General features: G+C 35.8%; 62 protein-coding genes and 1 pseudogene (1 of these 63 running past the window's edge). 14 read left to right on the forward strand and 49 right to left on the reverse strand.

What is annotated here, in order from left to right; translation table 11 throughout:
* Positions 1–428 precede the first annotated feature (428 nt).
* Positions 429–1,976: an esterase/lipase family protein gene (locus ACP3VS_RS00005; RefSeq protein WP_422761641.1), complete on the reverse strand. Its 1,548-nt coding sequence runs from the start codon at positions 1,974–1,976 to the stop codon at positions 429–431.
* 1,202 nt (positions 1,977–3,178) lie between these two features.
* On the opposite strand from ACP3VS_RS00005, the gene ACP3VS_RS00010 reads away from it, so the two are divergent.
* Both ACP3VS_RS00010 and yiaA read left to right on the forward strand, forming a co-directional pair.
* Positions 3,179–3,697, forward strand: a complete 519-nt coding sequence (locus tag ACP3VS_RS00010) for a hypothetical protein (RefSeq protein WP_426388269.1) — start codon at positions 3,179–3,181, stop codon at positions 3,695–3,697.
* A 177-nt stretch (positions 3,698–3,874) separates the two neighbouring features.
* Positions 3,875–4,345: an inner membrane protein YiaA gene (yiaA, locus tag ACP3VS_RS00015; protein WP_031419202.1), complete on the forward strand. Its 471-nt coding sequence runs from the start codon at positions 3,875–3,877 to the stop codon at positions 4,343–4,345.
* Between the two features lie 102 nt (positions 4,346–4,447).
* Here yiaA and ACP3VS_RS00020 read toward each other — a convergent pair whose 3' ends face one another.
* From ACP3VS_RS00020 to ACP3VS_RS00035, 4 genes are all read right to left on the reverse strand, one after another.
* Positions 4,448–5,497, reverse strand: coding sequence for a 2,3-butanediol dehydrogenase (locus tag ACP3VS_RS00020; RefSeq protein WP_012293510.1), 1,050 nt, complete (start codon positions 5,495–5,497; stop codon positions 4,448–4,450).
* A 19-nt stretch (positions 5,498–5,516) separates the two neighbouring features.
* Positions 5,517–6,155, reverse strand: a complete 639-nt coding sequence (locus ACP3VS_RS00025; RefSeq protein WP_008174480.1) for a GntR family transcriptional regulator — start codon at positions 6,153–6,155, stop codon at positions 5,517–5,519.
* 364 nt (positions 6,156–6,519) lie between these two features.
* A complete protein-coding gene (locus ACP3VS_RS00030) occupies positions 6,520–7,500 on the reverse strand; it encodes a serine hydrolase domain-containing protein (protein ID WP_099805112.1) in 981 nt (326 codons plus the stop codon).
* 150 nt (positions 7,501–7,650) lie between these two features.
* The gene (locus ACP3VS_RS00035; RefSeq protein ID WP_426388270.1) at positions 7,651–8,241 is read right to left on the reverse strand and encodes a TetR/AcrR family transcriptional regulator; all 591 of its coding nucleotides are present in this window, start codon (positions 8,239–8,241) and stop codon (positions 7,651–7,653) included.
* 384 nt (positions 8,242–8,625) lie between these two features.
* Between ACP3VS_RS00035 and ACP3VS_RS00040 the strand changes: the two genes are divergently transcribed.
* The gene (locus tag ACP3VS_RS00040; RefSeq protein WP_031419199.1) at positions 8,626–10,023 is read left to right on the forward strand and encodes a hypothetical protein; all 1,398 of its coding nucleotides are present in this window, start codon (positions 8,626–8,628) and stop codon (positions 10,021–10,023) included.
* Between the two features lie 459 nt (positions 10,024–10,482).
* Here ACP3VS_RS00040 and ACP3VS_RS00045 read toward each other — a convergent pair whose 3' ends face one another.
* From ACP3VS_RS00045 to ACP3VS_RS00060, 4 genes are all read right to left on the reverse strand, one after another.
* A complete protein-coding gene (locus tag ACP3VS_RS00045; protein WP_230586136.1) occupies positions 10,483–11,976 on the reverse strand; it encodes a sodium:solute symporter family protein in 1,494 nt (497 codons plus the stop codon).
* A gap of 212 nt (positions 11,977–12,188) precedes the next feature.
* Positions 12,189–13,667, reverse strand: a complete 1,479-nt coding sequence (locus ACP3VS_RS00050) for an aldehyde dehydrogenase family protein (RefSeq protein ID WP_426388271.1) — start codon at positions 13,665–13,667, stop codon at positions 12,189–12,191.
* A 22-nt stretch (positions 13,668–13,689) separates the two neighbouring features.
* Positions 13,690–14,859 (reverse strand): iron-containing alcohol dehydrogenase, encoded by a 1,170-nt coding sequence (locus tag ACP3VS_RS00055; protein ID WP_036215068.1) that lies wholly within the window; start codon positions 14,857–14,859, stop codon positions 13,690–13,692.
* A gap of 19 nt (positions 14,860–14,878) precedes the next feature.
* Positions 14,879–16,078: a M20 family metallopeptidase gene (locus ACP3VS_RS00060; RefSeq protein WP_051889626.1), complete on the reverse strand. Its 1,200-nt coding sequence runs from the start codon at positions 16,076–16,078 to the stop codon at positions 14,879–14,881.
* Between the two features lie 116 nt (positions 16,079–16,194).
* Between ACP3VS_RS00060 and ACP3VS_RS00065 the strand changes: the two genes are divergently transcribed.
* Positions 16,195–17,796 (forward strand): PucR family transcriptional regulator, encoded by a 1,602-nt coding sequence (locus ACP3VS_RS00065; RefSeq protein WP_416277460.1) that lies wholly within the window; start codon positions 16,195–16,197, stop codon positions 17,794–17,796.
* 298 nt (positions 17,797–18,094) lie between these two features.
* On the opposite strand, the gene ACP3VS_RS00070 is transcribed toward ACP3VS_RS00065, so the two are convergent.
* The 5 genes from ACP3VS_RS00070 to ACP3VS_RS00090 all read right to left on the reverse strand — a co-directional run bounded on the left by ACP3VS_RS00070 (position 18,095) and on the right by ACP3VS_RS00090 (position 20,863).
* Complete coding sequence (locus tag ACP3VS_RS00070; RefSeq protein WP_325881231.1) at positions 18,095–18,376, reverse strand: hypothetical protein; 282 nt, start codon at positions 18,374–18,376, stop codon at positions 18,095–18,097.
* A gap of 159 nt (positions 18,377–18,535) precedes the next feature.
* Positions 18,536–18,919 (reverse strand): GntR family transcriptional regulator, encoded by a 384-nt coding sequence (locus ACP3VS_RS00075; RefSeq protein WP_012293498.1) that lies wholly within the window; start codon positions 18,917–18,919, stop codon positions 18,536–18,538.
* 21 nt (positions 18,920–18,940) lie between these two features.
* On the reverse strand, positions 18,941–19,720 hold the full coding sequence (locus ACP3VS_RS00080; protein ID WP_426388272.1) for an ABC transporter permease: 780 nt from the start codon (positions 19,718–19,720) through the stop codon (positions 18,941–18,943).
* Between the two features lie 5 nt (positions 19,721–19,725).
* A complete protein-coding gene (locus ACP3VS_RS00085; protein WP_012293496.1) occupies positions 19,726–20,628 on the reverse strand; it encodes an ABC transporter ATP-binding protein in 903 nt (300 codons plus the stop codon).
* Positions 20,612–20,863 (reverse strand): PLD nuclease N-terminal domain-containing protein, encoded by a 252-nt coding sequence (locus ACP3VS_RS00090; RefSeq protein WP_197149358.1) that lies wholly within the window; start codon positions 20,861–20,863, stop codon positions 20,612–20,614. The genes ACP3VS_RS00085 and ACP3VS_RS00090 overlap by 17 nt, the downstream gene beginning before the upstream one ends.
* 186 nt (positions 20,864–21,049) lie before the next feature.
* On the opposite strand from ACP3VS_RS00090, the gene ACP3VS_RS00095 reads away from it, so the two are divergent.
* On the forward strand, positions 21,050–21,589 hold the full coding sequence (locus ACP3VS_RS00095) for a transcriptional regulator (protein ID WP_012293495.1): 540 nt from the start codon (positions 21,050–21,052) through the stop codon (positions 21,587–21,589).
* 33 nt (positions 21,590–21,622) lie between these two features.
* Positions 21,623–22,483: a YitT family protein gene (locus tag ACP3VS_RS00100; protein ID WP_012293494.1), complete on the forward strand. Its 861-nt coding sequence runs from the start codon at positions 21,623–21,625 to the stop codon at positions 22,481–22,483.
* 293 nt (positions 22,484–22,776) lie between these two features.
* Here the strand turns inward: ACP3VS_RS00100 and ACP3VS_RS00105 are convergent, their stop codons facing one another.
* On the reverse strand, positions 22,777–24,378 hold the full coding sequence (locus tag ACP3VS_RS00105) for a Na/Pi cotransporter family protein (protein ID WP_012293492.1): 1,602 nt from the start codon (positions 24,376–24,378) through the stop codon (positions 22,777–22,779).
* Positions 24,379–24,656: 278 nt separating this feature from the next.
* Here ACP3VS_RS00105 and ACP3VS_RS00110 point away from each other — a divergent pair, with 278 nt between their 5' ends.
* The gene (locus tag ACP3VS_RS00110) at positions 24,657–24,971 is read left to right on the forward strand and encodes a hypothetical protein (RefSeq protein ID WP_012293491.1); all 315 of its coding nucleotides are present in this window, start codon (positions 24,657–24,659) and stop codon (positions 24,969–24,971) included.
* Here ACP3VS_RS00110 and ACP3VS_RS00115 read toward each other — a convergent pair.
* The 26 genes and pseudogenes from ACP3VS_RS00115 to ACP3VS_RS00240 all read right to left on the reverse strand — a co-directional run.
* Positions 24,972–25,955 (reverse strand): annotated as a pseudogene (locus ACP3VS_RS00115) (ATP-binding protein); the annotation flags it as partial.
* A gap of 209 nt (positions 25,956–26,164) precedes the next feature.
* Positions 26,165–26,644: a transposase gene (locus tag ACP3VS_RS00120; protein WP_289449289.1), complete on the reverse strand. Its 480-nt coding sequence runs from the start codon at positions 26,642–26,644 to the stop codon at positions 26,165–26,167.
* Between the two features lie 254 nt (positions 26,645–26,898).
* Entirely contained in the window at positions 26,899–27,726 is an 828-nt protein-coding gene (locus ACP3VS_RS00125; protein WP_012293487.1) for a M23 family metallopeptidase, read from the reverse strand.
* Positions 27,727–27,940: 214 nt separating this feature from the next.
* Positions 27,941–29,353, reverse strand: coding sequence for a hypothetical protein (locus ACP3VS_RS00130; protein WP_012293486.1), 1,413 nt, complete (start codon positions 29,351–29,353; stop codon positions 27,941–27,943).
* A 429-nt stretch (positions 29,354–29,782) separates the two neighbouring features.
* A complete protein-coding gene (locus tag ACP3VS_RS00135; protein WP_012293485.1) occupies positions 29,783–30,505 on the reverse strand; it encodes a peptidoglycan recognition protein family protein in 723 nt (240 codons plus the stop codon).
* Positions 30,502–30,768, reverse strand: a complete 267-nt coding sequence (locus ACP3VS_RS00140; RefSeq protein ID WP_289449290.1) for a phage holin family protein — start codon at positions 30,766–30,768, stop codon at positions 30,502–30,504. The genes ACP3VS_RS00135 and ACP3VS_RS00140 overlap by 4 nt, the downstream gene beginning before the upstream one ends.
* 12 nt (positions 30,769–30,780) lie before the next feature.
* Entirely contained in the window at positions 30,781–31,026 is a 246-nt protein-coding gene (locus ACP3VS_RS00145) for a hemolysin XhlA family protein (protein WP_012293483.1), read from the reverse strand.
* A 123-nt stretch (positions 31,027–31,149) separates the two neighbouring features.
* Entirely contained in the window at positions 31,150–31,302 is a 153-nt protein-coding gene (locus ACP3VS_RS00150; RefSeq protein WP_289449291.1) for a hypothetical protein, read from the reverse strand.
* A 1-nt stretch (position 31,303) separates the two neighbouring features.
* Positions 31,304–31,540: a hypothetical protein gene (locus ACP3VS_RS00155; protein ID WP_289449292.1), complete on the reverse strand. Its 237-nt coding sequence runs from the start codon at positions 31,538–31,540 to the stop codon at positions 31,304–31,306.
* Between the two features lie 13 nt (positions 31,541–31,553).
* Positions 31,554–32,522: a hypothetical protein gene (locus tag ACP3VS_RS00160; protein WP_289449293.1), complete on the reverse strand. Its 969-nt coding sequence runs from the start codon at positions 32,520–32,522 to the stop codon at positions 31,554–31,556.
* Positions 32,522–33,070, reverse strand: coding sequence for a putative phage tail protein (locus tag ACP3VS_RS00165; protein ID WP_012293480.1), 549 nt, complete (start codon positions 33,068–33,070; stop codon positions 32,522–32,524). Before ACP3VS_RS00165 ends, ACP3VS_RS00160 begins: the two co-directional genes overlap by 1 nt.
* Positions 33,063–34,148: a baseplate J/gp47 family protein gene (locus ACP3VS_RS00170; RefSeq protein WP_012293479.1), complete on the reverse strand. Its 1,086-nt coding sequence runs from the start codon at positions 34,146–34,148 to the stop codon at positions 33,063–33,065. The genes ACP3VS_RS00165 and ACP3VS_RS00170 overlap by 8 nt, the downstream gene beginning before the upstream one ends.
* Positions 34,148–34,552, reverse strand: a complete 405-nt coding sequence (locus ACP3VS_RS00175; protein WP_426388274.1) for a DUF2634 domain-containing protein — start codon at positions 34,550–34,552, stop codon at positions 34,148–34,150. Before ACP3VS_RS00175 ends, ACP3VS_RS00170 begins: the two co-directional genes overlap by 1 nt.
* A complete protein-coding gene (locus ACP3VS_RS00180) occupies positions 34,552–34,866 on the reverse strand; it encodes a DUF2577 domain-containing protein (protein ID WP_012293477.1) in 315 nt (104 codons plus the stop codon). Before ACP3VS_RS00180 ends, ACP3VS_RS00175 begins: the two co-directional genes overlap by 1 nt.
* Before the next feature lies 1 nt (position 34,867).
* The gene (locus ACP3VS_RS00185; RefSeq protein ID WP_426388275.1) at positions 34,868–35,830 is read right to left on the reverse strand and encodes an XkdQ/YqbQ family protein; all 963 of its coding nucleotides are present in this window, start codon (positions 35,828–35,830) and stop codon (positions 34,868–34,870) included.
* Entirely contained in the window at positions 35,823–36,503 is a 681-nt protein-coding gene (locus tag ACP3VS_RS00190) for a LysM peptidoglycan-binding domain-containing protein (RefSeq protein WP_426388276.1), read from the reverse strand. Before ACP3VS_RS00190 ends, ACP3VS_RS00185 begins: the two co-directional genes overlap by 8 nt.
* Positions 36,496–38,418 carry a hypothetical protein gene (locus ACP3VS_RS00195; protein WP_012293474.1) on the reverse strand — a complete coding sequence of 641 codons (1,923 nt, stop codon included), beginning with the start codon at positions 38,416–38,418 and terminating at the stop codon, positions 36,496–36,498. The genes ACP3VS_RS00190 and ACP3VS_RS00195 overlap by 8 nt, the downstream gene beginning before the upstream one ends.
* Before the next feature lie 214 nt (positions 38,419–38,632).
* Positions 38,633–38,797 carry a hypothetical protein gene (locus tag ACP3VS_RS00200; RefSeq protein ID WP_008174525.1) on the reverse strand — a complete coding sequence of 55 codons (165 nt, stop codon included), beginning with the start codon at positions 38,795–38,797 and terminating at the stop codon, positions 38,633–38,635.
* A 29-nt stretch (positions 38,798–38,826) separates the two neighbouring features.
* Entirely contained in the window at positions 38,827–39,261 is a 435-nt protein-coding gene (locus tag ACP3VS_RS00205) for a phage tail assembly chaperone (protein ID WP_012293473.1), read from the reverse strand.
* Positions 39,262–39,321: 60 nt separating this feature from the next.
* Positions 39,322–39,837, reverse strand: a complete 516-nt coding sequence (locus ACP3VS_RS00210; RefSeq protein ID WP_012293472.1) for a phage tail tube protein — start codon at positions 39,835–39,837, stop codon at positions 39,322–39,324.
* A gap of 15 nt (positions 39,838–39,852) precedes the next feature.
* Entirely contained in the window at positions 39,853–41,175 is a 1,323-nt protein-coding gene (locus ACP3VS_RS00215) for a phage tail sheath family protein (RefSeq protein WP_036167574.1), read from the reverse strand.
* Between the two features lies 1 nt (position 41,176).
* Complete coding sequence (locus ACP3VS_RS00220) at positions 41,177–41,389, reverse strand: hypothetical protein (protein WP_243432659.1); 213 nt, start codon at positions 41,387–41,389, stop codon at positions 41,177–41,179.
* Complete coding sequence (locus ACP3VS_RS00225; protein WP_426388277.1) at positions 41,361–41,819, reverse strand: phage tail terminator family protein; 459 nt, start codon at positions 41,817–41,819, stop codon at positions 41,361–41,363. Before ACP3VS_RS00225 ends, ACP3VS_RS00220 begins: the two co-directional genes overlap by 29 nt.
* 796 nt (positions 41,820–42,615) lie before the next feature.
* A complete protein-coding gene (locus tag ACP3VS_RS00230) occupies positions 42,616–43,035 on the reverse strand; it encodes a hypothetical protein (RefSeq protein WP_230586133.1) in 420 nt (139 codons plus the stop codon).
* Positions 43,036–43,226: 191 nt separating this feature from the next.
* Positions 43,227–44,249 (reverse strand): DnaD domain protein, encoded by a 1,023-nt coding sequence (locus tag ACP3VS_RS00235; RefSeq protein WP_051889623.1) that lies wholly within the window; start codon positions 44,247–44,249, stop codon positions 43,227–43,229.
* 326 nt (positions 44,250–44,575) lie between these two features.
* A complete protein-coding gene (locus ACP3VS_RS00240) occupies positions 44,576–44,869 on the reverse strand; it encodes a helix-turn-helix transcriptional regulator (protein WP_031419160.1) in 294 nt (97 codons plus the stop codon).
* Between the two features lie 160 nt (positions 44,870–45,029).
* On the opposite strand from ACP3VS_RS00240, the gene ACP3VS_RS00245 reads away from it, so the two are divergent.
* The 3 genes from ACP3VS_RS00245 (at position 45,030) to ACP3VS_RS00255 (ending at position 47,261) form a co-directional block, all read left to right on the forward strand.
* Positions 45,030–45,386 (forward strand): helix-turn-helix domain-containing protein, encoded by a 357-nt coding sequence (locus ACP3VS_RS00245; protein ID WP_012293465.1) that lies wholly within the window; start codon positions 45,030–45,032, stop codon positions 45,384–45,386.
* 95 nt (positions 45,387–45,481) lie between these two features.
* Entirely contained in the window at positions 45,482–46,003 is a 522-nt protein-coding gene (locus ACP3VS_RS00250) for an ImmA/IrrE family metallo-endopeptidase (RefSeq protein ID WP_207889728.1), read from the forward strand.
* Between the two features lie 358 nt (positions 46,004–46,361).
* The gene (locus ACP3VS_RS00255; protein WP_012293463.1) at positions 46,362–47,261 is read left to right on the forward strand and encodes a hypothetical protein; all 900 of its coding nucleotides are present in this window, start codon (positions 46,362–46,364) and stop codon (positions 47,259–47,261) included.
* A gap of 258 nt (positions 47,262–47,519) precedes the next feature.
* On the opposite strand, the gene ACP3VS_RS00260 is transcribed toward ACP3VS_RS00255, so the two are convergent.
* From ACP3VS_RS00260 to ACP3VS_RS00290, 7 genes are read right to left on the reverse strand one after another with little or no spacing between them, the layout of a single operon-like run.
* The gene (locus ACP3VS_RS00260) at positions 47,520–48,146 is read right to left on the reverse strand and encodes a malonate decarboxylase holo-ACP synthase (RefSeq protein WP_197149356.1); all 627 of its coding nucleotides are present in this window, start codon (positions 48,144–48,146) and stop codon (positions 47,520–47,522) included.
* Positions 48,137–49,816, reverse strand: a complete 1,680-nt coding sequence (mdcD, locus tag ACP3VS_RS00265) for a biotin-independent malonate decarboxylase subunit beta (protein WP_099805094.1) — start codon at positions 49,814–49,816, stop codon at positions 48,137–48,139. Before mdcD ends, ACP3VS_RS00260 begins: the two co-directional genes overlap by 10 nt.
* On the reverse strand, positions 49,809–50,105 hold the full coding sequence (locus ACP3VS_RS00270; RefSeq protein ID WP_198694646.1) for a malonate decarboxylase subunit delta: 297 nt from the start codon (positions 50,103–50,105) through the stop codon (positions 49,809–49,811). The genes mdcD and ACP3VS_RS00270 overlap by 8 nt, the downstream gene beginning before the upstream one ends.
* A gap of 19 nt (positions 50,106–50,124) precedes the next feature.
* Positions 50,125–50,976 carry a triphosphoribosyl-dephospho-CoA synthase gene (locus ACP3VS_RS00275; protein ID WP_099805092.1) on the reverse strand — a complete coding sequence of 284 codons (852 nt, stop codon included), beginning with the start codon at positions 50,974–50,976 and terminating at the stop codon, positions 50,125–50,127.
* Between the two features lie 16 nt (positions 50,977–50,992).
* The gene (gene mdcA, locus ACP3VS_RS00280; RefSeq protein ID WP_426388278.1) at positions 50,993–52,651 is read right to left on the reverse strand and encodes a malonate decarboxylase subunit alpha; all 1,659 of its coding nucleotides are present in this window, start codon (positions 52,649–52,651) and stop codon (positions 50,993–50,995) included.
* A 27-nt stretch (positions 52,652–52,678) separates the two neighbouring features.
* Positions 52,679–53,602, reverse strand: a complete 924-nt coding sequence (gene mdcH / locus ACP3VS_RS00285; RefSeq protein WP_426388279.1) for a malonate decarboxylase subunit epsilon — start codon at positions 53,600–53,602, stop codon at positions 52,679–52,681.
* Positions 53,603–53,608: 6 nt separating this feature from the next.
* A complete protein-coding gene (locus ACP3VS_RS00290) occupies positions 53,609–54,259 on the reverse strand; it encodes a GntR family transcriptional regulator (RefSeq protein WP_099805089.1) in 651 nt (216 codons plus the stop codon).
* A 222-nt stretch (positions 54,260–54,481) separates the two neighbouring features.
* Here ACP3VS_RS00290 and madL point away from each other — a divergent pair, with 222 nt between their 5' ends.
* Positions 54,482–54,883: a malonate transporter subunit MadL gene (gene madL / locus ACP3VS_RS00295; RefSeq protein ID WP_099805088.1), complete on the forward strand. Its 402-nt coding sequence runs from the start codon at positions 54,482–54,484 to the stop codon at positions 54,881–54,883.
* Entirely contained in the window at positions 54,876–55,637 is a 762-nt protein-coding gene (madM, locus tag ACP3VS_RS00300; protein WP_426388280.1) for a malonate transporter subunit MadM, read from the forward strand. Before madL ends, madM begins: the two co-directional genes overlap by 8 nt.
* Before the next feature lie 248 nt (positions 55,638–55,885).
* On the opposite strand, the gene ACP3VS_RS00305 is transcribed toward madM, so the two are convergent.
* Entirely contained in the window at positions 55,886–56,482 is a 597-nt protein-coding gene (locus tag ACP3VS_RS00305; protein WP_426388281.1) for a TetR/AcrR family transcriptional regulator C-terminal domain-containing protein, read from the reverse strand.
* 117 nt (positions 56,483–56,599) lie between these two features.
* On the opposite strand from ACP3VS_RS00305, the gene ACP3VS_RS00310 reads away from it, so the two are divergent.
* Complete coding sequence (locus ACP3VS_RS00310) at positions 56,600–57,328, forward strand: ABC transporter ATP-binding protein (protein WP_197223882.1); 729 nt, start codon at positions 56,600–56,602, stop codon at positions 57,326–57,328.
* A protein-coding gene (locus tag ACP3VS_RS00315; protein WP_426388282.1) for an ABC transporter permease crosses the window boundary here: on the forward strand, positions 57,325–57,671 show its beginning. It continues 673 nt past the right edge of the window; the window shows 347 of its 1,020 coding nt (coding positions 1–347); the start codon lies at positions 57,325–57,327; its stop codon lies off the right edge, out of view. The genes ACP3VS_RS00310 and ACP3VS_RS00315 overlap by 4 nt, the downstream gene beginning before the upstream one ends.

Raw genomic sequence — 57,671 nt, forward strand, 5'->3', positions numbered from 1 at the left:
TGGACTGTAGATAAATTAAATTCCATTACTGAACATTCAATTAAAAAATTTAATATTCATGTTTTCATCAAGGATGATGGAGCTAAAAAGTAAGAAGGTCACCCTTCACCCTGTTGAGCGCATGATCCCCCCCCTATTGGTCAATGTTAAAAAACTTCAGTATGTTAAGATAACATTAACCTAAAGGGGGCAAAATCATTAGATTTTTCACGCTCAAGCGTGAGAGTTTCATAATAACAAAATATTTCATCTTCTAAGATGGATTGGGGTATTGTTTTAATCGTTTATTAGAAACTTGTATATCCTCATATATAGAAAGTATTGTATTGGCAAAGCATTTCCCATGCTAGTAAACATATCGAAATCTTTACTCATGATAAGCAGCTAACCTTCCTTTATATTCACTAATTTTCCTAACTAAGTCATGTCTATTTTAAATACTTAGAACGAACAATCGTCCTCTTATATGGCTCACCTTGTAAGGTTTCACCAGAAATATTTAAAGTTATGTTATATACACCAGACTTTTTATTCTCTGGAAAAATTACTGAAAATTTTTGTTGATCAACCTTTTGTATTTGTAGAGAGGAGGCAATATCTTTGCCTGCTGGATCTAGTACTTGTACATCGAAGGCAAGATTTCGTAATTTTTGATTTGCTTGTATTGTAATAATATTATTCGTTTCTAATGCTGCTGTTGGTATACTCACCTTAATCAAAGATGGGCCTCCATGTTGAACAGCTAGTAAATACGCATTATCACCTGCCTGCGTGCTTATATTTACCTTCCATTCCCCCTTCTCAGAGATAACATTAGGAAATGTATGAGGTACCACACCATTAAAGAATGAGGCTTCCTCATAAGATTCGATTGTCTCGTTTGTGTATTTTTTTCCTGAAGGAGATACCAACTCTATCTTGTCAGTAGTCATTCCTGTCCACAATGTAACATTATCGAGTGCGGTATCTACATAAAAAGAATGTGTAACATCATTTGATGACTGTAACTTTCCTCCATAAAAATAATGAGAAACATCTAACTCTTGAAACATATCAGTTTGAGAAAAGAATTCTTTGTTCATAATGCTAAGATCAGTAGAAGAAGACTGTAGATAATGTTCCAATCTAGAAAATACCGCAGATCCCATTCGAATATTGTCATGGTCAAGTGAGGTATCGGTAAATAGATGTGTTCCGTAAAATAATTTAGTACTCGCCTCTTTAACTAATCCATCATTTGGATCGGAAAGATATAGACCACCCATCCAAAGTGCAGATAGAAATGGCCCTGTATTAGTACCGGCAATTGTATAATAGTTGTTTTTGCTTACATTGGGGTGATTGTCTATTAGTGAGCGAAAGTGTTCCATTTCTCCAACCTGAAGTGAATATGTTCCATCATCTTTCTCACCTAGTAAATCAGCTAGCCAACCTGCCCACCAACTATATGCAAGGTCAGCTAACTCTGATCCATAATGAGGGGATCCTAAAGTAAACACTCTACCAACGTACGGATGAGCATTATTAAGTACTAATGCTGCTTGAGTATCGGGCCCACCCTTACTATGGGCAACTATATTTAATTTTTTTCCATGAAAATATTGACTGATTTCTTTTAACATAGAGGCTAATAATTTTCCGTTATCGTATTGACTATAAGAGCCTTTACCTGCTGAATCATACAATTGAACAAATACCGTTTGATATCCAGCTTCATAAGCTTTTGTATACATATCATTAAGACCGTGATATTCAGTATGACCATACCAATTGGTAGAATTACCGTTTTTTCCTTGAACGAAAACAATAGGTGGTTTATTCGGATCAGCATTAGGTGGAGTATCTCCAAGAAACCACTCTCCAGGTGTAAAACTTTCACCTGGTGGCTTCAATCCGTTTGGTTCAATCGTATTTGAGGCAAAAACATCTGGAGTAGAAAAAAGAATACTTGTCACTATACCTAATAACAAAACCATTTTTTTCAAATTGTTTCCCTCCTAATCTGTATAAATCAAGTTCGAGAAGCTGTAGAAAAGTAATTTAGATTTTATAATCACTCAATTACTACAAAAGCTTAGAAACCATAATTAGAGTAGTCTCTCAAAAAATCTTTAAATATTGATATTTTTCACATTCACCAACAGTACGATGAGGATTTTACCGTTAGATGCCCCAGCAATTTTTAAATTAAGTATTTCGTTTTTTTACAAAACTCATATAATATAGTATTCAAAATAAATATAAACTATACTTTAATACATCTGCTAAATTGGAAGTAGCCATTTGGAAAATGGTTATCTAAAAGGAATATTTAGGGGAAGTACTTTAAAATACAGTTCATCAAAAATCCAATAAACCTCTAATCGTTTTAGTTGTATTTCTAGAGGCGTAAACCATTCCCTGATGCCAAACTTAAACAACCCACCATCACAATAAATTCTATAAATTAATATTACTTGAATCTACTACCTTAGCTTTATTTTTATCGGTAATATCATAAGTTTTCACATTTAATTTAGCTCCATTTACTCCTTCAAAAGAGCCCCTACCCCCTTACAGCAACAAAAGTTGCACCTAGTAATGGAATAATCACTACTCATCATTTTCAACCTCTTTTTTTGACTATCCATAATAATGTTTGTATAGAGGATCATTCAATATAAATTGTTTAATTTTTTGCATTCCCATCCAGTATAAGTACCTGTTGTTTTAATTGTATTTATAGGGGCATCTATGGCGTTTGCTCTTTACAGCTCATTAATATGTAAAACAGATTTCGCCATCATGAATTTCATTTGTTCGTAAACAGGTCCTTCCCACCACTCCGTTACGAGAATGACAGTTTCAAAAATTTTATTCATAGGTAAGCCCTAACGTTTCCATTCCTAGACGGTAAAGTGGTACATATTGTCATGTGTAAACACTGCCTAAATAAAATTTAGGTGAAACCATTCCCACCCTTGATTTTAGTATTGGCATATTGAAGGGAAAATTAAATTAGTAGCTCTCCATTGGATTCGAGTAGACATAGTATTTCGAGTTATGATAGCCTGACAATCAGTCATATTAGCCACTCAATTGTCGTACTCTTATTTATACATATTGGACACTCGTACAAGTACCTTCTTTCTAAAGGAATATAATATAATACTTTAATTATATTACTGAGGTGAAAAATATGTTATTTAACCAAATGCATAAATGTATTTGTCAAAATGAAAACAATTTCTTTAGAAAAATCGTTGCTCTTTCTGGTCCAATTGCGCCTGCTGAAAGAGGCGTGTTGGGTTATGGTTCACTAAGAAGTCTAGTATTAGAATCTGTGGTTGGACCCACTCCGACACCCATTTCATTTGATGAAGTAGGTCCGTTATCCAAAAATATTACAGTAAGTAACTCTGGGAATGAATTGGTAGTTCTTGAAAGTGGGATATACCAGATTACAATTTCTATAAATTCAGAGGCCACTGCAGCTCCAGATCCAACTCAGCCATTTTTCACAGTATTCATTACAATCAATGGAGTTCCCATTTATGATGGCACAGGAGAGGCAATATTTAATGTGGCTAATAGAAGTAGTTCAGCCTATATCATTCAAACTCCTTTAAATCCTGGAGATGTAGTTGGCGTTAGTGCAGCTGGAAATCCTGTATCTGGATATGGCAGCCGCGCATTAACGATTGTTCAATTAAGTTAAAATATAGCTTTAGAGGAATGAACTGAACCCTGATATAGGCAAGGGCACCCTATTCAAGATAGTAAACCTGATGCTAAGGAAGAAGAAAAAAATTCAAATAATGCCTATATATGTTTCTGTTCTCATAACATCTTGTAGATGAAGAAGTTATTATACAGTGATAGAAGGAGGAGAAAATTGTCGAATCAAACTGAGAGTTCAGAAGAAAAGGAAAAACAGCCAGCTCCAAAAATCAAAGTGGAAAGGCAGGAGGGAGAACCGACTGCTGCTTTTAAGGGTGCTTCTTGGGCTGCATTGTTAGTGGGTGTTACTGCTTATTTTATAGGTTTGTTTAACGCAACGATGCCACTAAACGAAACTGGATATTACTTAGCAGTTTTAGTATTAGGACTTTACTCGGCAGTATCTCTACAAAAATCAGTAAGAGATAAGGATGAGGGAATACCCGTTACAAATATGTATTATGGTATTAGTTGGATTGCACTTATAGTATCTATTTTATTAATGGCTATTGGATTATACAATGCTGAAAGTATTGTTTTAAGCGAAAAAGGATTTTATGGGATGTCATTTGTTCTTAGTTTATTTGCATCCATCACGGTTCAAAAGAATATTAGAGACACACAAAGGGCAAGAGAAAGAAATTAAGGTATATTTTTAAAGCTAAAATGCACCTCAGTAGCAGACTATAAAAATAAGAAAAGAGCATGGCTGCCATTAGCCATGCTCCCGAAGAATAGATTTAGATTATTAATTTTCTCCACTAATAGAAACCAAAATTTTAGACTGCGATTTGTCGCTTGTTAATGTTTTAAATCCTTTGTCAACAATTTCATCTAGTTCAATTTGACTTGTAATGATTCCTTGTGGATTTAGTTGACCAGCGCTCATTGCATCAATTGTTCTTTGAAAAATGGATGGTGTATAGACAATGGATGATAGTACATTAACACCTGTATTTGTAAGTTGCATTGGATTCCATTCAATTGGTCTAGCAAAAATAGAAACGATCATCATATTCCCACGAGGTTTTGTAACATCTATTGCCTGCTTAAAGGTAGGAGCTACACCAGCAACCTCAAAAGATACATCAACACCATCTGCTACAATTGCTCGAACTGCCTGTACAGGATTTTCTTTACCTGAATTAATAGCATGGGTTGCACCCAATTCTTTTGCCTTTTCTAATCGTTCATCAGATAAATCTAATACGATGACTTTGCTTGCACCAGATGCTTTTGCAGCGATGACTGTTAATAATCCGATTGGGCCAGCTCCAAATACTGCAACAGAATCTCCTAATGTAACGCCAGCATCTTTGACAGCTTGTACAGCTACTGCCATTGGTTCTACTAGTGCACCATCTTGTAATGTTAAGTTATCTGCTAAACGGTGTATATTTGTTGCAGGGACATTGACATATTCCGCAAATCCACCGTCTCCATGTAATCCTATAAAGTTAAATCCATCATATCGATCGACATCTTCATGTTTGTTTCTATAAGTTAAAGTAGGATTGATGACCACTCGGTCTCCTACCTGTAAGTCCGTAACTTTAGAACCAACTTCCTCGATGATACCAGCAAATTCATGACCCATTGTAAGTGGGGCAACTTCACCTGTTAAATCAGCTTTCACATCAACTGGTACAAAAACTGGACCTTCTTCGTATTCATGCAAATCACTGCCACAAATACCAGCCCATGCTACTTTTACTTTCACTTCATCTTCTCTTAAAGTACGTAATTCAACCTCTTCTACTCTAATATCTTTCACACCATGCCAAACTGCAGCTTTCATTTATGTTACCCCCATAAAATTATTTAAATTGGTACCATAAAATAACATCTTTAATAGCTACTCGTGCATGATCAAAATCTGACGCTTCTATACATCTGATAAATGTATTGATGGACATATGGTAGGACTCAACTAGATTCATTTTCCATTTTGTTTGGGCAGCTACATTTGTAACAAAGATTGTTTCTTTAAAGAATCGTAGCATCGCAATATTTCCTGAAACATCAAAAAACAACTGTAATAAATGAGCAAACGAAACAACATATTCATAAATATTTTCAGCAGACTTTTTTTGTTTCATCGCTTCAAAACGAATTAATAGTTCATTTTGCAAATCACCAGTCCATTTAGGCTCACATTTAGTCAGTGCAAAATCCAATAGGTTATAAAGCGCTTCCAAATAATCCTTCAATTCCTGATCGGATATAGTCTTCACTCTTACACCTTTATGTTGTACTTTTTCAACTACACCATCTTTTTGTAAAAGATAAAGTGCCTCTCGGACAGGTGCATGACTTACTTGTAACTCTTTTGCAATTTCCGCTTCTATTAAGCGCTGACCTTGTTCATAATAACCAGAAAATATGCGAAATAATAATTGTTCAGCTATTTGTTCAGAAATTGTTTTTTTTGAAATTGAATTTTCATCAAACCCCATTAAACCACTCCAATAAATTTATATGTTTTATTTTAACATAGTTCAGTGTATAGGGTGATTAGCTACAGGTGTTATATATTATGGATTATAGATTATCGATAATCTATAAAAGTATTCTATTATAAAAATTCAATTCTTTCAATTATCTTGTTTGTGGGTACGTAATTAGAGAAAATTAAAACATGCTAAAAAAGTAGTTGTTAGGTTGATTAGACCTGTATATGGAGCTAGTTTGATAGATAAATTGCACAGTATTATGCCATAAAAATGGCCCACAAATTGCTAGTTATTATCTAACAATTTGTAGGCCTCAATAAGACTCTGCTCTAGCAATTTCATCCAAATAAAAAAAAGTGTCTTACCCTTAGTTGCAATTCTCTAAATAAGCAACAATTTCATTAGCAACTGTTGACGTTAATAACGTCGACATATTACTTAAAACTATAATCGTCACGTTCTTTTCTAGCAACTTCAAGTATGAGGACGTAAAACCATTAATGCCCCCATGATGAAAAATGAGCATATTATTCTTTTTTGTCTTCGTAATGTTCCATCCATATCCATAGCCAAAACGACCTGATGAAAACATTTGAGATGTTATATTTTTGGTTAATAAACTATTACTTTTTATTCCATCATCAAGTAAATGTAAATCTTCAACTGTTGAAAATAACCCTCCAGCCGAATAAGTGTTAGACATATTGATGAAACTAGCATGATAAATATTATTATTTTTATCCAACTCATAACCACTTGCTTTATGCTTTTGAATAGCTTCGTTAGAATCAAGACCCGTATTTAACATGGATAGAGGCTGTAAAATCTTTTGTTTAAGAAATTCTTCATAACTTAAACCACTTATTACTTCAAGTATCTTACCTAACACAATGTATCCTGAATTAGAATAATTAAATTCTTTCCCTGGTAAAGATTTGAATGAACATGAAGCAATCCAATTTATCAAATCATCTGGAGATTGTAGCTGATAAGATTTTAATAAAAAATCAGGTTGATCAGTTATATTACCAATGCCAGATGTATGAGTTAATAGATGTTCAATCGTAATTTGGTTGCCTTTTGGAAGGTTCGGAATAAAATCAGCTACAGTATTATGTAACAATAACTTTTTTTCTTCCATTAGTATTAAAATTGCAATGGCAGTAAATATTTTTGTTACTGACCCAATACGGAACTTAGTTATAGCGGTATTTGGTATGTCCCATTCATAATTTGCTTTTCCAAAAGATTCTTTATAAATGGTTTCTCCTTGACGAACTACTAATATATTTCCACTAAATTCCTCTTCCTTTGTGTTTAAAAATGAATGAATATATGATTTTAGCAAATTTCAAGCACTCCTTAGTTTGTACTATTAGTTACTTGAAATGTTATCCAATGGCATAAACCATACCTCCTTTTGAATTCTGGCTATATAACTTTTGTTTATTAGTATTCCAATGTATGAAAACCTCATTCTTTGAGCATGTATCGCTTTTTATATCCCTCTAATTTCACGTTGTTTTATCTCGAGTAATTCTATAATCGTTTTACATATTCTTTTAAGTGGTTCATTTGATTGGGAAGTGAGTACAAAAATACTGCCACCTTCTATCATGCTAAAGACTAAATACGACATTTCTGTAGCTTCATTAGGGGGCCAGTTTGATTGAATAAATTTTGCCTTTACTATCGAAATAAGTGCTTCATAAGCATCCTTGCATGCTAAACGAAGTTGCTCACTCATATGCCAAGTTTCCAAAGAAATAAGTGCTAATGGGATCCCATCATGGGCAACTTTCGAATCAAAACTTGTAAATTGATCAAAAAAACACTCTAAAGCTTTTATTACATCATTATGCTGTGAAAATAAATTTCTTAGCTCTTGAACAGCAAGATCCTTTGTTCTGTTAATTGCCTCTGTCGCTAATTGTTCCTTACCTTCAGGAAAATAATAATAAAGCGAACCTTTTGGACAACCCGACTCTTTAATAATTTGATTTAATCCAGTAGCGTGGTACCCTTGTTTTTGAAATAGTACTGACGCCGTCGATAAAATTTTCATTTTACTTTCTTGATTTCTAGGCATGTTCCCCTCCGAATTATAATGACTGGTCTATATAATAAAGTGTTGTATCTATAAAGTCAATACGAAGTAATAATTACTGTCATACTATATTTTTTACCTATTAATATTTATACATAATGGCTAGGTTTTTTTCTCTTGATTAGCGTTCTTCTTCGTAACAATGCTATCGCTTATTATTCTTGCTCCTTCATCATTTCAAAGTATTACTTCAACGTGTAGCACGGCCCTTTTCATTAATTTTATGCTTTTCAGCATCAATAGTTATTATTTACCTTATAAATTTACAAGAACTTCCACCAAGCTCGAAATTTTTCAAAATCATCACCATCTTTTTTTTCTCTTCATATTCTATAAAATCAGGTCGAATATTGAGGGGGAAACATTATGGGGATTGAATTCACAGCTCTCCATTGGATTTACGTTATTTTCATTGTGCTCATCATCGGATTTATGGTTAAACGTCGTGATACCACCCTCATTTGTATACTTGGCATCTTCATGCTAGCGATCATTGCGACTGGCAATTTAACTTCGTCCATTAGTGGTATTTTTAACAGCTTTATTTACGCCATTACAGAGTTGTTATCCACCATTTTGATTATTTCGATTATTGTTGCCATGAGTCGAGTAATGATAACTTCAGGTATTAATGAGATTATGATTGCTCCTTTTACCAAATTTATTAAGACACCCGCACTTGCCTATTGGACAATTGGTCTTTTGATGATGTTAATCTCTTGGTTTTTCTGGCCTTCACCGGCTGTTGCGTTGTTAGGAGCCGTTTTGTTGCCTGTTGCGATTCGTGCGGGGCTTCCTGCACTTGGCGTTGCCATGGCGATGAACTTATTTGGGCATGGGATGGCGTTATCGAGTGATTTTGTCATACAAGGGGCTCCAAAACTAACCGCTGATGCAGCAGGTATACCTGTTGGAGATGTGGTTACGGCTAGTATTCCACTCGTCATTACTATGGGGGTTGTGACGACAATTGTTGCTTATATTTTCTTACGGCGAGATATGAAACGAGGAACGTTACTTTTCAATACGGTCAACGAGGAAGAGGAAGCTGGCGAAAAAGAAACTACTGAACATTTACTGTCAATTGGGCAAAAGCGTTTCTTCGCCGTGCTTATTCCCATTGCCTTTATATTAGATGTAATCACGATGTCAGTATTCAAATTAACGGGCGGCGATGCAACTGCTCTAATCGGTGGAACCTCTGTTTTTATCCTACTTTTGCTTAGTATTGTTACTCATAAAGCGGAGGGTCTCGAGAAGACAACAAGCTATTTGATACAAGGGTTCCAATTCGGCTTTAAAGTTTTCGGCCCTGTTATCCCAATCGCCGCATTCTTCTATCTTGGAGATGCTGGCTTTACACAAATCATCGGGGACCATCTCCCCGCTACCTCACACGGCATTGTTAATGATCTTGGAGTTGGCCTTGCCGCGGTCGTACCTTTAACAAAGGAAATTGCTGTTATGACGTTAGCGGTTGTTGGAGCTATTACTGGATTGGATGGTTCGGGCTTCTCTGGAATTTCTTTAGCAGGCTCGATTGGCAGTCTATTTGGGAATGCCATTGGTGGGGGAACAGCCACTTTAACTGCTTTAGGGCAAATCACAGCGATTTGGGTTGGTGGCGGTACCTTGATTCCTTGGGCTTTAATTCCAGCTGCTGCTATTTGTAATGTCAGCCCATTTGAACTGGCAAGGCGGAACTTAATTCCTGTAGCCATTGGGCTTGTTGTGACGACGATTGTAGCAGTGTTTTTGATTTAAATAAGGCGCTCCCTGATAAAATTTTTATGGGCCTATGTACCTTCATATGTCTAAATTGGAAACAGCTCAGGTTGATAGAATGCTAATTTGTCTTATATTGGTGGCGGTACACTGATTCCCATAAAAGAAATATAAGTAAGACCACCCTTTACGGAGTGGTCTTCATTGTTATAATCAGTCTCTGTAAATTGTCATTTCTATTGGGGAAATTCATAGTAGTAAAAACTATTATCATCTGCTCGTCCCTTAATAATTGTGCCTGAACTATTATTAATTAGATCTGACGCCAAATATCGGTATTTTTCGCCCTTTTTAAAACATCTTCAGGCGCAGGTATTTTAAATGGATCGATTTTATCTTTATCAACACTAAAAGTTGATGAATAACCCTTTAAAGCGCCATCGGCAATACCTCGCATACTGACATTGCGACTGAGCTGATTAATAACTCTCTCCCCACTTAGTTTGATTCTTTAGGAATGAATACACTTTCAGTTTCATGGGATTCTAATTCTAAAGGTGATTCAATTAATTCATAAAACTCTTGGTTATCGGTAACATGGTTTTTAGATGTTGCCAAAGAAACTATTATTCCTACAATAGTAGCTACAATTACAGCAATAGGGCTAATAAAATAAATTGGGAAGCTTAAAGTTATAGCGATTCCGGAATATGCTAACCCTGAAATCATTGATGAAAGTGCACCCAAGCTGTTGTACTTTTTCCAATACAATGAAATTAGTATCGGAATTGCCACTATACCTGTAAAAGTTGATAAAAACAGCAATGAGTTTTGAATATTTCCAATGAAAACGATCCCAAAAATTAATGTAGAAGCTGCAATTATAACAAAACATATTCTTGAAGCAATTATGAATTGTCTATCCCCTTTATTTTTCAAGAAATATCTGCGTACAACATCATTTACAATGATTGAAACTGCAGAATTCCAAACTGCAATCAGAGTGCTAACCCCTACAAGTAATAATGTTACTAATAGTAATCCTTGTACTAATGAGTTACTTTGAGTTGCTATTAATAAAGGTAACGCTTCCTCTGGTTTATCCAGACTTGGGAATACAACTTTTGAGAACATTGTAGCTAAAACGACCATACCGTATAACACTACAATGAAAAATGTATTCCATAGCATAGCTGTATAAGCAACTTTTTCATTCTTTGCTGAGAAGATTCGTTGACCATACCAAGGGGCAGCAATATATAAGAACAGAATTTGCAGGCCCCATGTCAATGCGATAGGGAAGTTAACCTCTGTATCCCAAACTGGTGCCAAAGATAAAAGTTTCGGTTCGTATACTTGACTCAAACTTCCAAATCCACCAGCTGCACTAATACCAATAAATAAAATTGTTGGAATCCCAATCATAATCATTATAAATGCTACAACATCAATACCAATTGCTGTCAATAATCCACCAGTGATACTTAAAATTAGACAAATCACTACAATTGTTATGGAAAAGATTACTGGATCTACCCCAAGTAAAACGCTTCCTATTACTGCTAAACCTGCTAGATACGAAGCTGGTGCTAGCCATGTATAGAACAATGTGATGATGGCTGACATAAATCTTATAAGTTCTGAGTATTTTTCATTCTTAAAACGTTTATCAAAAAATTGAGAAATGGTTGAAATATTTAATTTCCTATATTTTTTAGCAACCGTAAATGCGTATGCAAGAAATACCGCAATAAATATTAAAGATGTATACCACATACCAACAGTACCAAATAGATAAGCTACAGAAGCTCCACCTATTAAAGTTGCTGTATTAAACTCTGCTGCTACTAGAGTTGCCGTTAATGCAAATAATCCTGTTCCTTTGCCAGCCAAATTATAATCTTGATAAGTTTTTATCTTTCTGAATGTATTGTAGGATACCGCAAATAATATAACCAAAAAAATGGAGACGATAATATATTTAGTAACCATGCTATTCCTCCCTTTATAAGGAAATTTATGAATGATTAAAAAACTTTAAATCATTACTTGAAAGCCTAAGACTAAATGGACATGAATTATCATAAAAACAGCTAGATTAATGTAAACTTGCTATATGAGATAATATAGCTGTCTTATTTATACTGTTTGAATTACATTATTTGTTCGATCGATATCCCTAAATATATGGAAATATAATTTTATTAAGATAAATTTACCCAAACTGTTTTCACTTCAGTATAATTATCCAAAGCGTATGACCCCATTTCACGGCCAAACCCTGACTTTTTATATCCACCAAATGGAGATGCAGGATTTGTTGCATTGTAGCAATTAATCCAAACTGAACCGGCTTTTAATTTGTTTGCAAGTCGATGTGCTTTTGTTAAGTTCTCAGTCCAAATACCAGCTCCTAAGCCGAATTCTGAATCATTAGCTCGATGAATTATCTCTTCTTCAGAATTAAATTTAGACACTACCATAACCGGACCAAAAATTTCTTCTCTAGAAATTCTCATAGAATCATTAACATCTACAAAAATTGTAGGTTCAACGAAGCATCCTTGCTCTGATGCTTTACCTCCATATAAGATTTTCGCTCCCTCTTCTTGTCCAATTTTAATATAATTTACTACACGCTCTTTTTGTTCTAGTGAAACTAAAGATCCCATCGTCGTATTGTGAGATAATCCACTACCTAGTTTCACCTTTTCGGCACGTTCAGTTAATTTCGCAATAAAAATGTCATAAATATCTTCATGCACGTAAACTCTGGAACCTGCACTACATACTTCACCTTGGTTATACATTATGCCTGCAAATACTCCATCAGCTGCTTTCTCTAAATTTGCATCAGATAGGACAATATTCGGAGACTTACCTCCTAATTCTAATGTTACTCGCTTCATTGTATTTGCGGCTTCTTTCATAATAATTTGACCTACAGCAGTAGAACCTGTGAATGCGATTTTATTGACTAATGGATGCTTAACCAATGCATCTCCTGTAGTTTCACCGTGACCAGAAATAATATTTACTACACCCTTAGGGATTCCTGCTAATTCTACTAATCTAGCTAAATATAATACAGAAAGGGGTGTCTGTTCTGCTGATTTAAGGACAACTGTACAGCCTGTAGCTAATGCTGGAGCAATTTTCCAAGATGCCATCATTAAAGGGAAGTTCCATGGAATAATTTGACCAACTACACCAACTGGTTCATGACGTGTATAGTTTAAAAAGTTATCGCCGATCGGAATGGTTTGACCCATATTTTTAGTCGCCCAACCAGCAAAATATTTAAATTGGCCTACAGCATTTGGAATATCGTTTTCGAATAGTTCCGTAATAGGTTTCCCATTGTCTAAGCTATCAATTTCTGCTAGCTCTTGTTTATGCTCATCAATGAGTTCGCCTAATTTATAAATTAGACTTCCTCTTTCAGCTGGAGTCATAGTAGACCACGGACCATTCTCAAATGCTTCCTTAGCTGCTAAGACCGCTTTATTCACATCTTCCACACTTGCCTCATGAACCTTTGCTAATACTTCATTATTAGCTGGATTGAATGTCTCAAAAGTATCATTATTTGAAGAAGGTACAAATTCACCATTAATATACAGATACGCATCTTTCTCTAAAAATTCAGACACTTTTTGACAAATCTCAATTGTTTTATTCATAATCACACTCTCCTTTTTTGATTTATAGAGCTTTCGATAAAATAGTATAAATATCTTTTCTCGTTGCATTTCTAGGATTTGCATTCATATATAATTCATCGTTGAATGCAATATCAGTTAAGACATCAATGCTTGATTTATCAATCCCAATATCATTTAATTTCGCTGGAATCCCAACCTCTAATGTTAGTTCTTTAACACGTTTTACCCCAGCCTTAGCTGCATCCTCGACTGACATTCCCCAAGTATTTACACGTAAAGCTTGAGCAATATCTGCAAATTTCTTTGGATTAGAAATCCAGTTATATTCCAATACATACGGTAATAAAATTGCATTTACGATTCCATGAGGTGCATCAAATTGTGCACCGATAGCATGTGAAATTCCATGCACTAAGCCTAAGCCACCATTTGACATACCGATACCAGTTGAAGCGCTTGCTTGTACCATTTTATTCATAGCTGAAACATTAGTAGTATCGGCCACTGCTTCTAATATAGCTTCTCCAATTACTTTTACTGCATGAAGGTTAAGAGCATCAGTCAAAATAGACCCATTTCTAGAAACATACCCCTCAATAGCATGAGTAAGTGCGTCCATTCCTGTCGTTGAAACTAGCGAACTAGGCATTCCTAATAATAAATCGCCATCTAAAATAGCTGCTTTAGGGAATAGTGCCTCTCCAAATACCAATTTCTTTGTTTTCAATTCTTTATCATCTTCAGTAATTACAGCTGCATGACCACCTTCACTTCCTGTTCCAACTGTAGTTGGGATAGCGAAAACTGGTAACGGTTGATTTTGATAAAGGTCAAAGCCAAAGTAATCAGAAATTGATCCTCCATTTGTAAAAAGTACAGCTAATGCTTTGGCTGTATCAATAACACTTCCTCCACCTACTGCAACAATTTTCTTAATCCCTTTATCTTTATATAATTCATAGATTGCATTAGTAGCTGTAACACTAGGATTCGGTTTGACGTCATTAAAAATATGCTTTTCTGTTGAGACGCCTTCCAATGAATTAATAACTTTGTTTAAAATACCAGAAGCCTCAATTCCTTTATCAGTAACTACTAAAATATTACCGTCTTCAAACTTTTCAACAGTAGTTGAGAGAAACTTCAAACTCCCCGATCCTGTGTACACCGTCGTTTTTGACATAAATTCAGTATTATTTAATTCACCCATTTTATAGTCCTCCTTAGATTTAATAAATGTCCTGGAAATTTTTTGCTAGATTAACATAGTAATTGATTGATTTAATTAAACTCTCAATTTCAATATTTTCATTTGGCTGGTGGGCTAGTTTTTCATCCCCAGCACCATAAATTATTATTGGACAATCCAATGATTTTCCGAAGATAGATGCGTCTGTATAGTAATTGACACCAATATTTTCAATTTCTTTTGAGTTTAAATCCTTATTCAATTTTTGTGCATATTGTATGAATTTGTCTTCGCTATCATTTAAGAGAGGTCTTAAATTTTGTAAAACACTAATACTAGCTACAAAAGATGGATCGTTCGACTTTAGTTTTCTAATCACTTCTTCAATACTTTTTATCACTAACTCATTTGTCTCAGCCGTTACTGTTCTAATATCAACTGCGACTGTGCATTTATCAGGAATAACATTTGTTGCAACCCCACCGTCAATCCTATTAACACTCATTGTAGTACTTCCTAATAGCTCATCTTTTAAAGGGAATGCTAAGTTATTTAGTTCTTCTAAAATCTTTAACATATTCGAAATAGCATTAATTCCTTGTTTAGGCATTGAGCCATGTGCTGTTTTACCAAAGGTACTAATTTCAAGCCAAAGCACACCCTTATGTCCAATAAATACTTCCAAACTAGTAGGTTCCGCAATAACTATGGCACCAGGATTTTCTATAACTCCATTATCCATTAGGGTCCGTGCACCTAAACAATCTACTTCCTCACCTGCAGTTCCTAAAAATATGATGTCATGTTCTAATACGGTTCCAGATTCTTTAAGAATTAGCATAGCCTCTATGAGTGCTGCTACCCCACCTTTCATATCGCAAGTACCTCGTCCATAAATTAAGCCATTTTCTACCCTTGCTTCGAATGGATCATAATCCCATTCATCTTCCCCAATCGGTACAGTATCTAAATGACCGCTGAAGTAAAGCTTCTTCGCATTCTTATTTTTACCTCGTAAGTAAATGACTATAGTAGATCGATTTTCTAATGACTCTATAATTTTTGTTTCTAAACCAAAATCTTTTACAAATACATCTAAAAGTGAGGCAAGTTCCTTCTCATTACCAGGAGGATTTACAGTATTAATTTGTACTAAACATCTTAATAAATTCACTACTCTTTCCTTATTTACAATCTCCATATCTACAACTTCTTCATTTATAATTTTCAATCCCTCCATAACAGAAAATTCTTTATATTCTGACTTATTTGCAATTATATAGCTTCATTTGTTGTATAATTATCTAAATTAAGATTGAAATTATTGTACTTTTGAATAAAAAAGGGGGGGATTTTATGAATTGTAAGGAATTGCTTGCTCTCGGTTGTTTTGAAAATACGGAAGTTATCACAGTTTGTCCACTAGCACAAAAAATTAAAAACGTAACATTTATCGATGCTCCTGACGGCGATAAGTGGTTAAGTTCAGGCGATTTTGTACTTACTACAGGTTTTTTCGTAAATTCTAATCAAATGCAATCTTGGGAAAGTGATTTATTGGCATTTATAAAAGTATTAATTGAAAGAAAATGCTTTGGATTAGGTATTAAAATTGGAAGACATATTCCTTATATCCCAAGTGAATTAATAGAATATTGTAATAAAAAAGGCTTTCTTATTATTTCATTAAATAATGAATATCCCTGGACTGAATATTTAGGAGAAATTACAAACACTATTAATAAATTTAGAAATCAAGAAATAGAAGCATTAAACAACGTCTATAATAAATTTCATACTTATTTGAAAGAAAGAAAAAAAATAGACAGTCTAGCAGAAATTTTATATAAAATTATAGGAATTCCTTTAACAATTTATCTTAAAGGTTTGAATATCCGTATAGATTATCCTGAGAAATTTGAACATGATTTAGAATTGGATTATCTTATAACAACTGTCTTTAGTGGAATCGGCAATGAAATAGAAGAAGTCCGCTATAAAAATATTAATTTTACAATCAAATGGATTAATGAAAAAAACACTTTAGAGGGAGGAATTTTTATTTGGGGGTTATTAAATGAGGAGTCAGCAGAAGCCCCTGTTGCAATCGAACACGCAGCGCTAATAGCTAATTTACATGTAGAGCAACAAAATATTATAAAATCTATTGAACAACGCCAAATGAATGAATTTTTGTTGGATTTGATCAATGATAACTATCAAACTAAAGAGCTATTAAATAAAAAGTTGATTGATTTAGATATAACTTTACATGATCAGTATATTTTAGCACTTGTTCAAATCCAGCCTATAAATAACGCGATTACGTTGCCTTCCTATCATGAAATTCTAAGTTTCTTTAATTGGTCTAACCTATGTAAAGAAAATAATATATTAACCGGCCTAGATTTAAATAGCAAAATAATTATTTTATTACCCATAAATAACTATAGGTCCCTGTTAGATCATTTGGTATATGATATAAGTAAACATTTTCCAAAAATACGATTTTCAGTAGGTGTAAGTAGAAAATATAATTTTAATTCTTTGAAGGAATGTTATAGAGAAGCAAGGATTGCATTAAACACGATAGTCAAACAATCCGCTAACGTACAAGACTCTAGACTAATTATTGTTGAATTTTCCAACCTATATTTAGAAAGGGTTTTATACTCAGAAAACTCAGATTTAGAAATGAGATATATTTATATGGAAACACTTGATCCAATAATACAGTATGATAAAAAAAATAAATCTAACTTTCTCGATACCTTGGAACATTTTATAAAAAGTAATATGAATATAGAAGTTACAGCTCAACAATTATATTTACATAAAAACACAATTAGATATCGTATGAAGTTAATTTCAGAGTTAATGAATATAGACTTAAATAACTTAAATACAATTATGTTGTTAAAAATCGCTTTTAATTATTTACATTTGATGAAAGAATAATTTTATTTCTCCAATTTAGTAGGATTGATTCCTAAACGCTCGCCATCACGTAATTTTTCCCCTCTCTAATTTAACCTTTCTCTTGTCACCAAGCATCCCACTAAGTAGCCCACCATGATGAAATGAAAAAACTTTCATCATACGGGCTCATATATCCCAGGCATAAACTTCTCCAAAAAAAGGCATCCCGTGATTGCCGGCAGATCGTCGACAAGAGCACTCGAAGAACTGTCCAGCACCGTAATTCGCCGAAGACAACCGTTCTGGCACATTACTCACACGTCATGCCCTATGAAAATTAAAGAGAATTCTTTTTCCGCTTAATCATCAAGATTGCAGTTGGTGCTTTTCTCATTAGCAGCCCAATCGACTGGATTATTTTAGAAATTTTAGCAATTTCTTTTTTCGCTAAAATTCCATGTATATTTGACCAACTCGCATTTTGGGGAATAATTGCTTTAGCTGTTGTTGGCGTAGTCACTGCCATTGCACTACTGGGCTTTATTTTACCGATTGTAATTTCCTTATTACCTTTTATCATCCTTATTTTTTTAGCTGTATCTTTATATCGATTCTTCAATTATTCATACAACTTCAAATAAAATAACGTTCACAAATGAAAGCTTGGGCTTTTATAGCGGAATATTGTCTATGCAGCCTTTTATGCAATTTCTTTAACAGTCAGTAACAGTAACGGTTGGATAGTTTTTGGGGCATTGTAGAAGCCCTCTCTTTCACTCTAACTCTCCGTATAATATTTTCGTAAACTCTCCTGAAACATTTCTTCAAGTTGCCCTTCTTTAATTCCCAAAAGATACGCTTCTATCAATATTTGTTCCACACTCATAGAAAGTTGTTGAAGTGAAATAGTCTTTGCCTTGCTAGAATCTACACTAACGACTGCTCTAGAATGAGGTTTAATGGTAATAATACCCTTTTTCTGAAGCTCCTTGTAGCTTTTATGAACTGTATGCAGATTAAGGTTGGTTTGTGCCGCTAGCTGACGAATAGAAGGCAAATGGTCACCCTTTTTTAAATTTCCTGTCGTTATGGATAAAAGCAGCTGCTGTGTGAGTTGCTGATAATAGGGAATTTTACTTTTACGATTTACTTTTACATTCATTTGCCGAGGATTTCCTTCATATTAAAATTTCTTTTTAGCAATAAAATGATGCATGATAACCACCATGAATAGTACAAGTATTATTGTGACAACAAAATTAAAGCCATACCATGTTGCTACGTCACCTGTCATTAATATCGTAGTCGCATACAAGCTATTACTGGCTGGATTAATAACATCTAAAATTGGATGTAAGCCAGCACAAAAACGACAAATGAATAAAACACCAATACTGATTAAAGCAATAAATGGTGAGCTGTTAAAAAAGGTACTGATCATGGCAACAAATGTAATAACAAACAACAGCCAAATACAATAAAATGCTAAAGCTATTAATGCACGCGTTATCGGTACAGAGGTAAATAAATAAGATGTATAGCCAAAGGACATTGCATAGCCAATCGTAATACATAAAACAGCTAAAACATAATGAGTAAGGATTTTACTACCCAGGTAGGAGGAGATAGATACAGGCCTTGTGAGAATGAATGCCATCATTCCATTGGCTTTTTCTCCTTGAATAATACCCATCGTTGCAATGGTAAGTATGATTATACCTAATTGATCAAATTGCGAATTAAGGGTTGAGGCAAGCACTTCTTGTCCCTCTGGCTTTGTCAATGTTGGATCAATCATAATCCCTTCAATACCACCCATTGATTGTAAAATAGCAGGCAAGAAATACATCATGGTTGGCTGAGTTAGACCTAGTAGAATATATACAATGGGTAGCCAAATGACCTTATACTCCTTTGTCATTTGATTCATTTCTTTTTTACTTAATGCTATAAACGTATTCACTCCCGCTACACCACCAATTCTAAAAATATTTCTTCTAAGCTTTCTTGAACGCCAAGATTAAACTTTGTAAATATCACGTTAGAATCCAATCCGCACTGTAGTAATCGATGGGCATCCGCTTCCAACTGATTGACATATACTTTAAAGCCATCACCACAACCTTCGATTTTCTTTACATACGGTAACTGTTCAATCGTTTTTAGCCACTTAACATCTTTCTTTTGAATCATTATAAAGATAGCTGAGTCTTGATAGCGATTCAGTAACTCTAATTTTGTCGCATCTTCTATTTTGTAACCATTTTTAATGACCACAAAGCGCTCACAAACCTCCTCCGCATCGCCTAATATATGTGTAGAGAGTAATATGGTCGTTTCTTTTTTGATGTCTTTTAATAAATTCAACACCTCACGTCTACCAATTGGATCTAGTGCTGATACCGGTTCATCCATAATTATTAAAGCTGGCTTGTGTAATAAAGCTTGTGCGATGCCAAGACGCTGTTTCATACCTCCAGAAAATGTTCCGACATGAACATGCGCTTCTTTCCCTAAGCCCACCTTTTCTAAAAGAATTGGAATGTCCTTTTGTAATTGTTTTTTTGATATACCAGAAAGTGTCCCCATAAAGGATAGCGTTTCAAATGCTGTCATCCACGAGAAGAAATTAGGGTACTGTGGTAAATAACCAATTTGATTTTTCATCTTTGAAATTTTTTGTCCATCAAGCACGATGTTTCCTTCATCTGCATAGAGAATATCAGCAATGATTTGAATTAATGTGGATTTCCCTGCTCCATTTGGTCCAATAAGCCCTACACATTCATTCGTATCGATAATTAATGAAAAATTATTCACGGCCGTTTTATATTTAAATTTTTTTGTAATATTATTAATTTCTAAGCGCATGTTTATTTACATCCTTTCTACCTATTACAAAATATAGAACCGAACCAATTGTATTGAAGAACAAAATAATAATTGCCCACATTAGTATATTTTCTCTCGTTTCTCGGTGCCGATATAGATCGACAAGTGCAACAACGATAAGTAAAAAACCTAAGAATAAAAAAGGTAAAAGGATTGGTAGTATGCTTGCCCAATCCATTTGACCTAAGTCTTCAAAACCATAGTGTAATTTCATAAATTTATAGCCCCTTTCATTATCATTATCAATAATGATAACAGAAGCGTAAAAAAATTACATTACCTTTTTACTGTACACCCCCAAAAAAAACCTATAATATATTTTTTGATAATGTTCTCAATTTGAGAACATTCGAATGCTTTCCTTGATACCATCTCATTCATTTATTAGGAGGATCGGTTTATGCGCAATAAAGCAGAGGTATTAATGCACCCTGTGAGAATGAAAATTTTACAAGCTCTAATGCACAATAAAGAAGAAGGCTTAAGCACTTTGGAGATGATTTCAGTCATTAAGGATGTACCGCAAGCTACTTTATATCGACATATCCAAATTTTAGTGGACGAAAACGTCATAAAAATTGTGAAGGAGCGAAAAGTACGTTCTGTTACAGAGAAGTTCTATGCATTAAATGAAGGGGCAGCAAAACTTAGTAAGGAGGAGTGGACACAGCTCAAAACCAAGCAAAAATTAAATTACATTTCCTACTATCAATTAGCGCTACTATCTCAATATCAAAATTATTTACATTCACTTGATGAAAAAGAAAGTACCGCAGATTTAGCTACTTTTTCTTTTATTGACTTGACGTTATCAGTTGATCAATTCAAGAATTTTGATGATGAATTAAACGCTTTATTAACTAAATACTATAATATGGCCGACTCAAGTAAAGGTTCGGAGACTAAAACAATTGCTATAAATATTATTCCAAAACCTTAAGTAATATTTTACGTAAAGAAATGGAGAAGATTTATGAAAAAAGGAAAGTCACTAGAAAACACACGAAAATTCATTATGATTATTATTGGGGCAGTTATTGCTGCTTACGGGCTAGAGGCTGTATTGATTCCAAATGCTGTTATTGATGGTGGTGTAACAGGTCTCAGTATTATGGGAGCTCACCTATTTGAAATTCCATTAGGCTTACTGCTCTTTGTACTAAATATCCCATTCGTCTATATCGGTTATAAGCAGGTTGGAAAAACCTTTGCCTTAATGAGTAGTGCTGGTATCGCAGCATTATCCATTTCCACGGTTCTTTTACATGATGTCAAAACCATTTTAGGCCCGAATGATCCCTTACTAATTGTCTTATCTGGTGGTATGCTGCTTGGTGTAGGTATTGGGATAGTCTTACGTAACGGTGGCGCTTTAGATGGTTCGGAGGTTTTAGCCGTCTTACTATCACGTAAAATTCCATTTTCAGTCGGCGATATTATCTTATTTATCAACGCCTTTATTTTCTTAGGGGCAAGCTTTATCTTTGGCTTAGAGAGCGCTTTATACTCAGCGTTAACATATTATATTGCGAAAAATGTTATCGATATTATCCAGGTTGGTTTAGAGAAATCAAAAGAAGTCCGTGTAGTTAGTGCAAAATCTGAGGAGATTGGGGACGCAATCCAAGCTCGTCTCGGACGTGGTGTTACCTATACACATGGACGTGGTGGCTTCTCCAATGAACCAACTGAAATTTTAAACTGTGTCATTAACCGTATGGAAGAAAACAAGTTAGTTTCTATTATTAAAGATATCGATGAAGGTGCCTTTGTTGTGATTTCTGATGTTTCAGAAGTTCGTGGCGGTAACTTTAAGAAAAGAGATATCCATTAAAGTAAAAGTAAGTAAGACGCAACCATGTCTTACTTACTTTTTTCATTTTAAGAGAAACTATTCATACTCGTACTTTACTTCACCTCATAAACTCAACGCCCCTATGATTACGACTATTGCAGCACCAACTAATGAATATGGATAGCTATTGGTTTCAAGGCTTTATCCCCTACATTTACGATTCTATCCTTCACTTTCAAGGCTTTATCCACCATTTTGGATGTCTTATCCATCCCATTGAACGCCAATTAAAAAGCTATTCAGTAGTTTTCACGCTACTGAACAGCTCCATTTTAGGAAATAACAGTTTCCGCTATATTGGATGCATGATCTCCGATTCTTTCCAAATTACTGACGATATCTGCAAATACAATGCCTGCTGAACCTGAGCATACGCCTTCATTTAATCGCTTAATATGCAATTTACGTAAACGTCTCTCCATATTATCTATTTCATTTTCTTTTTCAACCACTTGCTGTGCTAAAGATCGATCTTGTTTGTCGAGAGATTCGATAGCCATTTTTACAGTCGCTAATGTAAAAATGAACATATCTTCTAACTCTTTCAGCGCTTGATCGCTTAAGCGGACGCGATTACTATCTTTGTATTGTAGAAGCTCGATAATATTTTCTACATGGTCACCAATTCGCTCGATATCACGAATATTGTCAAACAAAGCATGATGCAGCTGAGAATCATGGTTCGATAGAGATTGCTTTGATAGCTCTATTAAATATTCTGTAGATTGACGATCTAAGTTATTGATAGCTTCTTCCAATTGTTCGACCTTGCCTACCAATTTTGTGTCAGCTGTTTTTAAAATCGTTAACGTTTCTTCTAATCCTAGAATACTATATTCCCCCATACGCACGACTTCCATTTTTGCTTGGCCTAGTGCAATTGAAGGTGACTTAACAATTAAATTTTTATCCAAAAATTTTGGTTTATATTCGATGACTGAATCTTCACCAGGAATTAATTTTGTTACGACATATGCCCAAACGCCAATAAACGGCAGTTGAACGAGCGTATTAATGACATTAAAAGTTCCATGAGCAAAGGCTATTTGCATTTTTGGTTCTAAATTAAGCAACCCAGCAATCCATTCTACGTAGTTCGTAAATAAGCCAAGTATCAGCATAAAGATAATCGTACCCACTACGTTAAATAGTAAATGAGTGGCAGCAGCTCTTTTTGCTGCTATAGAAGCACCTAAGGCAGCTAAGATAGCAGTAATGGTTGTTCCAATATTATCACCAAACAAAACAGGTAATGCTCCGTGTAAAGAAATTAAATCTTCAGCATAAAGTCCTTGTAAAATACCAACTGTAGCAGAGGAAGATTGAACAATTAAAGTGAATATTGTACCTACTAATACACCTAAAATCGGTACATCGGACATTTGGATAGTCAAATCTATAAATGGCTGCCAATCTCGAAGAGGCTTCATCCCACCACTCATGAGCTCTAAACCAATAAATAAACCAGCAAATCCGAAAAGTACTTGTCCAATATTTTGTATGATACTTTTCTTAAAGAAAAATAAGCAAATGGCACCCACTGCCATAATGGGATATGCATATGCACCTACGTCAATCCCTATTATAAAGGCAGTAATAGTTGTACCAATATTGGCACCCATAATAACGCCGATTGCTTGGCGCAATTTCATAAGTCCAGCACTTACTAGTCCTACTGTAATAACAGTGGTTCCTGAACTGGACTGTATAAGAACCGTAACAATAATACCCACTAGTACACCCATTAATGGGTTTGTAGTAAATTTATCTAAAATATCTCGTAGACGGTCACCAGCAGCCTTCTGTAAACCATCTCCCATAAATTTAATAGCAAAAAGAAATAAGCCTAACCCTCCAAGAAATTGGAAAATCATCTCCTGTATATTGATATCCAATCTATTCAACCCTTTCCTTGTTGTCAGACTTTATTATTAATAGTTTTAAGCTTTCTGTACATATCATTTACAATGGATTAAATAAATGTTTACACTGCCTTTACAATTAGTCCAAAAAACGGACATAATCAAACAAAATTCAACAAAAAACAAACAAAAAAACATGAGAAAATCGCTGTTAAGATTTCCACATGTTTTCTTTTGACGACTGAGGAATTTTCCTTTAGGCTTGAAATAGACATAGAAGGGGGCTTTTTATGGATATTTTTATTGCCAGTAACCGTCAACTACCCATCCGTTATTATGTACAAGAAGCTGTTTGGATTCGCCGCGGTGGTAGTACCAAGCTTCCTGATTTAACATTGCCATTTTTCGTTGAAGTGGAAATTAACAGTCACTACAACCTTTCAATCATTAGAGATTATATTACTGATTTTCAAAAGCAATACAAACAGACAGAAATTCAAATATTAATTAAAAACACTGCTTTCTTAGCTGCCATGCAGGATATGCTTGCCAGCCATGAACAACCACATCATGCTATAACCATTTATCCACTTTGGACAAATTAGTTACGCCGTAAAGGGCAGTGAGATAATAAAGTACAATGTTTCGTTCTTGTATTTCGCGTGAATTGTTCCTCCGTGAAGCTCCACGATGCTTTTGGCAATCGCTAGTCCAAGCCCCGATCCCTCCGTTACATTTGTTCTTGATGGATCCTTTTTATAAAACCTTTCAAATAAACTATTAAGCTCCGCTGCTGTAAACGCATCACTTACGTTGGCCACACAAATTCGAACCTGGTCGTCTTGCTCCTCAAGTGAAACCAAAATTTTTCCATCTCCAGTGGTGTAGTTTATAGCATTGATTAATAGGTTATCAAATACCCGAACAATTTTTTCAGAATCCAGTGCCGCAAAAATACGATGCTCTGGAAAATGTTTTATAAAAAGGCGGTGTTTTTGCTCTGCCAGGGGCACTAACTCCTCCATCAGTTGATCAAGCAGCTCATTCAAACAAATTTGTTGTCGTACTAACGTATTTTTATCATTCATTAGCCTTGTATAGTCAAATAAATCATCAATTAAATTTTTCAATTGCTCAGATTTAGAAAAGGCTATCTTCAACTATTCGTCATACTGTTCTATTGTCTCATATTTCTCTTCTCTTAATAAACGCAAGTATCTCATAATAGACGTCAGAGGTGTTCTTAGGTCATGAGAAACGTTTGTAATGAGGTCATTCTTTTGCTGCTGCTCAACTTTTCTTTCCATGTCAATGCTGGTCATAATTTCTTCTGACATTTGATTAATGTTATGGGTTAATAACGCAATTTCATCCTGGCCTGGACGCTTCATGACCGTGTATGCAATGATCTCGCCATTACATAGATCAGGGACGGGTGATAAATAACGTTTCTCACCAAATAGATGGAACTCTGTCACGTCTGTTACCCATTTCTCGTTCATTTTTTTCGCTGTAAAATCGCGTTGTAATATGTTTGGGACAATTTTTCCAACGTTACCTTTATACGAACGATATTTCTTCATGCGGACTTCACACTTTATGCCAATGGCATTCAGATAGATGGACTGAATTGCGACTTTCACATCAGCGTATTTATCATGACGATTCAAACGCTTCTCTCAGTAATAATATGTACTACATGGAATATCAGCAACTTTGTTTAATTCCACTACTTCATAGATTTCCTTTAGTTCATTAATTACTTGCGCTTTGATTTGATTGGTAATTTTTCTTGCATTTAAACTAAAGTATTCAACTTTTTTAAGTACGCATTCTCCATTTCTAATTGTTTAATTCGTGCTTCTAACGCCTCAACAGATCCTTCAGCTGGTGTTGATTTCGTTGTTCTTTTTGTCTCTTTTTTCATAGATGGATGCCCCTTTTTCTTAGAAACAAGGGCATCATAACCACCAACTTCAAACTTCAACTTCCAATTCCGAATCATGCCAGAAGATGAAATATTGAATAGTGCTGCTGTGTCTCTCGAAGATGTACCTGTCTCGTTCATATAATTAAGTACATTCATTTTATAGTCAGCTGAATAGTTTGTATAGGACTTTAAGAAAGTCTCTACGCCATTTTTTTGATAACGGCGAACCCATTCGCTGACAACCTGAGCTGTCACACCGATATCTTTCGCAATTTCGATCAAAGGTTCATTTCCATTTAAATATCGTTGAACTGCTGGAATACGTTGTTCAACACTTACTTTTGCCATAAAAAAAACCCCCGTAAAAGTTAGATTGATGTCTAACTTTTACGGGGCAGTTCAATGAGACCCTGTTTTTTAAAAATTTTGTTTAATAGTGATTCATGACATTGTTTAACTATAAATTACATATAAAACCCTTATTGATAGGTCTCTTTTGATAATCCTTTTAATTTTTTCCATCCTGTCATTAAAATTACTAACAGAAAGAGACCGACATCATTGCTAGGCTAGTCTTTAATCATATTAATTATCTTTTGAATTTAGTTTTTAGTTACTAATACTTGATCCGCTTTAACCCATTCTGCACCTAAATTGTACCAACCATCTTTGGCGGCATGTACTTTATAAGTTCCTGGTGCTAATTGACGTTTAAACGCTCCGTTAGGAGTGCTATACGTATTAATAGTAGATGTAACAGTTGCATGGTGATTAGCAATAGTTCCGTAAGCATGGTGAACATAACCAGACCCTACATTATAGAATAGAGTTCCATCAGCTGCATACTCTCTTTGACCATACACTTTGTATTTTCCACCAGCTTCAAGTTGACCGATAATTTCATAGCCAACATTTTTGAACACATTTGCCTTCTGAGTAATTGTAATCGTTGCCCAAGTTCCATCATACGTATGGTAGCTAACTGTTGGCTTGTCCCCGTTTAAATAAGGCATAGGATCTACCGCCTCTGATTGAGACACTCGTGCTTTTTCATATATTTCAAAATGCACATGTTGTCCAGTTGAACTCCCACTGTTCCCCATAACACCAATTTTATCACCTTGATTGACAGTTTGACCAACAGAGACACTAATAGATTGTAAATGAGCATAAAGTGTATCATATGTTTTCCCATCAATACTGTGTCGAACTATTACATAGTTTCCATAACCGCCATTACATGTATTACCGATAGAGCCATTATTTGAACAACCACCAACGGCTTTGTTAATCACACCCGCAGAGGAAGCATGTACTGGTACATTGGAGCTAGTATTTGCAATATCCACTCCATAATGCATTGAACCACTTCTCATGCCATAAAGGCTTGTATAAATACCTTCAGCTGGTTTTATAAATACCTGTTTCATCAAACATTCTCCTTTTTTGAACTTCCTATATTTTAGTAGTATTAGATTGAATAATATATTGATATTTTTTAAGTAATAATTAAGTAATACCAAAGATAAATACTGAAAATAATACCGATTTAATAGAAAAAGCCCATTACCAATTAAGCTAATGGGCTTAAATTTTTAAATAAATTCTTTCGTCAATAACTTAGTGATTCTTTCTAAACTTGTTTTAAAGTGTTGTTATTCCACTGTTCATTGCTCCTGCTAAGCCTTGAAGGATACGGGATGCACCAGCTTCTGCTTTACCACCAGTATTAGTTGAAACAATGTTATACGGAAGTGCTGCTGAACCTGCTTTGTTTGCAATTGCAGAAGTTAATTTACCAGATGTTACTAGAGTGTGACCACCATACCAAGCTGCTGTATATAGATAAGCTGTTACTGAAGCTGGATCACTGTTATGTGCTACTAAAGTATTGAAATTTTCATTTGAGGTTTTAATCTGCACTGATGTTGGTGTATTTACTGAAGCAAAGTGTTGATAAGCCGCTAAAGCATAACCAGACGTTGGAACAGTGGTTGAATCTGTAGCGTCCGGACTACCAGCCTTAAAGTTTGGAAGTCCAATCTCATAAGAACGACCTTCGTTTATAATTTGAGTATTGTAGTAGTTCATAATTTCTGCTGCTGTTTGTTGACAAACGTGAGAACTTAAAGCTATTGCATTTTTGAATTGAGGTATTTTTGTAGTGTCACCTAATTCTGCAATTCGATAAGCACGAGCCGCAAGGTTAAGACCCCAGATAACGAATGAGTTGTAGCCAGATGATGGGAAATACCCTCGTATTTGGTCGATATCACTTACTGTACCATTATCACCCGCACGGCCTGCCCCGATATTTACACAAAGTTCAGTTAAACCGTTGTTTCCACGAGAATTACCGTATGATTCACGTAGACGCGTACACATTTGTGTGAACCAAGCGCTCAAGTCAGAATAGATTGCATTACCAGCACCGTTAATAGCAGCATTAATAAAGTGAACTGCACCTAAACCAAGAGTTACACCATTAAGTCCAGTTTTAGCATGTTTAGTACCAACTAATGACCCAGTACTAACTGTTAAACCATTTCCATTTGCTAGACGTACATTTTTATAGCTATTTAGACCAGTAAAAGTAGTGTAGGACTTACTAACGTAACCAGTAAGTGCTGAACGTAATTCTGTTTGAGTTACTGGACGAGATGAATCAGCTTGTGTATACGAAGCCATATCAGCATCTTTTGCAAGAGCTAACGCTGCATAAGCACCTAAAGCTAAAATTGGATTTTCTGGACCTTCCTGAGATGGATTGGCTGGGTTAATGAATGATTTGTAGTTGATTAAAATACGGTGAATACGAGTTAAGATTTGACCACGAACTGTCGCAGAAGATGCGTTAGAGTAAAGAGATGTCAAGAATAGTAATTGACTGCCAGCACGTTGACGTTTGACTGGTACTGATTTATCAGTTGTACCAAAAATATCATGGAAGTTAGTTTTAGAGCCTGAATCTGCTGCCAAACGTACTGCACCATCTCCCATAATATTAGTAAAGATTTTTTCTGCTTCTGTTTTGACTGTAAATGCCAAAGTTATCATCCCCTTATGTTTTAATAAAAAGCTCCCTTTTAAGAACGTTTGTTCTTGTTTTATTATAGAACAAACGTTCTTATTTTACAAGGTAATTTATACATTTAAAGTTAAATAAAAGAAAAAATACGATTGCAGCAACTTGTATATAAGAATTTCATAATAAAAAACAAAAACCTAGGCTCAAAATTTGAGACCCAGTCTTTTTAAATTCTTACTAGATAGTTTGATTGTTTTTGAATTGGATCCTTGTAATTCCAATGTTGCAATTTCTTATCCTCATTAAACCATTCACTGTTGTTTTCAACCCAATTATTTCGAAATTCTTCATATGATATACAGTCTCTCATCGAATCCAAATTGGAAACCACAACACCTCATATTTCAAAAATAAGGATTCATACGCCCTTTTGCAATTAAGGTAACAGGCTTCTGCTATTAAGTGCTCCGTTGTGTAATGATGATTTTTAATCCTTCAAAATCTCCGCCAGTTAATGTACCCGCATCGAATTTATCTAGCCATGATTTGTCTATTAATTTCTTGTCTACGGTTTGTTTGATTAAATCACGTACTGCAGCTTTTGTTGTCTCATTTGTAAATTTCATACAACCATCATCCTTTTCAATTTGTTGTGGTATATCCATACCATTCAAAATATCGTTTTTAAATTGACCCTCTGATATCCCCATGCTCATCAAATATGAAAATGGATCTCGATGTGTCGTACCTTTTAAATGATCTGTGATCCAGCGGTGTGACTTTATACCATTGCCACTACCATCAAGTATAGTAGGGATTCCAGCATCTTTTGCAAGCTCCCTTAATACCCAAACATAAGCCGCGTAATCTTTTTCAAACTGTTCCTTATTATTGGTTCGAGCTAGTTCTACTTGGGCAAAGCTAAATGGATTCCCTTTTGGCCCACAACCATATTGCACGCGATTCACGGGGGCAATTTGTACAATACGTCCTCCACCACCTACCCAATGGGAAGTAAAGGCATTTGCTTTATTACGATTCATATAGGTTATTTCATTTTCTAGAGCGTTCGGGCCACAATTATTTGCATTGCCCGATTCATGGGCAATGACGTATTTGACTGCAGTTAAAGCATAGTTTGGTAGTCCTGACATGAAGCGCTTTTCAATGACATAACTCATTTTCCATTACCCTCTTTATCTGAGTATTGTTTATATAATTGATTGCTAAAAACAGCAGCTCCACTTACAAGAACCCCTTGTACAATACTTTGCATAGTGAAACCCATCAAGCTGATTGTAAACGTTACCCCAACTACTAATAAAATATAGGGAATCAACCAATCTTGCATTTTAGGTGTATTCTTTAAAGCCTGTCCTATAACCAATAAAACAGGCACCACAATTAGCGCCTGTTCAATAATATAATCATATAAAAATTCCATAGTATGATCCCCCTAGTAGGTTTTGATAACAAGTGTTAACAATCCTAAAATAACAGCGCCTATAATAGTTGTAGATACCCACCAAACGATTTTATCAATTTTGTTTAATCGATGGTGAGCATTTTTAGTACTCGCTAATGCTTCCTCTGCGATATCCTTAGCGTTATCCGCAGTTTGACGAATATCTCTAATATCATCAATTTTTGCCTCGATTCCTCCAAGACGTTCATAAATATTTCTGATTAATTCATCTCCCATGACATCAATCCTTTGCCCTATTTAAAATAAAAAGCCATGAGAAGCATCGAGATTCAGTAGTTCATCTCGATTGCTTTCATAGTTTAAAAAACACATAAAAAATAACGCTAGCTTATGCTGCGTCTACTTGTTTTCGTTATTTTGTTCAGTGGCTTTTATTTTGATAGCCTCTTCTTCGGTTATTAATTCTTTTGTAACAGCTAAATCAATTTGTTCCTCTGTTGCTCTGCAATTACACCAATTACGTAAGAATAGATTGTATACAACACTCGACATATTAGTTCCCTCCTAGTAACGCGGTCATGATTAATTCATCTTGATCTGCTTGCGATATTTCTAATTTTTTAATAGCTTCTAGTCGTTCTGGTGAGATAACCACCATACCAATAGAATCGTCAAAAATTAGAAAGTTACCCTCTATTAGATTTTGTTCTTCGACAAGCGTCATATTCGAATAAGCCAACATCACTTGTTCTCGGTCTTCGGGTGTTTTATATTGAATTCTAATTCTCATATTATTTCCTCCTTTAACTTACCATTGTAAATCCTTTTATTTGAATTCTTTCAGATACCATGTTAGCTGATAGAGGAGCCGAATCGACTTTCATTAGCATCCACTCAATAAAATCGCCTTTATTGATATTGAAGTTTTCTGTAAATGTTTGTGAGTTTGTACTGTTCAAACTTCTCTCGATTCCTCTCGGTTGACCATTAATATAGATTCTTGCTTTAATAAGTCCCGCACTTCCATATGAGTACATAGAGAAGCTTATTTCAATAATCCCTGACCCGCCTAACCATGTCTTTCTCGTCATTGGGAAATAGGTTGTTGAAGTAGTACCACTAAAGTTAGGATTGTAGAATACTGAAAAATTAGTTGAACCGTCATATTGAGGGGCTTGTAAAGGTACAATGAATACGCCTTGAACTTTAGCGTTTTTATAATAGCCCTCGGGTATTACTAAATCATTAGTAGTCGGAACAATAACCGTCCCTGTTTTATCGGGCATCGTCCCCGTAGCATCACCATTATCATTAGTGAATGTTTTACCTGATAGCACCTCGCTAGGTTGTGCGCTTCCTGCCCCCCCTTCACCCTGTAAGATAAAAGCCGAACCTCTATAACGTAGCGTGTAGACACCACCAACTTTTAAATTCGTTACTACTGTACCATTCGCTTTCTTAATAGGAATAGCACCCAAGCTATTAATATTTAAGGTTGTGGCTGCGGAACTATTAGCATTAGTTGCAAAAGATACACCTAGGCCATCACTATAACTTGTTATCGCTGCATGAGTAACCGTTAATGCATTCGCTGTCCCTGCAACAGTTCCAAGCCATTTAACAGAATCAGTAGGGCTGACAGTTGGAATTGTATCCTCAATTCGTTTCATTTCTGTATCAATCTTATCTAGATTGGCGTTAACCACATTTACATTATAAAACTCATCTTCATTATCCTTTTTAAAACCATAATTAACAGTGTCAGTAGACATTACGATAACACTTCCTCTCTCAGTTGTTTATGTGTATAGGCGGCCAATTGAGCGTGTGTAAAGCGCGCCAGTGCACTATGTTGGATGTATCTAATTTCCACATACACCAACATGTTTTGTGGAGTTACTCGCTCTAGTAATACCTCTACAATTTCAAATTCTCGAGACACGGTTAACTCCAGCTTTACACGTACCCACTTTTCAGATGTACTGCGAGTAAGCTCGTACTTTCCCTCCCCTAGTAAGCTATCAAGTAGCTGTTTCAGAACGGGAAAACTATACGGTGCTTGTTCTTGATACCGTGATAAAATGCGAAAACGACGTGTTTCAAGTGTTTCTGATTCATTAGTAATTAAACCAAGCATTCTCTCATAACGATGGGCACCACTTTCATCTAGGGCAAGGATAAATTGATTATTAAATAACGATTCCGTTAGTTCCCATACTCGCTCTAATGATGGATTTTCAAGTGATGCAATCTTTTGAAGTTCCTTGATTTCGTGAAGGATAGGAGGGAGGTAGCTTAAAACATCCACTTTTCTAGCCACTTATAGTCCCCCTCTTTGGTATTGCTTCTTTATCAAGTTCCAGGTTGCTTGCCTTACCATTTAATATTGTGTTAGCTATATCGATGACTCCATTAATACCAAGAATACGTGTTTCAATTTGGCTTATACGAATAATCAGCCCTGCTTCATCTTCTTGTTTTGTAACTGCCGACGCCCAAAGTTCTGCGAGCTCCTTAAAGTATCCATCAATTACCTCTTGGATAGCATTCTCTACATCCTCAAAAAACCAACCAGATTGCAGGGTAATTGTTGATATGATATTTACTGTTGTTTCATTGACAGCCGAAATAGTAACGTTGTGATCAATAGGAGCAAGGCCAACTCCGTCACCTTGCGCATCTAATGGATCCATCAACTGTTGTACTAACCCCACTAATTCATTGGATGGTTTCGAAAAAGTAGAATCAATAATCGTAACGCCAACAGTGCCACCTCCATATTTTGCTCGGTAGATACGTGCACCTCCAACCCCTGGTATATTTCCAACTCGCTCTTTGTAATCGGCGCGGTTCCCTCCAAACGAAATACTTTCAAAGCTATTGAAATAACGCGATCTAAAAGCTTCTGTATCTTCTTCGTTCTCTCCTGGAATTAACAAATCCGTTAACTGTGCTGTCTCAAGACCTGCAATGTAATCAATCGGTATAAGCTGTCCTGTCTCGAAATTTCCAATCTCACCTACGGTTTCACACTCCAGCTTAAAAATACCTTTTTCGATTTTTTCAAGGACTACGTAGTTGCATTCTTCCTGCGAAAAACGTGCACCTAAGGGAACATCGATATTGAATACTCCTTTGCGTATAGCTTTCGTTGCAGGCGTTGGACTAAGTCCCCGTTCAGCTGCCCGCCTTATTAAATTCTGTCGTGAGGCCGTATCTGCGAACATTTGATTTTCGTAGTTTAGCAATGTAAAAAGAATTTGAGCTGTCTCGGCAGTATTGGCTGCTGTTGCCTGATAAATCAACGATGTCTCTCGTTTATCCTGTGCTGGTACATTAGAAAGTTTCTGAACTAATAAATCCTCATAGGAAGTATTTAAATCAAAAATTGCTACCATTAATAATCCACCTCTTTCTCTGCAGTGATTTCACCAAAAATGGTGTGGGCTACGTATTGAACGTGCACTTTATTTTTAGTGGTTGTTACTTCAAATGAATCAACATTCGTAATGCGGTCATCTTGTAATAAAGCCTCTTGAATGCGTTGTTTTACTTCGCTGGCAACATATACTGTTGGTTGGCCAATTAAATCATTGGTTTCAAAACCTGTGTTCCAACTATAAATTAAATGATCGTAACGCTCGATATTAAGCATAAAAAAAATCGCTTGTTTCATGGCCTCTAGTTCATCAATGGCGCCATAACAGCGATCTAATTCGTTATTTATTTTAAATGTCTTAGAAGGTTCAATTTCTTCCTCAAAATCGAATGTCAGTCCATCGTTTATGGCCTGTGGAATCATCAAATCACCTCTTTGTCTATGATTAAGTATTGTTGACCACCGTGCACGCGGATCATCGTCACCTTGTCACCCGTATTTAAGCCGTTATAGATTTTATATATCTGCTCCGGTCCACCATCTACACCCATCTCTACTTCATAGTCCATTACAGCACGGGTGAGCTTCAATTGTTCTTCTTTTAAAGTCAATTTCTGATCAATTTGAACTTCTAGTGGATCTACTCTTAATACATTGCCATAAATAACCGTAGCGAGCTTTTGGGCATTCAGAACTCCCAACACAAGTTTTTGAATTTCTTTTAAAATATCCTCCATACTACGCAATGAAATCACCGCCAATCAGCGTTAAATCCATACTATAATTAGATTCTTTGAAGGTATGCCTCACACTTTCAACCATCATGAAATTAGCCACTGATAAGTCACCAACATACAAGAGTACTGCTACCTGACTACCACCACGTACAATTGGATTACCGAATACTTTATTAATGTGTAGCTTTCTCGATTTACGATTATAAAACTTAAGCATGCTTTCTGCTTTAGCCTTGCCATTTACCCCTTCATCGAACTTATCTGTTAACTGAAGAACACCCCAATCGGACATCCTGCTTTCACTTTCGGCCATGTAAGTAGCACGTTCACCTGTTTCTTTATTTTCACGTACTAACTTGATTTTGTTATACGTGTTTTCATCAATGGATGAAGTATATTCAAACGTTTCACCTGATTCTTCATCTATCAGTAAATCGGTTTGAAGCGCCTTAGCTTCACGTAAATTCAAAGCTCCAAAGTCATCATAGAGCACAAATAGCCTTTGAGTATTAAGAGTCGTTTCAGCCAAGGCATTAGACATAACCGTGAACAGTTCTTGATTATCTTCAACCATACAAGGTATTACATACTTTGTATCGTCTATAGTACCGGTCTTTAGCTTAAAGTCCTTTGCAATTATTTTAAGTACTTGAGCAGCTGTTTTATTCTCATACCTATAGGTATCTTTATTTTTAAAGTAGCGAAGTTGATCGTAACAAGTAACCGTAATGATTCTGTTATTCGAACGTTTCTTGGTAAAGACAAAACCTTTGAAAATCTTGTGTCCGTCATATTCGAAAGTAACTGCATCCCCCTCATGAAAGCTAAGCATACCATCCTTAATTACATTGAATGTCAGTTTTCCTGGAGTGCCTTTTCGATGTGTTTCCCACACTATACCTTCCTCTACGGCACATTCGTATAGTTGCGCCTTACTCATGATACAAAGTTTTGATTTAGCCAAGTTTTATCACCTGCCCTGGTTTAATTACGTTTGGATTGCTAATATTATTAATTTTTGCTATTTCGGTGTATTTAGAGCCATCACCTAAGTACTTCTTAGCAATAGCCCACAATGTTTCTCCTGCTTTAACAGTATGTGTTTTTGGGGTTTCTTTTCCTGTAGTTGGCCGCTTCTGCTCTACTACAGCTTTCGATGCGGTCTTTGCTGTACTTCCTGCATTATTATTTGTAGCTGGTTTCAAGTAGATTTTTTTATTGCCGTACTCCCTGTATTGCTTTAACTGGATTCGTACAATAACATCAAAGCCATTATCGGCTGATTCCTTAATCTCATAATCCTCAATTGATACAGTCATGTTTGTGTCAAATAATAAATTACCTGTAGGCAGCATACGATTTACGAGAAATCGAAAAGGTTTGTCAGAGATTTTTAATTTTTTTAGTTTACTAAGGTAAAATGAAGCTGGTTGAAAACCATTTGGATAAACAGCAAATGGGTAGTTGACGTTGGGCAGTAATACCTCAAAATCTATATTCGTTAGTCCTGTTTTTTTTATTACATTTACTTCTCCCTCATTCATTAACACTACTGTTTCGTTTCTGCCATTAATCTTCAAAGTGAGTTCGGAAGGTGCGATAGGAAACTGTAAGCCATCTAGAAAAAAATTATACATCTTCGATTGAACCCCCTTCTGCTAGCATTCCTGAAACTTCTTCAACACGTTGACCAAATCTATCAATAATGCCATCAATATCTAGTTCACTGCTAATTCGGTTTTCATTTTTCATATCTACTTTGATTTCTGCCGTCGTATAACGATTGATTGCTTCACGTTCAGCTATATCACGGAGATACTTTAAATCCTCATTCATTATTTTAATACCTTCCGTTGCCTTCTCAGTATTGTCCGCTGTTTTCTTACCTAACTCATTACCTTTATCGAGTTTGTCACCTAACGCTAGCGCATTTTCAATGTCATTTTTTATCTTATCATCTTTAATATTGTTGCTTTTTTCTTCACCTGATTGAAATAGATTGGCCCCCCAATTGTATCCTTTATCCCAAGACTTACTTAATTCTTTAAATTCCATTTTGGGCGCTTCCCAATAATCATCAGGAGCTTCGCCAACCCAGTTATCCAAAATTCCTCTAAGACCCTTTAGATCACTTGTAATGGACTCTCGGTGACTATACTCTGTACCCACTTTTAAACCTACGGAAGATGAAATATTCTCTGGTAATAGCTTCACAAACCAATTCCAAGCTTGTATCGCAAAGTTAACTGCGTCAACAATAGCATTAACAAAGCTTGTAGCAAATCCATCCCATCCACTAATCATTGAAATAATTAAATCTAACATATTAGTTGCTAGATTATAAAATAATTTCTTTACCGAATACATTGGGTTTTTCCATACATTCACAAAAAATTCCACATAAGAGGCCCACATATTCCACATATAGGCGATTACATTATAAATCATTGATCCTAACACCATGAATGCCCCAGCTATTATTCCTGTAGCACTAATCGATGTCCCAGCAAAATAATTGAAAGCCGCTACTGCTAAATAGAAAAGACCAATAAGAATTACAATGGCTATTACTAAAATAAATATAGGATTGGCTGCTATCGCTGCATTTAAGCCCCATGCTGCAGCCGTTGCGGCTGATGTTGCAGAGACACTCGTCCATGTAGTTGCCGTTAATAATCCAATCGCAAGCGTTCTTAGACCAGTCCAAATCGTACTGGCTATTTCTGCTGCTTTTACTAGTAGTAAAGCAGACTCGTATACCAACATTGCTGCTGCAACAGTACTTATTATAGGAACTATAAACGACCAACTATCTTTTAAACTTCCATCGGGTATAAAAAAACTCAATGTACTCGAGACAATTGAAGATAATTTCTCCATAGCATTAGCTGCATTTTGCACGAGCTCCTTAAAAAGATCGTTTTTTACAATCCCATCGAATATTCCCTCAAAAGCCAAACCAAGGACAGCTTTCCTTATCTCGGCCATAGAAATTTTACCACTACTTGCTATTTCTCGTATTTTCTCAATTAAAGCATTAAGGTAATTCGTAGTATTTTGGACACCATTTGACGTAGACTGAAATGCATTATTTAAATCCTGGCCTTGAAGGTTTCCACTTCCCATTGCTTGTGTTAAAGGTTGCTCGGTTGTTTGTAAACCATTGTTGATTAAATTTAACCCTGATGTGGTGTTATTTTCATTGGACAAGAGTACTCTCCCAACTACTTGAAAATCTAAATATTTACCTGCTATCTCCTTGATTTTAGTTAATAATCCACCAACTGCTGTAGTACCATCCCTAATATTGTTGCTAAAACTTTGTAGGGTGTGATCAGTTTTTCGAATTTCGATTTCAACTCTGTTAAATTGCTCAGCAGTTTTAGCTAATTCTCTTTGAGCTAGTTGAACACTAGAGATATCCATCATTTGCCCAGAAGCGGCATGCATAGCTTCCAACTGATTAACCATTCTGGAAACCATATTATGCATGGCTTTAATTGGTTTACTTAAACGATCATCAATTTGAATTGCCGTACGGATTGTAGCCATGAACTCTCACCTCTTTATAAAAAAAGCATCCTTTGAGAAGGATGCTTTTATGGCTATTGTTTAATAATTTAAACTTTAACTCTTCCTAAACTTAAGTAGAGCTATGTGTTTTCTATTGTTTCCAACTCAATTTTCCAGCATAGTTGAATTTGCAAGACTCCAAAATTGACATAAATTAAATAAATGATAGCCCTGTAGGCTAATTTGCTACTTATTAACGCTTTCTACCTTTTTTAGACCCTCGTTTTGCCTCGCGTTCTTGCTTCTTATCTTCCTCGATTTTAATCCGTAGAGACGCTATAATACAAGCTTTATCCGCCAAGGATAGCGATACATATTCAGACGGAAGACGACGCATTTTATGCACCCACCAATGCATTATATTAGCTTCACCATCACCGTCGTCTATTAGTTTTTTATTTCTTCAACCATATCCTCTAGTTCCGCTTGATACCCATTAACTTCCTGTGCTACCGCTGAGGCATCTGCAATTTCACCAATTGTCAGCATCTTACCAAGTAAAGCATCAGCCCCCATCACACCATAAGAATCCTGTAGCTCTTTATCGTTTAAATTAGGATATACAATAGATTCAATAGTTAATAAACGTTGGTATTTAAAATGATCAAAATCAGTATTATACTGCCCCTTACGCTTTCCTTGCATAATCATAGAACGCTTAGTAGATTCAGATTTTAATTCCTCGTCTCGTTCTGGCGAAATTGGCGCGAACTCCCATTCAATTGGATTCCCTTGTTCATCCACGAATTTCTTTGAAATAGCATGCTTAATGTTTTCATTTTGCTTTTTATTGTGTGCAAAAAATGCAGTTAAGTTTGACATAATTAATCACCATATCCTTTTTATTTATATTTAAAAGAGCCCACATCATGAGCTCTCGTTTTATAGCATTTCTTGTAATGTTGTAAATTCTTCTGGCATATCCCAATCCTCGAAGGTGAAATCAATAGAATCCTCTAAGTACTCCGCATCTGCATCTAATGCAGCGATGATACCTCCATCCATATTACAATCAACCAGAATCGTTGTTTGACGACCTACCGACGCTGACCCATCTTCGTTAGTCACTTGGATATCAAAATAAATATCCTGCCCAGTGTCTTTGTATCGCTTTAATAACTTACGGAATATTGACGTATTAAAGTGGAATGTAGCACTGCCTGTATATTCTGCTCCAGTAGCCTTATTACCTTTAGCTACACGCCCCATAATAGGAACTTGCGTTTTAGTTTTATCCATACGAGCTTCTAAATTAATTAATTGAGCAAATAAATAACGACTTCCTTCAACCGTCACGTATGCTCGACCTTGAGCACCATGAATGGCATTGCGAGCATGCATTGTAGCATCCGCAAAATACTGTAAATTCATTGGAATTAATGTTTTGTTTGATTTCATCTGTTTGCCCTCCCTTTATGCTACTGTTGTTGTAATGTAAAGTTGTGACATCGCAACCGTAGGAATCACGACTTCATTTACTACAACAGCTTTCTTTGAATTACCTTGTGCTACCGTTAGTTCATCCTTGTTGTAATTTTGGATAGCTCGAATACGTTGCATTTCCATTCGATGACTACCAATGTCATTCCATAAGGAAATGCGACCATCTTGATCATTTGGCACCTGACCTAAATAACGAGTATTAAATAATTGAGCTGTATCAATCGCAAGCTGATCAAGTACACGAATGACTTGATTCAAGCTGAAGTCCTCGTTCTTATCATCCGAAAATGAAGTAAAGGTATTCACATCTTCAAGTACACGAATTTCATCACCAACACGATGTAACAAATATTTGCCAGCCTTTAATAAAGTTGAGAGATGTGACTGTGTCTTTGTTTCAGACATATCAAGTGTAAATTCACCCTCGTATTTTTTATTAGTATTTGATTTATTGACAGCTACCCCAGCTTGAGCACCAGACACCCAATATACGGCACCAAATACTTCTTCTTCCGGTCCGATAGTATCGTTTTGTACATCAATAATACCTTCATGGTTAGTACTGCCAAGTTTATGACCTACAAGTTGGAATTTACCACCGATTTGGTCACGAATACGCTTTGTATATTCAACATACAGCGATTTAATTGAACCTTCGGAGGACAAGCAGCCTAGAATATTGAACCCGTATGCTTCTAAAGCGTCTAGTGCCTCTTGATGTGCACCTCCAGTAATAGCTAAGCCATTGGATCCTCCAGCTAATGCTGTACCAGCTGTAACAGCTAGAGGTGCATTCGGTTTAAACACGACAAAATCATTGGCGATTAAGTCTGTAGCAGTCGCTACTGCCATTTGCTCGTCTACTAACACATTAGCAAGTAATGTTTTAACATCGAATTTCGATGGCTCATCAACATTTGCCTGAATGACAATCGTAATATCATTCCCTCGAGCACCTTTGTACTTAGCTGTTGCAAAATCATTTGTCGCTGCCTCTGCATCCACCGCAAGTTTGTAAAAATAAACCGTGACCGCATTTTTAAATACATCACGGATACCTTTCATTTTTGAGTCCATATATTCATAACCAAAAATTTTGCGTGAATCCTTTCGTAAATCCTCTTGTGTTACAGCAAATACTTCACCATCTACGCCCCAGTCAAGTGCAATTGGCAAACCAACATAACCACGATTGCTTAGATTTACAAATGCACGAGTAGCGCTAATAAAATTGTGATATTTTCCTGGTAATACTTTGTTTTGTGATAAAAATACTCCTCCACCTAACGCCATATTAATTACCTCCCTTATCGAATTTCTTTAATATTTCATCCACTTGAGCGAATGAATAAGTTTTACTTGAATCTAGTAATGCGTTTAATGCATCACGGCGATATAAATATTTTTGACTTTTTAAAAGTTGATCTTTTGTAAATTCAGGTAATTTTGAAAAAATTACCTTTTTGCTTTCCTTCAACTCAACCTTCTTCTGAATTGCTTTTGCCAAATGAAACCACCTCTTCTTTGTGCATATAATGATCTAATGACCCCATAAAAGTATTTTCTTCATTTTCTTGTAAGAAGAAATTAAATTGAATAAAATTATTGCCAATGCCTTCAATAACTTCGCTAGTTGCTCCGGTACCAAGCAGTAGTGAACCATTTAACAGCGTTATTTCTTTTATTACTTGTTGAACCTTCAAAGTCATATTAGCCGCCTCAGATATGCCATTTTCAGGGAAGTACTTTACATTAAACTTTGCTGTTACTTTCCATCGACCACCTATTTGTCGGATATGCTCTAAGCTCAAAAACTGAATTAAAAAAGCAGGCGTATGAAACTCCTGCGGCACTTCATCTATATATTTTTTATATTCCGCTCCGAAAGCGTCGTGAAGCTTAATAGATAAAGCATTTTGAATATCATAAATTTCCATCCAAAGCCTCCTTCAACAAATTCGTTAGTAAATATGAGCTCAGGTGTTTTGATTATTTAAGCTTCAGCTCATCCAATCGATCCAACCTTGATTTGTGAATCGTTTTTTCTTCTCCAACTAAAAAACGCCTTCCCTTATACCGAATAGGAAAGCGTCATTTTACTTTTACTTGAATGTGAACCATTTCGCATAGTCTCCTTTGCAATTGATTGCTTAGAATACGTTTTGTTCTTATGGAACTGATGAGATGTCTATAGCTACTACCCTTGCCCACTTAGCTTTGTTTTACAAATCTTTCAACTGAAACCACTCCCTCTTTTGCCTGTTATATTCCTGGAGATCCGATAACTAATCTCTAAAAAATAAAACAGCTTATTTATGCCTCACCCAAGCTTATGGGACATATTGATCGGTCGACGGTCTCACTCTTGTTAATTTATGATGTTATAAATTTCAAAAGGGGAAATCCTTACCTCGTCGTCCTACTTCCAAGTTTACACTATCAGTTACTTAAAATGATATATTTGGAACGTTTGGAACATCTGTCACACTTGGAACATTTGGCAAGTAAAAAAATCTTACCAAGCAATTCTTCTACCTTTAGATTTAATCAAGAACTTTTGGAGGTATAGAATCTTCTATTTGTTTTAGAATTCCCTTGTGTTTTAATATGTATTTTTGTCTAGTAAAGCTTTGTACTCGCACTTCAGTGAATACGAGTATTAAACAACCGATACGAAATGGATTTCTTGAGCAAATTATTTAAAGGATTATAAAAAAAGAAGTAACCCTTAGGTTACTTCAGCATCATATCTAAAATTCTTTCACGCACACGTTGTACACTAGTATGACTCATATTCAGATTTGCTCCAATCCAGCGAAATGGCATACCCTCTAGTAACCAGAAAAGGACTTCCAGTTCAAGGTCGCCTGTAACCTTGTCAGCTAAATTTTGAACTAATAGTAGCTCATCTTTAATCTTGTTTATACGCTCCTCACGTAAAGCCCTCATCTGAACATGTGCATGAACTGGGTCACTCGCTCTTCCAATAGCTTTTGGCATTGCTGCCTCAAAGCCATACTTGGTTGTAGAAGCCACAGCTGTCAATGATTCTAATTCTTCCTTCATTCTCATGTACTTACGCATATTGTCATTGTACTTTTTAATTGCCTTGTCTAGTTGGTAACGATTTAGTGGTATTTTCTCTATTATCATAGCTTTGCCCTCCTATGTATCTTTTCAATTCTCTCTGCTCTATCATTCCGTCATTAACCGTTAAGTACTTACCCTTGTGCTAAATAAATATCAACCACCCATCCTCAAAATCCCCTTTTGATTTTTAAGTGCTAGTTCATCCTTGACCACCAAACTTACGAAATTACATTTATTAGCAATGGCTCACATTTTTATTTGCCAAGCATTTCTAAAACTTTTTGTCTCTCGGCCTCAAAATCTATCGCGCTGTTATTAGATTCAGTAGATGGTATTGGGTGCTCTACTTTATCATTACGCTTATCAAACCATTCTGGCACTATTTCTCTTCGGCCAAGAGACTTTTGATAAGAATAAGGGAAGGATTGCTGTCTCTTGTTTATCTCCCTTTGTTCCTTAGCCTTTAGTTGCCCATCATTCGTTATTAAATCTGTTCGCCAGTTTACTAAAATACGCTCTATATACTGAATTGGTTTGTTTGGTTGCTGTAGCACCGCAATTTTCATAGCCTCATAAACAAGGACTGGATTATTTTCACATGCCATATGTTCTATACATTCGCAAATATAACTAGAAGCTTTTTGGATGTTTTCATCATAGAATTTAGTTAAAAAAATTAATTGTTCGTTAGTGACTGTCGACTGACTATCTTCACACTCTGTTGTTTCTTTTTCTTTTTCTTTTATTTTTTCTTGTTGTTTTTCTTCTTCCCTACAGTCTTTAGAAGGTCTATCGATAGGGTATGGATAGGGTATCGAATCTTTATTATTACTATCATTAGACTCTTTTTGCTCATTCAGCTTATTTAACCATATACATACGGTATCGATACTGTATCCTAACTGTTCTAATGAAGTAACATAGCTCCTAACAAAAGGGATATGTTTAACGGCAAGAAGCTCTTTTTCGATACATTTTTTGACTTTAGGAGAATTGATAAAGTTGTATTTCGCCCAGTTAATCAACATGATTTCCTTTGTTAATTCGTTGTAAGAGATTTTCCCGTATTCAAAGAATCTTTGTAATAATTTTTGTACAGTTTCACGGTTATAGCCGGTATGCATTTCTATGACTCTATATGGTAATTCGTAAATGCCACATTGAGTTGTGTTACCGTTTGTCATCAAATATAGATAGAAGTATTTCTCCTCTGGTGTAAGATCTAATACAAAGCCATCATCCCAAAATGTTGTGTGTACATGCCTAAATTTAGCCATTTGCGTTCGCCCCTCATTCGTATAAGTAATTCTTTGATGTCTAGCTCGTATAAAATGCTTTTTTTAGTTTTTGTATTACTCAAATGATCCACCTTGTCCAAAAGCTTATTAGAAAAGTAAGACTGCCCCGTTTGAAGGGATACCGAGTTTATTTCTCATAAAATCCATATTCATTGACAATATTTATTCTAATGACCAACATTGAATTGAGACTGGTCCTTATTCTAAAGAATAATTATTTCAGTCATATTAGTTAGCGCTAACTCCGTACAAGTCCTGGGCTTGTTATTACTCATTCAACAATTGGAACGTTTAAATTATGATGGTTAAAAGCTTGCAATGGATTGATATATAAATTTTCTTTTGGTCTCCTTACAAACACAACATTTAGTTGTCTTGTTACGTAAAAAAATTTGGGATGGTTCCATTTCAAATAGTTCAGAAATTGCTAATGCTACTTCTAAAGAAGGTGTGCGTACTCCTTGCTCAATCATTCCATAATAGCTTTCACTAATAGTAATACCTATTGATTTATCAAGTTTTTCCACAACATTTTTCTGTGACCAATTATTTTGTTTTCTAGCCTTTATAAGTATTAACCGACGATTTGTTGTTTTCAAAATCGCACCCCCAACTTTTTGTTGTCTTAATAATACCCAACAAAAAGTTGTCAGTCAAACAGAAACTAGATTTTTTGTTGTTTTTTATTTTTAATTGGCTATAAACCCAACAAATTGTTGTATAATTAAACTATATATTTAAGTGAGGTGTAATCATGTCATGTCTAATGTATCGCAAAGGCTTAAAGAGTTAAGGAAAGAAGCTAAATTAACGCAAGCAGATGTTGCCAAATTCTTAAGTATTTCGGAAAGTGCGTACGGTTATTATGAACAAGGCCGCAACGAAATTTCCATAGGAAGTGTTCAAAAGTTAGCAGAAAAATACGATGTAAGTGTAGCGTATATATTATGTGAAACAGATGAAAAACAACCTTTTGATAAAGACGAGGCAGCTTTTCATGCATTTGCGAACGATCCAGAGTTGCAGGTTTTTTATAAAGAGCTTCCTAAATCAGATGAAGAAACCGTTCGTCGTTTACGTGATATTTGGGAAATTATCAAACATGAAAAGAAATAAGATGTATGTTTTTAGCCCTTCTTCCTAGAAGTGGGGTTTTATTATAAAATAAATAAGAACATATGTTTCATTATATAGAGTTTGGGGATGATTTTATGTCAAATACTACATACACTGAAGATTTTATTGAAAGCCTTTATACGAAAATAGGAATTTTATTACCACATCAGCTAGATGTTAATGAAATTGCATGCAGGCTAGGTATTTTACTATATTTCTGGGATAATCCTAGTCAAGTTTTGTTTTTGGGTGGAAGAGCTTATATTTTTTTAAATCAAGACCTATCACCTAAACAGCTGTGGCAGGATTTTTGCCATGAGCTTTGTCATGTTTTATTACATTGTGGCAGCCAGGAGAAAATGCCCTATTCATGGATTGAGTATCAAGAGTGGAAGGCTAATAATTTTATGGTACAAGCATGTGTACCAACATTTATGTTAAATAACATAACCTTACCAGGAAATGAGGATAAAGCCATTCAATTAATTCAAGATCTATTCAATGTTGAATGGGATCTCGCTTATAAAAGATTAGAACAATATAAAAACAATAAATTTATACATGAATTAAATGCTAACACTCTAAAAATGTATGGAAATAATAATCATACGATCTAGGATGATTATTTCGATAGACGGCTACTTTCCAATTAGGAAGGAAAATTTTTTGCATTAATGAAACCAGCCTAACTTTGCTTCATTGTGTATACCGAAGCATCGGAAACTTGACCAGTATTTTATGATTGGATATTAGTCTAAAAATGGAGGGGGCCCATTTAATAGTCCCCTCTCCTCTATCCCCCACACATCTCCACTTAGGACGAATTTTTTTTTCAAAAGAGTCATAAAAGGTTAGAAGGTACATTGTTCTAATGATTATTTCCTACTTAAATTAGGCATACAATTGCTGCCAATCGAATAGAAACCTATATAGAAAACATTTTGTTATGGGAAAAATAAAGTGGGGTGTGAAAGGATGCTTAAAGTAAATGATGCAAAAGAAATGGTACTTGGAATTGTGCAAGATGACCCATTGTTTGTTGCGCTACAGCATACGCCTTTAGAGGAGAGCCTATACAATGATGAATATTTGGCAGACATCGATGAAACAAATCACTATACGATAGCAGAAATCGCTGGCTGGTTTGATATTACAGATGCCATGCTTCGCTACTATTTGAAACCGTTTGAACAGTACATTTTTGACAATGCTACACCGAATGTAAATGGTAATATTCGCTTAGATTTGCCAGCTATATTAAGGCTAAGAATGATTTTATTATTAAAGGATGAATATCGTGTGAAGGGTATAAAATTATTGCTTGGTATTGATGATAATGGTCAACTGTTAAAGCATCAAATTACAGCTACGACCATGGATTCCGGAGATTTATCTCATAAAATTGATGTTCTTGGGAATGTCCTACAGCAAATGATTCAAACAGGACTCTTTCAGATTTTGCCGAATGAGAAGCATGGGACGTTACAAGTTAACATTAATCAGGAATTTCTTGCAGAGAATATTCAACGATTATCCTCCGATTCTACTCTTCAGTTTGAGGAAATTCAAAAAGAAACAGCAGAACTAAAAGAGGAGAATGAAAATCTCCAGCAACAGATTACCGAGCTGCAAGAAAATAGTGTCAAGGACATTGTGCAAAAAATTAGAGAGCGTCATATCGAAAATGAAATCGTTTCTACTTTACGTACGGAAGCATTACAGCAATTTTCAATGAACAACCAAGTTAGTTTTTTCAAAAGGATGTTCAGATCTTCTCAAATTGACATGGAAAAAGAACAATTTGTTTTAAATTATATTTCAACGCATTTAGAAGAACGCTTGGAAGTTGCGTTGAGCGAATATTATGAAAAATAATCCAAATTTATTAGAACATGAATGAGACTAATTAAAAAGTCACAATCATGTTCTTTTTTAACGAGGAAATTACCTATTCTCAATCTGATCTCCTAATTCTATATGAGACCTAGATGGCTATTCCATACATATAGTTAGCGACTGCTTTTTTGTCTAAAATGGGCATTGTATTTTCCTGCGGTGCAAAAACTTATTAATATAATGATTACTCGCTTGCAAAAAAGTCCGTTAACAGCCTCAAGACTGCTAACGGACTTTTTATAGAGATAAATGAACTCTTTCATCATCTATTTTACATAGCTGTGGTCCATATAGTGTTCTTATAATAAAGCCCCTTTCTTTATTTTCCACATAATCATTCAATAAAAAAGCTCCTAATCCAGGAATCTCTATTTGAGCATCAATAGTAATGTGTGAGCTTACTAAAAGATTACTAATTTCATGTAACAATTTCTCATCGATAACTTCGAGACAAATAAGTAAATCTAAATCACTCGTTGTAGTGGTTACCTGAATACCAGTTGCTAGCTCAAAGCCGACACTCCCAGTTGGCCCCCATTTTATTTTATAAGAATCAAATTTATAACGAATTTCCTTTAATAATGAATAAAAACGATTGTTCTTAAAAAAATCTAATTGGGTTATTAATGAGCAGGGTGTTGTAATGTCTAAAATATATTGCTGATTAATTGACGTACCAAATCTTTCATGTCTAGCATTTCCTCGTAATCCAATCGGTACTAATTGATTCATAATTGGTGCTCTGCGAACAACGCCGTAAGAGGTTGACTCAATAGACCGTGTTACCCATGCTGGAATTGCTGTGTGGTCATTAAGTTGATGTACATCTGTGAACTTAAGAATATCGTGAACATTTATTTCCATTGACTATCAATCATTTCACGTACTTTAATAGATGCCTGACGTCCAGATGAGGTAGCAATTTCAGAATGGAGTCGATTAGCTAGACTCGTACTAGGTTTAGCTATAATATCCTCATGAGCATTTTGTATCTCTGTTAGCACCAACTCAATATCTTCCTTATTAGGCTGTGTTGCATTAGTTCCATCAATAAGCTGATGTATTGCGCCAAGCTTGTAAAAGGACTGAATATCATACGCCATGGAAGGGACATCTTTAGATAATTCATCAAGCTCTTCAACAGTTCTTTGCGTAATAAGTGCAGCGGATTTTTTTGACATGACATGTACATTCACACCTTCATCATTTAGCGCTAATAGGCGATTTGCCTGCATACCATGTGCTAAAAATGCACCAGATATAGCGTTACCAACTAACACCGCTACGATGGGATGACCGACTATGCGAGCTGAAGCGTATGCATTCACGGCTGCTGAACACGCTAAATAGATACCTAACAGCTCCTCATGATAGCCAAACGCCTGACTTGGAACATCGACAATTGGTACAATCAATCTCTTGTCTTGTTCTTCATGATCCTCTTCAATAGCTTCATATATATATTTTGCTATTGCCCACCCCTCAAGTAATCCAACTTCACCATTTCGAGCGCGATAGTATGGATTATCGGGATTTGGTACAACTGTTATAAAACGTGCCCTTTTCCCCTGTACTTCACCATCAGCAACGAGAACAGAAGGTATTTCACTTATAGAAGGAGCAGTATTCGTTAAAGCATTAAACCAGCTTCGCCCACGGCTAGCTACAGTTATTTTAGGCTGTGATAATGGTTTATCAGCTACTTTGTCGTATGTTTTAAAAAAACTAATAGCTTGTTTAGGTAGAATTTTTTCTTCTATTTCTATAGCTTTATAGAAGGTTAAAAACTCATTATATTTTTTGATACGATTTTTGCATTCTACTTTCCCGTTCCATATGTCTTTAATGGCTTGCTGGAAATTTGGCACATCGTCCTCAACAATTACATCTGCTAGGCCTGTTTCTTTTCGTATTTCGCCACCAATCATTTGCCAAATTAACTGCTTATTTTTTGCATCTAGCTCCCTAACTCCTGCCTCTTGTTCAACAACTTCAGGTCCATTCATTCCTAAACGTCCCTCACGTGTCATAATAAGTGCACTACATAAACCAGCAGTTAATGACATACCCCCAAACGATCCAATTTTCCCTGGGATAATTCCGATTACTGGAACATGTTCGCGAAGCTCTACAATTGCCGAGCTGATTTCAGCAATTGATAATAGGCCATAGTTTGCTTCTTGTAATCGGACACCACCTGTATCATAAATAATAATTGGATAAATCAGCTGTCCATTTTTACATTCAGATAAAATTTTCTCCAATGTTCCAGCTAGCTTTGCACCTGACACTTCACCAATACCACCACCCTGGAAGCTTCCCTCAATTGCAATAACAACTGCTTGTTTATCACCTAGCTTTCCTTTCACTATAATCATCCCATCATCATATTGAGGTACAATATTTTGTGCAGTTAAATGAGGCGATTCAAATCGATCAAAAGGTCCTAAAATCTCGTATCCAGAATCTAAAATTAAAAAGGCACGCTCTCTTGCATAGCTCTCTACTAAACTAGTCATTAGTGGCTTAAGCATTTTTGCTCACCTCCAGCGCTTGAGCTAATCGGATAGACACGACACCTGGAGTTGCCCCAAAGTCGTTGATGGTAATATGTGCGGAGACATCATTTTGACTAAAAAAACGTTCAATGACTTGCCTCCATGTTTCGCTATATCCTGTAATTCCTGTTCTTATTTCTACTACCGTTTCTTGACCATTCGTTGGTTCTACTAGAACCTCTAAATCCCCTGACCCCACAACCCCAACATGCACACGATTCTCTAACACTTTAGATGCCGGGAATGAATAAATTAACTTTTCCATAAAAACACCCCTTTTGTGTTTAATGAGTTGCTAGTAATTTCTCCTTCAATAAACTATTCCATTTTTTGATTTTAAACAGATAGATGGTTGCTGCTAATAAATCTGCACTACCTCCTGGTGATAGATTGCGATCTATAAAACTTTGGTTCATCTTTTCGAGCTCCAATAAATTAGCAGATTCTAATATTTGTTTTGCCTGTTCTTTTGCATAATTTAATCCTTCTAATCCCCCTCGATGAAGAAGGCATGTATCATCTAAATGAGCTATAAGTGAAAGTAATGAAAAATGCTTAGCCTGTTCATAATTCATTTTACGCATGGAAGCCTCCAACACAGGTAAGCTATATTGTCGAATATGTGGGAATGCCAACTGAGCCTCTACCCTAGCACCGTTAACACCAAACTTATGAATAACCTTCATCCCATTCGACATATTTTTAGGTATATATCGATCCTCATAGCGAGCAATTTCTCCAGCAGTAAAACAAATAGATTCTTCATCCGCCATACCATCATAAATTGCTGCTGCCGCAGTAATTAACCCCAATGACCAAATAGCTCCCTTATGGGTGTTTATACCACCAGTAAATTGAAACATCATTTTTTCACCTTTACGCCCTATTGCCCCAATTTGTTCACGTAATGCTTGAGAGGGTCCATCATTGAAAGCAGCCATGGCCATTTCATAAAATGTATGTCGTAAACATTGTGCGGAGCCAATCATCAACTCTAACGTTAAATCTTGATGAGCACCTTGATCCCATCCATCTACAAGTCCAGGTTTAGGAGTCAATGTGACTTCTTCAATAAGAGATGAAACAGCCATTTGAGCTAGTGTTTTGGCTAAATATTGTTTATCAACCCCAACCATAGGTCACCCCCGTAAATTACCAACTTTTAAATTTTGCTGGAGGTGTATATAAGCCTCCTGACCATTGCACAAGTTCATCTATATTTTTGGCAGCTAATAAAGAGCGTTTAGCGTCTGCTCTTCTAATTCCTAAATCCTCTGGCATTGCTATTAATCCCTTTTCTCGTAATTGCTTCGATAATTTCGGATTATGATTCATCCCAATAGGTGTTACACCTGCAATGGCAGCAATCATTTCACGTTTTTCTGCTGGGCTATCTGTTTTATATAAGTAAGCAATACCTTCCTCTGTTACCACATGTGTGACATCTTCTCCATAAATCATGACAGGGGCGACAGCTAATTTTGCTTGATCTTTTACAGAAATAGCATCTAGTGACTCAACAAATACTGGTGTATTAGCATCCTGAAATGTTTCAGCAACTTGTACAACTAGCTTCTTCCCTCTTGCAAGAGAATTTTCGGATGTTATCATATTTTTCCAAGCCTCTGTCGAGTGACGTCTCCCTCCCGGATCGTGCCCCATATTTGGTGCTCCACCATATCCAGCAACTCGGCCTTTTGTTACTGTTGAAGAGTTCCCTAATCCATCCATTTGTAAGGTTGACCCAATAAATAAATCGACCGCATACTGACCAGCTAATTGAGCCAATGTTCGATTGGAACGTAGACTGCCATCTCTACCTGTGAAAAAAACATCTCGCCTTGATTCTACGTATTTCTCCATCCCTAGCTCCCCACCGAAGCAATGAACACTTTCCACCCAACCTGATTCAATGGCAGGAATGAGCGTAGGATGAGGATTCAGCACCCAATTTTTACATATTTTACCTTTCAATCCTAATTTCTCGCCATATGTTGGTAATAGTAGCTCTATAGCAGCTGTATTAAAGCCAATGCCATGATTTAATGATTGCACACCATGCTTCTCATAAATTCCGCGGATTACCATCATTGCTTGTAAAATTTGAATATCTGTAATATGTCTTGGGTCACGGGTAAATAAAGGTTCTAATTCATACTCTTTATCTGCAACGACGATAAAGTCGATCCATGAGCCTGGGATATCAACACGAGGTAGCTCATCTACTATTTCATTCACTTGTGCAATGACAATACCGTCTCGAAACGCTGCCGCTTCTACTAAAGTGGGCGTTTCCTCAGTATTAGGTCCCGTGAAAAGATTACCAAACCGATCCGCTTTATCTGCCGCTACTAATGCAACGGAAGGAATTAAATCAATAAATAATCGACCATACAATTCCACATACGTATGAAGATCTCCTAATTCTATTTTTCCGTCCTCTATCATTTGTGCAATTCTTAAGCTTTGTGGTCCAGCAAAAGAAAAGTCTATTTTTTTAGCAATTCCATCTTCAAAAATATCAAGATGCTCTGGACGAGAAATACTAGACAGAATCATGTGTAAATCATGTACTTTTAAAGGGTTGACCTGTGCTAATGCTTGTGATAAAAATGAAGCTTGTTTTTGGTTATTTCCCTCTAGTACAACACGATCACCGGGCTTAATGAGACACTCTAGCGCATCAACAATACGATTCGTTGATATGACTACTCCATCTACTAAATCTTTCACACTACTTAATTTTTCCTTTTTTGCATCCAATCGTGTTGTCCAAGATTTCCTTGTTATACTTTCATGAATTAACACCATGCCATACACCCCTTGTACGTTTTTACGTTAATTTTTTAATAGAAATAAACAGTCCTCAATTCCATTTTTACTGATGGATATAGACCTGGCATCCGGAAATGCACTTGTTGCTAACTTAGTTAAAATGTCACCTGGCGGCATTTCAATGAATAGCCTAGTTCCGTTTTCATATAAAATACTTGTCGTATCATGCCATCGAACGGGATGACAAATACTTATCGCTAAATCCTGTTTAATAGCCTCTGCGGTTTTTAACAAACGTGCATTTACATTGCTAGAAATCGGAATTTTCGGTCTTTTCAGTTCAATCTTATTGAGTTCATCAAGCAATCGTTGGCTAACATTTTGAAAAAGAGGACAATGAGACGGAGTCGAAACATTCAATAATTTAGCGGACTTAGCCCCATGTGCACTTGCATAATGAATTACCTTTTCCAGACCACTCAAAGAGCCAGATATCGTGATTTGATAAGGAGCATTTCGATTAGAAACATACACTGGTTCATGTTCAAGTGAAAACTTATTTGTGATTTCTAGAAGATCTTGCTCATTCATTCCTAGAACAACACCCATTCCAAATCCTTCGCTACATGTTTGCTCCATTAATTCTCCCCGCAATGTCACCAGCTTTAATGCTTCTTCAAAAGTTAAAGTCCCTGCCGCGGTGGCAGCTCCAAAAGCACCAACCGAATGACCAGCCAAAAATGAAGGAATTAACCCTTTCATTTCAAATAGCTTATAAGTGGCTACAGAGGAAATTAATAAACACTGTTGAACTGCCTTTGTCTTTGAGAGTGCTTCTTTGCTGTGTAATGTTGATATTGTTTGCTGTAAAATATCACTACTTTGCTCTAGCATATCTTTCACGTAGCACTCTTTAGGAAGATAATCTAACATTCCTTCAAACTGCGAGCCCTGCCCAGGAAATAAAAAAGCGCTTCGCAAAATCATCACTCCTTACAAAATTTGTCGACGAATATTGAAAATTACATCTTCTGTATGTTTTCTTAAAATCGAAATCAATTCATCTAGTTGATTGTCCTTTAAAAGCTCATAAATTTTACGGTGCTCTTTTCGTGATTTCTCAATTGTGTCATTAATAGAAAAATGAATACCTTGTATACGCAATAATGGTAAACTTATTTTGCTATAGACACCTTCAATTACTGTACTCTCACTAAATTTAATAAGTGTAAAGTGAAAGGCATAGTTTAAATGAGTATATTCCATTTGATTGGAACACTTTTCCATATCTTTAACAATTTTTTTCATTTCATTAAGTAATGTTTTCTTTTTTTGAGGCTCATGAATTCTCTGTGCTGCTAATATCTCTAAGTTATTTCGTATATCTAACAAATCTTGTACCTCTGTAAGTGTGTAACCTTTAATAAATGCACCTTTACGAGGTACTCTCTCAATAAGGCCCTCTGTAGAAAGTAAATAAATAGCTTCACGAATAGGAGATCGACTAGTATTAAACATTTCAGCATAGGAGCTTTCTACTATTTGATCACCTGGCTTCAGTTCACCATTTAAAATCTGATCCATAATTTTTTGTGCCACTGTCCGCGATAAAGCGTTATCCAATAAATCTGTAAAGTACTCCATCCAACCACTTCCTTATGTAAAAATCTAGTCGTACAGTCGACTGTATACCAAAACAATACTACATACCTTTCATGTTTTCAATCGAAAAAACAATAATATTCTACTTATCACTATTTTTCTAGTTGATTTATCATGGAGGATAAATTATGATATTTTCAGAATACAGTCGACCGAATATTTTAAATATTAGGTCAAATCATTTCACAAAGGGGTGCAGGGAAAATGGTAATCTATGGAGTTGCTATCTTAGCAGGGTGTTATTTAGTGGGAACAATTGTCGGGGAATTTATTGGAGCTCTAATGGGAATTGATTCAAATGTAGGCGGGGTTGGAGTAGCAATGCTGTTATTAATCATTATTGTTGATAAGTTAGTAAAAGCCGGAAAAATTAGCAAACCTGCTAAGGATGGCTTAAGCTTTTGGAACGCTATGTATATTCCTGTCGTAATTGCTATGGCTGCAAGTCAAAATGTGCTAGGTGCATTAACAGGAGGTCCATTAGCAATAATTGCAGGGGTCGCTGTGGTAATTATTAGTTGGATTTGTGTTCCCCTACTAAGTGGAAAGCAAGAGCCAATGGTAGAAGTGGATAAGCAAATAGTGGGAGGTGAAGTGGATGCATGAAATAATTAGAAATATTTTAACGAATAATGGATTAATTACTGCATTCGTAATTGTTGGTTTCACCATGTGGGTCGCTTACTTCATTTCAAATAAGTTAACAAAGGGACTCATTCATGGCTCAGCCATTGCCATCGTGCTAGGTTTAATTTTAGCTTATATTGGTGGGATTTCAACTGGTGGAACAAAAGGCCTTTCCGATGTTAGCTTCCTTGCTGGTATTGGCTTCTTAGGCGGTAGTATGCTCCGAGATTTTGCTATTGTTGCTACCTCTTTTGGCGCCAATTTCGATGAAATAAAAAAAGCAGGACTTCGAGGCGTACTCTCCTTATTTATTGGTGTCATACTATCTTTTGTAATTGGCGTTATTTTTGCAGTTAGTTTCGGCTATAGGGATGCGGTAAGTATTGCAACTATTGGTGCTGGCACTGTTACATATATTGTAGGACCTGTCACAGGAGCCGCATTAGGTGCAAGCTCTGAAGTCATGGCCATTAGTATTGCTGCAGGTTTGGTAAAGTCTGTACTAGTAATGGTAGGAACACCTTTTGTTGCAAAGTCTATTGGATTAAATAACCCTGTCACTGCTATGGTATATGGTGGGCTAATGGGTACTACGTCGGGTGTAGCAGGAGGATTAGCCGCAACAAATCCTAAACTAGTACCTTATGGGGCAGTTACTGCGACTTTCTATACAGGCCTAGGATGCTTACTTGCACCTACTCTTCTTTATTTATTAACTGCTATGATTTTTTAATAAATATATCAAAAGCGCAAGAATCAACTTAAAATACTTTTGATTTCTTGCGCTTCGACAAGCATTATCTGATTTTTAACTAGAAAGATTGTACTGTCATGCTTATCCCATCTTGTTTCCACCAAATACATATGACTCATTAGAGTAGTCACTTTCGAATCATTATTGAATAAGATTTTGTAAGATAAGTGCAGGTAGAATCAATATCTATTCATAGATTTTTTATCATGCGATACCTCTTTCTCGTTTTAAGCATTGGCCACTACATTGCCTAAAAATCGTAATAATCGGAAATGCAACGTGACCATTTCTTCTACCGTTAAATTCTCATTGCCCTTCTCTAACCATTCTTGAATGACTCCTAAAATTGCAGATGCTATAAAGGCTTGTAAATATTGCTGAAATTCGGGGTCCCTCACTTCCTCGCGAACCGCCGACAATCTGTCCAAAATATGATTGCCAAATATGGTTTTCATTTTTTGTGTAAAGCTAGGACTTCCCTGTTCACCTAATAACATACGAAAGGCAGGTGCATGATCTTTGATGGAGGTAATGACCTTGATGAACGGTTGATAAAGTTGTCCCATTTTTAAAGTTTGAAAAGCATCCACTGGTTGTACATGCTTCACATAGCGTTCCAATTCCATCAAAAGTTCCTGCTGCAAATCCTCCATCACTTTATATTTATCAGAATAATGTAAGTAAAAGGTGCCTCGATTAATTTGAGCGGTTAGTGCTAAATTTTTTACTGTCACGCGTTCAAAGCCGACCTCCTCCACTTGCTGGATCAATGCCGTTTTAATCGCTAGTTTTGTTTCAAAATTCATCTTATCATGTACGGACAATGCGCTTCCCTCCATTTACTTAACACATACTGGCAAACTGTTTATTGTATTTGCTCACATGCTACCTTAAAATTTTTATCAAATCAACATTGTGTTCAGTGAAGGAGTGAATTTTATATGGTAAACCATGCCATCTCCATCAATGCCCTTGAAAAAAGTTTTCAACATAAGCAGGTCATTGCCCCCCTTTCTTTAAATATCCCTAAGGGGCAATTAATGGGATTGCTTGGTCCATCAGGCTGTGGAAAAACAACGTTAATTAAAATGATAATGGGTATGCTAAAACCTGATAACGGCGCTATTGAAGTATTAGATTTGGTTGTACCTCATCAACAATTATTGAAAGATATCGGCTATATGGCACAATCAGATGCTCTTTATACAGATTTAACGGGGGAGGAAAATTTACATTTCTTCGCTAAGCTCTATCCCTTATCCAAAGCAGAACGAATGGAGCGTGTAGCCTATGCTGCCAATCTTGTCCGTCTAACCGATGATTTACAGCTTAAGGTGGAGAATTATTCTGGCGGAATGAAACGAAGATTATCCTTAGCAATTGCCCTTATTCAAGATCCTAAGCTATTGATTTTAGATGAACCAACAGTAGGTATTGATCCTGTCCTCAAAAAAGAAATTTGGCAAGAGCTCATTCGTTTAAAAGAACAAAAACATAAAACCATTTTAGTAACGACCCATGCAATGGATGAGGCAGAAAGATGTGATCAATTAGCTATGCTGAGAAATGGTCGGATTATTGCCCAGGGTACACCTCAGGCATTAAAGGAACATTACCAAGCAAAAGATTTTGACGAAGTATTTTTATTGGCTGGAGGGGACGGACTATGAGAATTGCTGCAATGGTAACAAGAATCATCCAACAAATGAAACGAGATAAACGGACACTTGCATTATTGTTCTTAGCTCCACTGCTTGTACTGTCATTAATGTACTTTATTTTTAATAGTAACGAAGCTACGATCACATTAGTTGTCTCCGATGCCCCCACGCCAATCATAGAGAAACTAAAAAATGAGGATTTTTCTATTATTGAAGATGATAATTTTACAAAAAAACAACTTCAGGATAATGAGTATGATGGATGGCTAGCAATAGAGCCAAATAGTAGTAAATTAACTTTATTAAATGCTGATCCTTCCCAGTCAAAGGCTTTAACCATGCAGCTTGCACA

The organism is Lysinibacillus sp. VIII_CA, from assembly GCF_049943995.1.
In the GTDB taxonomy this organism is placed as follows: Bacteria; Bacillota; Bacilli; order Bacillales_A; family Planococcaceae; genus Lysinibacillus; species Lysinibacillus pinottii.

Excerpts from the sequence above, each read along its gene's own strand:
- ACP3VS_RS00005 (WP_422761641.1), bottom strand. The coding sequence starts at position 1,976 with ATGGTTTTGTTATTAGGTATAGTGACAAGTATTCTTTTTTCTACTCCA.
- ACP3VS_RS00010 (WP_426388269.1), top strand. The coding sequence starts at position 3,179 with ATGTTATTTAACCAAATGCATAAATGTATTTGTCAAAATGAAAACAAT.
- ACP3VS_RS00020 (WP_012293510.1), bottom strand. The coding sequence starts at position 5,497 with ATGAAAGCTGCAGTTTGGCATGGTGTGAAAGATATTAGAGTAGAAGAG.
- ACP3VS_RS00025 (WP_008174480.1), bottom strand. The coding sequence starts at position 6,155 with ATGGGGTTTGATGAAAATTCAATTTCAAAAAAAACAATTTCTGAACAA.
- ACP3VS_RS00035 (WP_426388270.1), bottom strand. The coding sequence starts at position 8,241 with ATGCCTAGAAATCAAGAAAGTAAAATGAAAATTTTATCGACGGCGTCA.
- ACP3VS_RS00040 (WP_031419199.1), top strand. The coding sequence starts at position 8,626 with ATGGGGATTGAATTCACAGCTCTCCATTGGATTTACGTTATTTTCATT.
- ACP3VS_RS00045 (WP_230586136.1), bottom strand. The coding sequence starts at position 11,976 with ATGGTTACTAAATATATTATCGTCTCCATTTTTTTGGTTATATTATTT.
- ACP3VS_RS00050 (WP_426388271.1), bottom strand. The coding sequence starts at position 13,667 with ATGAATAAAACAATTGAGATTTGTCAAAAAGTGTCTGAATTTTTAGAG.
- ACP3VS_RS00055 (WP_036215068.1), bottom strand. The coding sequence starts at position 14,859 with ATGGGTGAATTAAATAATACTGAATTTATGTCAAAAACGACGGTGTAC.
- ACP3VS_RS00060 (WP_051889626.1), bottom strand. The coding sequence starts at position 16,078 with ATGGAGGGATTGAAAATTATAAATGAAGAAGTTGTAGATATGGAGATT.
- ACP3VS_RS00065 (WP_416277460.1), top strand. The coding sequence starts at position 16,195 with ATGAATTGTAAGGAATTGCTTGCTCTCGGTTGTTTTGAAAATACGGAA.
- ACP3VS_RS00075 (WP_012293498.1), bottom strand. The coding sequence starts at position 18,919 with ATGAATGTAAAAGTAAATCGTAAAAGTAAAATTCCCTATTATCAGCAA.
- ACP3VS_RS00085 (WP_012293496.1), bottom strand. The coding sequence starts at position 20,628 with ATGCGCTTAGAAATTAATAATATTACAAAAAAATTTAAATATAAAACG.
- ACP3VS_RS00090 (WP_197149358.1), bottom strand. The coding sequence starts at position 20,863 with ATGAAATTACACTATGGTTTTGAAGACTTAGGTCAAATGGATTGGGCA.
- ACP3VS_RS00095 (WP_012293495.1), top strand. The coding sequence starts at position 21,050 with ATGCGCAATAAAGCAGAGGTATTAATGCACCCTGTGAGAATGAAAATT.
- ACP3VS_RS00100 (WP_012293494.1), top strand. The coding sequence starts at position 21,623 with ATGAAAAAAGGAAAGTCACTAGAAAACACACGAAAATTCATTATGATT.
- ACP3VS_RS00105 (WP_012293492.1), bottom strand. The coding sequence starts at position 24,378 with ATGATTTTCCAATTTCTTGGAGGGTTAGGCTTATTTCTTTTTGCTATT.
- ACP3VS_RS00110 (WP_012293491.1), top strand. The coding sequence starts at position 24,657 with ATGGATATTTTTATTGCCAGTAACCGTCAACTACCCATCCGTTATTAT.
- ACP3VS_RS00120 (WP_289449289.1), bottom strand. The coding sequence starts at position 26,644 with ATGGCAAAAGTAAGTGTTGAACAACGTATTCCAGCAGTTCAACGATAT.
- ACP3VS_RS00125 (WP_012293487.1), bottom strand. The coding sequence starts at position 27,726 with ATGAAACAGGTATTTATAAAACCAGCTGAAGGTATTTATACAAGCCTT.
- ACP3VS_RS00130 (WP_012293486.1), bottom strand. The coding sequence starts at position 29,353 with ATGATAACTTTGGCATTTACAGTCAAAACAGAAGCAGAAAAAATCTTT.
- ACP3VS_RS00135 (WP_012293485.1), bottom strand. The coding sequence starts at position 30,505 with ATGAGTTATGTCATTGAAAAGCGCTTCATGTCAGGACTACCAAACTAT.
- ACP3VS_RS00140 (WP_289449290.1), bottom strand. The coding sequence starts at position 30,768 with ATGGAATTTTTATATGATTATATTATTGAACAGGCGCTAATTGTGGTG.
- ACP3VS_RS00145 (WP_012293483.1), bottom strand. The coding sequence starts at position 31,026 with ATGGGAGATGAATTAATCAGAAATATTTATGAACGTCTTGGAGGAATC.
- ACP3VS_RS00150 (WP_289449291.1), bottom strand. The coding sequence starts at position 31,302 with ATGTCGAGTGTTGTATACAATCTATTCTTACGTAATTGGTGTAATTGC.
- ACP3VS_RS00155 (WP_289449292.1), bottom strand. The coding sequence starts at position 31,540 with ATGAGAATTAGAATTCAATATAAAACACCCGAAGACCGAGAACAAGTG.
- ACP3VS_RS00160 (WP_289449293.1), bottom strand. The coding sequence starts at position 32,522 with ATGTCTACTGACACTGTTAATTATGGTTTTAAAAAGGATAATGAAGAT.
- ACP3VS_RS00170 (WP_012293479.1), bottom strand. The coding sequence starts at position 34,148 with ATGGTAGCAATTTTTGATTTAAATACTTCCTATGAGGATTTATTAGTT.
- ACP3VS_RS00175 (WP_426388274.1), bottom strand. The coding sequence starts at position 34,552 with ATGATTCCACAGGCCATAAACGATGGACTGACATTCGATTTTGAGGAA.
- ACP3VS_RS00180 (WP_012293477.1), bottom strand. The coding sequence starts at position 34,866 with ATGGAGGATATTTTAAAAGAAATTCAAAAACTTGTGTTGGGAGTTCTG.
- ACP3VS_RS00190 (WP_426388276.1), bottom strand. The coding sequence starts at position 36,503 with ATGTATAATTTTTTTCTAGATGGCTTACAGTTTCCTATCGCACCTTCC.
- ACP3VS_RS00195 (WP_012293474.1), bottom strand. The coding sequence starts at position 38,418 with ATGGCTACAATCCGTACGGCAATTCAAATTGATGATCGTTTAAGTAAA.
- ACP3VS_RS00200 (WP_008174525.1), bottom strand. The coding sequence starts at position 38,797 with ATGCATTGGTGGGTGCATAAAATGCGTCGTCTTCCGTCTGAATATGTA.
- ACP3VS_RS00205 (WP_012293473.1), bottom strand. The coding sequence starts at position 39,261 with ATGTCAAACTTAACTGCATTTTTTGCACACAATAAAAAGCAAAATGAA.
- ACP3VS_RS00210 (WP_012293472.1), bottom strand. The coding sequence starts at position 39,837 with ATGAAATCAAACAAAACATTAATTCCAATGAATTTACAGTATTTTGCG.
- ACP3VS_RS00215 (WP_036167574.1), bottom strand. The coding sequence starts at position 41,175 with ATGGCGTTAGGTGGAGGAGTATTTTTATCACAAAACAAAGTATTACCA.
- ACP3VS_RS00225 (WP_426388277.1), bottom strand. The coding sequence starts at position 41,819 with ATGGAAATTTATGATATTCAAAATGCTTTATCTATTAAGCTTCACGAC.
- ACP3VS_RS00230 (WP_230586133.1), bottom strand. The coding sequence starts at position 43,035 with ATGATAATAGAGAAAATACCACTAAATCGTTACCAACTAGACAAGGCA.
- ACP3VS_RS00235 (WP_051889623.1), bottom strand. The coding sequence starts at position 44,249 with ATGGCTAAATTTAGGCATGTACACACAACATTTTGGGATGATGGCTTT.
- ACP3VS_RS00245 (WP_012293465.1), top strand. The coding sequence starts at position 45,030 with ATGTCTAATGTATCGCAAAGGCTTAAAGAGTTAAGGAAAGAAGCTAAA.
- ACP3VS_RS00250 (WP_207889728.1), top strand. The coding sequence starts at position 45,482 with ATGTCAAATACTACATACACTGAAGATTTTATTGAAAGCCTTTATACG.
- ACP3VS_RS00255 (WP_012293463.1), top strand. The coding sequence starts at position 46,362 with ATGCTTAAAGTAAATGATGCAAAAGAAATGGTACTTGGAATTGTGCAA.
- ACP3VS_RS00260 (WP_197149356.1), bottom strand. The coding sequence starts at position 48,146 with ATGGAAATAAATGTTCACGATATTCTTAAGTTCACAGATGTACATCAA.
- mdcD (WP_099805094.1), bottom strand. The coding sequence starts at position 49,816 with ATGCTTAAGCCACTAATGACTAGTTTAGTAGAGAGCTATGCAAGAGAG.
- ACP3VS_RS00270 (WP_198694646.1), bottom strand. The coding sequence starts at position 50,105 with ATGGAAAAGTTAATTTATTCATTCCCGGCATCTAAAGTGTTAGAGAAT.
- ACP3VS_RS00275 (WP_099805092.1), bottom strand. The coding sequence starts at position 50,976 with ATGGTTGGGGTTGATAAACAATATTTAGCCAAAACACTAGCTCAAATG.
- mdcA (WP_426388278.1), bottom strand. The coding sequence starts at position 52,651 with ATGGTGTTAATTCATGAAAGTATAACAAGGAAATCTTGGACAACACGA.
- mdcH (WP_426388279.1), bottom strand. The coding sequence starts at position 53,602 with ATGATTTTGCGAAGCGCTTTTTTATTTCCTGGGCAGGGCTCGCAGTTT.
- ACP3VS_RS00290 (WP_099805089.1), bottom strand. The coding sequence starts at position 54,259 with ATGGAGTACTTTACAGATTTATTGGATAACGCTTTATCGCGGACAGTG.
- madL (WP_099805088.1), top strand. The coding sequence starts at position 54,482 with ATGGTAATCTATGGAGTTGCTATCTTAGCAGGGTGTTATTTAGTGGGA.
- madM (WP_426388280.1), top strand. The coding sequence starts at position 54,876 with ATGCATGAAATAATTAGAAATATTTTAACGAATAATGGATTAATTACT.
- ACP3VS_RS00310 (WP_197223882.1), top strand. The coding sequence starts at position 56,600 with ATGGTAAACCATGCCATCTCCATCAATGCCCTTGAAAAAAGTTTTCAA.